50 protein-coding genes, 4 tRNA genes and 1 pseudogene (1 of these 55 only partly in view) are annotated in these 56,565 nt (G+C 74.1%); 22 read left to right on the top strand and 33 right to left on the bottom strand.

The features are described from left to right. The 9 genes from rpsJ to rplJ all read right to left on the bottom strand — a co-directional run. On the bottom strand, positions 1–276 hold the 5' portion of the coding sequence (gene rpsJ, locus JIG38_RS05050; RefSeq protein ID WP_012867945.1) for a 30S ribosomal protein S10. The gene continues 33 nt to the left of window position 1, outside the view; the window shows 276 of its 309 coding nt (coding positions 1–276); the start codon lies at positions 274–276; its stop codon lies beyond the left edge, outside the window. 389 nt (positions 277–665) lie between these two features. Then, complete coding sequence (tuf, locus tag JIG38_RS05045; RefSeq protein WP_199422681.1) at positions 666–1,856, bottom strand: elongation factor Tu; 1,191 nt, start codon at positions 1,854–1,856, stop codon at positions 666–668. Between the two features lie 119 nt (positions 1,857–1,975). Continuing rightward, positions 1,976–4,078 carry an elongation factor G gene (gene fusA, locus JIG38_RS05040; RefSeq protein WP_199422680.1) on the bottom strand — a complete coding sequence of 701 codons (2,103 nt, stop codon included), beginning with the start codon at positions 4,076–4,078 and terminating at the stop codon, positions 1,976–1,978. 99 nt (positions 4,079–4,177) lie between these two features. Then, positions 4,178–4,648 (bottom strand): 30S ribosomal protein S7, encoded by a 471-nt coding sequence (rpsG, locus tag JIG38_RS05035; protein ID WP_199422679.1) that lies wholly within the window; start codon positions 4,646–4,648, stop codon positions 4,178–4,180. Position 4,649: 1 nt separating this feature from the next. Continuing rightward, the gene (gene rpsL, locus JIG38_RS05030) at positions 4,650–5,021 is read right to left on the bottom strand and encodes a 30S ribosomal protein S12 (RefSeq protein WP_199422678.1); all 372 of its coding nucleotides are present in this window, start codon (positions 5,019–5,021) and stop codon (positions 4,650–4,652) included. A 446-nt stretch (positions 5,022–5,467) separates the two neighbouring features. Continuing rightward, on the bottom strand, positions 5,468–9,352 hold the full coding sequence (locus JIG38_RS05025; RefSeq protein WP_199422677.1) for a DNA-directed RNA polymerase subunit beta': 3,885 nt from the start codon (positions 9,350–9,352) through the stop codon (positions 5,468–5,470). Between the two features lie 102 nt (positions 9,353–9,454). Then, positions 9,455–12,961: a DNA-directed RNA polymerase subunit beta gene (gene rpoB, locus JIG38_RS05020; protein WP_199422676.1), complete on the bottom strand. Its 3,507-nt coding sequence runs from the start codon at positions 12,959–12,961 to the stop codon at positions 9,455–9,457. Between the two features lie 564 nt (positions 12,962–13,525). Further along, on the bottom strand, positions 13,526–13,918 hold the full coding sequence (gene rplL / locus JIG38_RS05015; protein WP_199422675.1) for a 50S ribosomal protein L7/L12: 393 nt from the start codon (positions 13,916–13,918) through the stop codon (positions 13,526–13,528). A gap of 99 nt (positions 13,919–14,017) precedes the next feature. Next, the gene (gene rplJ / locus JIG38_RS05010; RefSeq protein ID WP_199422674.1) at positions 14,018–14,548 is read right to left on the bottom strand and encodes a 50S ribosomal protein L10; all 531 of its coding nucleotides are present in this window, start codon (positions 14,546–14,548) and stop codon (positions 14,018–14,020) included. Between the two features lie 357 nt (positions 14,549–14,905). Between rplJ and JIG38_RS05005 the strand changes: the two genes are divergently transcribed. After that, positions 14,906–15,745, top strand: coding sequence for a S8 family serine peptidase (locus tag JIG38_RS05005; RefSeq protein ID WP_199422673.1), 840 nt, complete (start codon positions 14,906–14,908; stop codon positions 15,743–15,745). Here the strand turns inward: JIG38_RS05005 and JIG38_RS05000 are convergent. The 4 genes from JIG38_RS05000 to JIG38_RS04985 all read right to left on the bottom strand — a co-directional run bounded on the left by JIG38_RS05000 (position 15,641) and on the right by JIG38_RS04985 (position 21,280). Then, on the bottom strand, positions 15,641–18,397 hold the full coding sequence (locus JIG38_RS05000) for a CHAT domain-containing protein (protein ID WP_199422672.1): 2,757 nt from the start codon (positions 18,395–18,397) through the stop codon (positions 15,641–15,643). The genes JIG38_RS05005 and JIG38_RS05000 overlap by 105 nt on opposite strands. Before the next feature lie 36 nt (positions 18,398–18,433). Next, positions 18,434–20,101, bottom strand: a complete 1,668-nt coding sequence (locus JIG38_RS04995) for a S8 family peptidase (protein WP_199422671.1) — start codon at positions 20,099–20,101, stop codon at positions 18,434–18,436. A gap of 64 nt (positions 20,102–20,165) precedes the next feature. Then, a complete protein-coding gene (locus JIG38_RS04990) occupies positions 20,166–20,657 on the bottom strand; it encodes a hypothetical protein (RefSeq protein WP_199422670.1) in 492 nt (163 codons plus the stop codon). After that, positions 20,654–21,280, bottom strand: coding sequence for an RNA polymerase sigma factor (locus JIG38_RS04985; RefSeq protein WP_199422669.1), 627 nt, complete (start codon positions 21,278–21,280; stop codon positions 20,654–20,656). The genes JIG38_RS04990 and JIG38_RS04985 overlap by 4 nt, the downstream gene beginning before the upstream one ends. Positions 21,281–21,546: 266 nt before the next feature. Here JIG38_RS04985 and JIG38_RS04980 point away from each other — a divergent pair, with 266 nt between their 5' ends. Both JIG38_RS04980 and JIG38_RS04975 read left to right on the top strand, forming a co-directional pair. After that, the gene (locus JIG38_RS04980) at positions 21,547–21,972 is read left to right on the top strand and encodes a DUF4383 domain-containing protein (RefSeq protein ID WP_199422668.1); all 426 of its coding nucleotides are present in this window, start codon (positions 21,547–21,549) and stop codon (positions 21,970–21,972) included. Further along, on the top strand, positions 21,972–22,631 hold the full coding sequence (locus JIG38_RS04975) for a hypothetical protein (RefSeq protein ID WP_199422667.1): 660 nt from the start codon (positions 21,972–21,974) through the stop codon (positions 22,629–22,631). Before JIG38_RS04980 ends, JIG38_RS04975 begins: the two co-directional genes overlap by 1 nt. A gap of 71 nt (positions 22,632–22,702) precedes the next feature. On the opposite strand, the gene rplA is transcribed toward JIG38_RS04975, so the two are convergent. The 5 genes from rplA to JIG38_RS04950 all read right to left on the bottom strand — a co-directional run bounded on the left by rplA (position 22,703) and on the right by JIG38_RS04950 (position 25,454). Then, the gene (rplA, locus tag JIG38_RS04970) at positions 22,703–23,425 is read right to left on the bottom strand and encodes a 50S ribosomal protein L1 (protein WP_199422666.1); all 723 of its coding nucleotides are present in this window, start codon (positions 23,423–23,425) and stop codon (positions 22,703–22,705) included. A gap of 109 nt (positions 23,426–23,534) precedes the next feature. Continuing rightward, positions 23,535–23,966, bottom strand: a complete 432-nt coding sequence (rplK, locus tag JIG38_RS04965) for a 50S ribosomal protein L11 (protein WP_199422665.1) — start codon at positions 23,964–23,966, stop codon at positions 23,535–23,537. Positions 23,967–24,036: 70 nt separating this feature from the next. Beyond that, complete coding sequence (nusG, locus tag JIG38_RS04960; protein ID WP_199422664.1) at positions 24,037–24,852, bottom strand: transcription termination/antitermination protein NusG; 816 nt, start codon at positions 24,850–24,852, stop codon at positions 24,037–24,039. 154 nt (positions 24,853–25,006) lie between these two features. After that, the gene (gene secE / locus JIG38_RS04955) at positions 25,007–25,294 is read right to left on the bottom strand and encodes a preprotein translocase subunit SecE (RefSeq protein ID WP_199422663.1); all 288 of its coding nucleotides are present in this window, start codon (positions 25,292–25,294) and stop codon (positions 25,007–25,009) included. An 87-nt stretch (positions 25,295–25,381) separates the two neighbouring features. Beyond that, positions 25,382–25,454 (bottom strand) — tRNA-Trp (locus JIG38_RS04950). Between the two features lie 240 nt (positions 25,455–25,694). Between JIG38_RS04950 and JIG38_RS04945 the strand changes: the two genes are divergently transcribed. The 8 genes from JIG38_RS04945 to JIG38_RS04910 all read left to right on the top strand — a co-directional run bounded on the left by JIG38_RS04945 (position 25,695) and on the right by JIG38_RS04910 (position 33,360). After that, positions 25,695–26,963, top strand: a complete 1,269-nt coding sequence (locus JIG38_RS04945; protein WP_372419818.1) for a pyridoxal phosphate-dependent aminotransferase — start codon at positions 25,695–25,697, stop codon at positions 26,961–26,963. Between the two features lie 128 nt (positions 26,964–27,091). After that, positions 27,092–28,012, top strand: a complete 921-nt coding sequence (locus tag JIG38_RS04940; protein ID WP_199422661.1) for an ABC transporter ATP-binding protein — start codon at positions 27,092–27,094, stop codon at positions 28,010–28,012. Continuing rightward, positions 28,009–28,878 (top strand): ABC transporter permease, encoded by an 870-nt coding sequence (locus JIG38_RS04935; protein WP_199422660.1) that lies wholly within the window; start codon positions 28,009–28,011, stop codon positions 28,876–28,878. Before JIG38_RS04940 ends, JIG38_RS04935 begins: the two co-directional genes overlap by 4 nt. Then, the gene (locus JIG38_RS20915; protein ID WP_199422659.1) at positions 28,865–30,106 is read left to right on the top strand and encodes a sensor histidine kinase; all 1,242 of its coding nucleotides are present in this window, start codon (positions 28,865–28,867) and stop codon (positions 30,104–30,106) included. Before JIG38_RS04935 ends, JIG38_RS20915 begins: the two co-directional genes overlap by 14 nt. Beyond that, complete coding sequence (locus JIG38_RS04925) at positions 30,103–30,747, top strand: response regulator (RefSeq protein WP_199422658.1); 645 nt, start codon at positions 30,103–30,105, stop codon at positions 30,745–30,747. Before JIG38_RS20915 ends, JIG38_RS04925 begins: the two co-directional genes overlap by 4 nt. Before the next feature lie 57 nt (positions 30,748–30,804). Then, entirely contained in the window at positions 30,805–31,854 is a 1,050-nt protein-coding gene (locus JIG38_RS04920) for an adenosine deaminase (protein WP_199422657.1), read from the top strand. A gap of 61 nt (positions 31,855–31,915) precedes the next feature. Next, complete coding sequence (locus tag JIG38_RS04915; RefSeq protein WP_199422656.1) at positions 31,916–32,932, top strand: hypothetical protein; 1,017 nt, start codon at positions 31,916–31,918, stop codon at positions 32,930–32,932. Next, the gene (locus tag JIG38_RS04910; protein ID WP_199422655.1) at positions 32,929–33,360 is read left to right on the top strand and encodes a GntR family transcriptional regulator; all 432 of its coding nucleotides are present in this window, start codon (positions 32,929–32,931) and stop codon (positions 33,358–33,360) included. The genes JIG38_RS04915 and JIG38_RS04910 overlap by 4 nt, the downstream gene beginning before the upstream one ends. Before the next feature lie 22 nt (positions 33,361–33,382). Here the strand turns inward: JIG38_RS04910 and JIG38_RS04905 are convergent, their stop codons facing one another. From JIG38_RS04905 to JIG38_RS04895, 3 genes are read right to left on the bottom strand one after another with little or no spacing between them, the layout of a single operon-like run. Further along, the gene (locus tag JIG38_RS04905; protein WP_199422654.1) at positions 33,383–34,516 is read right to left on the bottom strand and encodes a UDP-N-acetylmuramate dehydrogenase; all 1,134 of its coding nucleotides are present in this window, start codon (positions 34,514–34,516) and stop codon (positions 33,383–33,385) included. After that, a complete protein-coding gene (locus tag JIG38_RS04900) occupies positions 34,513–35,862 on the bottom strand; it encodes an MFS transporter (protein ID WP_199422653.1) in 1,350 nt (449 codons plus the stop codon). The genes JIG38_RS04905 and JIG38_RS04900 overlap by 4 nt, the downstream gene beginning before the upstream one ends. Next, a complete protein-coding gene (locus tag JIG38_RS04895; RefSeq protein ID WP_199422652.1) occupies positions 35,859–37,226 on the bottom strand; it encodes an MFS transporter in 1,368 nt (455 codons plus the stop codon). The genes JIG38_RS04900 and JIG38_RS04895 overlap by 4 nt, the downstream gene beginning before the upstream one ends. Positions 37,227–37,407: 181 nt before the next feature. Between JIG38_RS04895 and JIG38_RS04890 the strand changes: the two genes are divergently transcribed. After that, positions 37,408–38,481, top strand: a complete 1,074-nt coding sequence (locus JIG38_RS04890; RefSeq protein WP_199422651.1) for a LacI family DNA-binding transcriptional regulator — start codon at positions 37,408–37,410, stop codon at positions 38,479–38,481. 50 nt (positions 38,482–38,531) lie between these two features. Here JIG38_RS04890 and JIG38_RS04885 read toward each other — a convergent pair whose 3' ends face one another. The 6 genes from JIG38_RS04885 to JIG38_RS04860 all read right to left on the bottom strand — a co-directional run bounded on the left by JIG38_RS04885 (position 38,532) and on the right by JIG38_RS04860 (position 40,477). Beyond that, on the bottom strand, positions 38,532–38,954 hold the full coding sequence (locus JIG38_RS04885) for a MaoC family dehydratase (protein ID WP_199422650.1): 423 nt from the start codon (positions 38,952–38,954) through the stop codon (positions 38,532–38,534). After that, positions 38,951–39,406: an FAS1-like dehydratase domain-containing protein gene (locus tag JIG38_RS04880; protein ID WP_199422649.1), complete on the bottom strand. Its 456-nt coding sequence runs from the start codon at positions 39,404–39,406 to the stop codon at positions 38,951–38,953. Before JIG38_RS04880 ends, JIG38_RS04885 begins: the two co-directional genes overlap by 4 nt. A 33-nt stretch (positions 39,407–39,439) precedes the next feature. Next, positions 39,440–39,610 (bottom strand): 50S ribosomal protein L33, encoded by a 171-nt coding sequence (gene rpmG / locus JIG38_RS04875; protein ID WP_199422648.1) that lies wholly within the window; start codon positions 39,608–39,610, stop codon positions 39,440–39,442. Between the two features lie 79 nt (positions 39,611–39,689). Continuing rightward, positions 39,690–39,766: transfer RNA gene (locus JIG38_RS04870), tRNA-Met, on the bottom strand. A 65-nt stretch (positions 39,767–39,831) separates the two neighbouring features. Further along, a tRNA-Thr gene (locus tag JIG38_RS04865) sits at positions 39,832–39,904 on the bottom strand. Positions 39,905–39,985: 81 nt separating this feature from the next. After that, on the bottom strand, positions 39,986–40,477 hold the full coding sequence (locus JIG38_RS04860) for a YajQ family cyclic di-GMP-binding protein (RefSeq protein WP_199422647.1): 492 nt from the start codon (positions 40,475–40,477) through the stop codon (positions 39,986–39,988). Between the two features lie 120 nt (positions 40,478–40,597). Here JIG38_RS04860 and JIG38_RS04855 point away from each other — a divergent pair. Then, a tRNA-Tyr gene (locus JIG38_RS04855) sits at positions 40,598–40,679 on the top strand. A gap of 92 nt (positions 40,680–40,771) precedes the next feature. Here JIG38_RS04855 and htpX read toward each other — a convergent pair. Beyond that, positions 40,772–41,644 carry a zinc metalloprotease HtpX gene (gene htpX / locus JIG38_RS04850; RefSeq protein ID WP_199422646.1) on the bottom strand — a complete coding sequence of 291 codons (873 nt, stop codon included), beginning with the start codon at positions 41,642–41,644 and terminating at the stop codon, positions 40,772–40,774. Between the two features lie 155 nt (positions 41,645–41,799). Here htpX and JIG38_RS04845 point away from each other — a divergent pair, with 155 nt between their 5' ends. The 3 genes from JIG38_RS04845 to JIG38_RS04835 are packed head-to-tail and all read left to right on the top strand — an operon-like array spanning position 41,800 to position 44,327. After that, entirely contained in the window at positions 41,800–42,654 is an 855-nt protein-coding gene (locus tag JIG38_RS04845; protein WP_199422645.1) for an ABC transporter substrate-binding protein, read from the top strand. A gap of 57 nt (positions 42,655–42,711) precedes the next feature. Next, entirely contained in the window at positions 42,712–43,581 is an 870-nt protein-coding gene (locus tag JIG38_RS04840; RefSeq protein ID WP_199422644.1) for an amino acid ABC transporter permease, read from the top strand. Next, positions 43,578–44,327, top strand: a complete 750-nt coding sequence (locus tag JIG38_RS04835) for an amino acid ABC transporter ATP-binding protein (protein ID WP_199422643.1) — start codon at positions 43,578–43,580, stop codon at positions 44,325–44,327. Before JIG38_RS04840 ends, JIG38_RS04835 begins: the two co-directional genes overlap by 4 nt. Positions 44,328–44,370: 43 nt before the next feature. Here the strand turns inward: JIG38_RS04835 and JIG38_RS04830 are convergent, their stop codons facing one another. Beyond that, positions 44,371–45,732 (bottom strand): FAD-dependent oxidoreductase, encoded by a 1,362-nt coding sequence (locus JIG38_RS04830; protein WP_199422642.1) that lies wholly within the window; start codon positions 45,730–45,732, stop codon positions 44,371–44,373. A gap of 106 nt (positions 45,733–45,838) precedes the next feature. Between JIG38_RS04830 and rarD the strand changes: the two genes are divergently transcribed. Continuing rightward, a complete protein-coding gene (gene rarD / locus JIG38_RS04825) occupies positions 45,839–46,762 on the top strand; it encodes an EamA family transporter RarD (RefSeq protein ID WP_199422641.1) in 924 nt (307 codons plus the stop codon). Here the strand turns inward: rarD and JIG38_RS04820 are convergent. The 4 genes from JIG38_RS04820 to eccD all read right to left on the bottom strand — a co-directional run bounded on the left by JIG38_RS04820 (position 46,746) and on the right by eccD (position 52,384). Then, a complete protein-coding gene (locus tag JIG38_RS04820) occupies positions 46,746–48,206 on the bottom strand; it encodes an RDD family protein (protein WP_199422640.1) in 1,461 nt (486 codons plus the stop codon). The genes rarD and JIG38_RS04820 overlap by 17 nt on opposite strands. Before the next feature lie 150 nt (positions 48,207–48,356). After that, positions 48,357–49,649: a S8 family serine peptidase gene (locus tag JIG38_RS04815; protein ID WP_199422639.1), complete on the bottom strand. Its 1,293-nt coding sequence runs from the start codon at positions 49,647–49,649 to the stop codon at positions 48,357–48,359. Further along, on the bottom strand, positions 49,646–51,031 hold the full coding sequence (gene eccB / locus JIG38_RS04810) for a type VII secretion protein EccB (RefSeq protein WP_199422638.1): 1,386 nt from the start codon (positions 51,029–51,031) through the stop codon (positions 49,646–49,648). Before eccB ends, JIG38_RS04815 begins: the two co-directional genes overlap by 4 nt. Positions 51,032–51,034: 3 nt before the next feature. Continuing rightward, the gene (gene eccD, locus JIG38_RS04805) at positions 51,035–52,384 is read right to left on the bottom strand and encodes a type VII secretion integral membrane protein EccD (protein ID WP_199422637.1); all 1,350 of its coding nucleotides are present in this window, start codon (positions 52,382–52,384) and stop codon (positions 51,035–51,037) included. Between the two features lie 301 nt (positions 52,385–52,685). On the opposite strand from eccD, the gene JIG38_RS04800 reads away from it, so the two are divergent. The 5 genes and pseudogenes from JIG38_RS04800 to JIG38_RS04780 all read left to right on the top strand — a co-directional run. After that, entirely contained in the window at positions 52,686–52,997 is a 312-nt protein-coding gene (locus JIG38_RS04800; RefSeq protein ID WP_199422636.1) for a WXG100 family type VII secretion target, read from the top strand. Positions 52,998–53,023: 26 nt separating this feature from the next. After that, entirely contained in the window at positions 53,024–53,308 is a 285-nt protein-coding gene (locus JIG38_RS04795; RefSeq protein WP_199422635.1) for a WXG100 family type VII secretion target, read from the top strand. A 166-nt stretch (positions 53,309–53,474) separates the two neighbouring features. Then, positions 53,475–54,002, top strand: a complete 528-nt coding sequence (locus JIG38_RS20910; protein ID WP_199422634.1) for a hypothetical protein — start codon at positions 53,475–53,477, stop codon at positions 54,000–54,002. Positions 54,003–54,004: 2 nt separating this feature from the next. Next, on the top strand, positions 54,005–55,333 hold the full coding sequence (locus JIG38_RS04785; protein WP_199422633.1) for a S8 family peptidase: 1,329 nt from the start codon (positions 54,005–54,007) through the stop codon (positions 55,331–55,333). Next, positions 55,333–56,565 (top strand): annotated as a pseudogene (locus JIG38_RS04780) (hypothetical protein); the annotation flags it as partial. The gene JIG38_RS04785 and the pseudogene JIG38_RS04780, both read left to right, overlap by 1 nt.

Below are 56,565 nucleotides of genomic sequence, written 5' to 3'. Positions count from 1 at the left end.
CAGGTCGAGTCGCATGAGCGAGTCCACCGCCTTCGGCGTGGGATCGATGATGTCGATGAGGCGCTTGTGCGTGCGCATCTCGAAGTGCTCGCGGCTGTCCTTGTACTTGTGAGGCGACCGGATGACGCAGAAGACGTTCTTCTCCGTCGGCAGCGGCACCGGACCCACGACCGTCGCACCAGCGCGCGTCACCGTGTCGACGATCTTGCGCGCCGAGCTGTCGATGACCTCGTGGTCGTAGGACTTGAGCCGGATGCGGATCTTCTGTCCCGCCATGGCGTCGTCTGACTCTCTCTCTCGAACCGCTGGCTGTCCGACCCCCGCACTCGGGCGTGTCGCGATTCGCGACACACCTTCGCGCTGCGCACCGTGAGGAGCGAGGTCGTTGGATGCTGTGTGGAGCCAGTCCCCGTCGCCCGGATGTGGGCGAGGCACCTGCTCCTCAACGTCTGTCGTGCTTGGCTGCCGGTCTCACACCTGACGACCGCGCTGCGGGGCTCGTGGAACGCTCCCCTGCCTGCGCGGCGCACGGCGGCGCCGGGCAACCTGAACAGTGTGCCAGACGCCCCAGCCGATTACCAATCGGCCGGACGTCGCCCCGGTCACACCGGGGGCACACCGGACATGGCGAGGGCCCGGGCACCAGGCCCGGGCCCTCGCTCACGTCACTTGAGGATCTTCGTCACCTTGCCGGAGCCGACGGTCCGACCACCCTCACGGATGGCGAAGCCGAGGCCCTCCTCCATGGCGATCGGCTGGATCAGCTCGACCGTCATCTCGGTGTTGTCGCCGGGCATGACCATCTCGGTGCCCTCGGGCAGCGTGATGACGCCGGTGACGTCGGTGGTGCGGAAGTAGAACTGCGGACGGTAGTTCGAGTAGAACGGGTTGTGACGGCCGCCCTCGTCCTTGGCCAGGATGTAGACCTGGGCCTCGAAGTCGGTGTGCGGCGTGATCGAACCCGGCTTCACGACGACCTGTCCGCGCTCGACGTCCTCACGCTTGATGCCACGGAGCAGGAGGCCGCAGTTCTCGCCGGCCCACGCCTCGTCCATCTGCTTGTGGAACATCTCGATACCGGTGACCGTGGTCTTCTGCGCCGGGCGGATGCCGACGATCTCGACCTCGGAGTTGATCGCGAGCTTGCCGCGGTCGACCTTGCCGGTGACGACGGTGCCACGGCCCGTGATGGTGAAGACGTCCTCGATGGGCATGAGGAACGGCTTGTCCATGTCGCGGACCGGCTCCGGGACCGACTCGTCCACGGCGTCCAGGAGCGCCTCGACGGCCTTGACCCACTCCGGGTCGCCCTCGAGCGCCTTGAGGCCGGAGACCCGGACCACGGGCGCGTCGTCGCCGTCGAAGCCCTGGGCCGACAGCAGCTCGCGGACCTCCATCTCGACGAGCTCGAGGATCTCCTCGTCGTCGACCATGTCGGACTTGTTGAGCGCGACGAGCAGGTAGGGCACGCCGACCTGACGGGCGAGCAGGACGTGCTCACGCGTCTGGGCCATCGGGCCGTCCGTCGCGGCGACCACGAGGATGGCGCCGTCCATCTGCGCCGCACCGGTGATCATGTTCTTGATGTAGTCGGCGTGACCGGGCGCGTCGACGTGCGCGTAGTGGCGCTTCTCCGTCTGGTACTCGACGTGCGCGATGTTGATCGTGATACCGCGCTGCTTCTCCTCCGGCGCCTTGTCGATCTCGTCGAACGGCGTGAAGGGGTTCAGGGTGGGGTACTTGTCGTGCAGCACCTTCGAGATGGCAGCGGTCAGCGTCGTCTTGCCGTGGTCGACGTGACCGATGGTCCCGATGTTGACGTGCGGCTTGGTCCGCTCGAACTTGGCCTTCGCCACTGGGGTCCTCCTCGGACTGGGTAGTTGTGCCGAACGATGCAGGTGCCGGCTGACTCCTGCGGGGCGTGCGGGTCGCTACAGGTTGTGTGTGGAACTGGACTTGCTGACGACCTGTGGGACTACTCGCCCCGGGTCTTCTTGATGATCTCCTCGGCAACGTTACGAGGAACCTCGGCGTAGCTGTCGAACTGCATCGAGTACACCGCGCGGCCCTGCGTCTTGGAACGCAGGTCGCCGACGTAGCCGAACATCTCCGACAGCGGCACGAGCGCGCGGATGACCTTCACGCCCGTGGCGTCCTCCATGGACTGGATCATGCCGCGGCGCGAGTTGATGTCGCCGATGACGTCGCCCATGTAGTCCTCAGGGGTGCGCACCTCGACGGCCATGACCGGCTCGAGGAGCACCGGGTCCGCCTTGCGGACCGCCTCCTTGAGGATCATCGAGCCGGCGATCTTGAACGCCATCTCCGAGGAGTCGACGTCGTGCGCCGCACCGTCGAGCAGCGTCGCCTTGATCCCGACGAGCGGGTAGCCGGCGAGCACGCCGAGCTCCATCGCGCTCTGGATGCCGGCGTCGACGCTCGGGATGTACTCGCGCGGGACGCGGCCACCCGTGACGGCGTTGACGAACTGGTAGAGCTCGCCGTCCTCCGACTCGAGCGGCTCGAAGGTCATCTGGACCTTCGCGTACTGGCCCGAGCCACCGGTCTGCTTCTTGTGCGTGTAGTCGATCTTCTCGACCGCACGGCGGATCGTCTCGCGGTACGCGACCTGCGGCTTGCCGACGTTCGCCTCGACCTTGAACTCGCGCCGCATGCGGTCGACGAGGATGTCGAGGTGGAGCTCGCCCATGCCGCCGATGACGGTCTGGCCGGTCTCCTCGTCGAGCTTGACGCGGAAGGTCGGGTCCTCCTCGGCGAGCTTCTGGATGGCGACCGACAGCTTCTCCTGGTCGCCCTTCGTCTTCGGCTCGATCGCCACGTCGATGACGGGCTCCGGGAAGGTCATCGACTCGAGCACGACCTGGTGGGCCGGGTCGCAGAGCGTGTCGCCCGTGGTGACGTCCTTGAGGCCGATGAACGCGTAGATGTGGCCGGCCGTGGCCTCCTCGACCGGGTTCTCCTTGTTGGAGTGCATCTGGAAGAGCTTCCCGATGCGCTCCTTCTTGCCCTTGGTGGAGTTGACCACCTGGGCGCCGGAGGGGACCTTGCCGGAGTACACGCGGACGTACGTCAGCTTGCCGAAGAACGGGTGCGACGCGACCTTGAACGCGAGGGCCGAGAACGGCTCCGTGGCGTCCGGGTGGCGCTCGACGACGAGCTCGGGGTCCTTGGCGTCGTGGCCCTCGATGGCCGGCACGTCCAGCGGGGACGGCAGGTAGTCGATGACCGCGTCGAGCATGGGCTGCACGCCCTTGTTCTTGAACGCCGAGCCGCACAGGACCGGGTACGCCTGCGACGTGATCGTGAGCGTCCGGATGCCGGCCTTGAGCTCGGCGACCGAGATCTCCTCGCCGCCCAGGTACTTCTCGAGGAGCTCCTCGCTGGCCTCCGCGACCGCCTCGACGAGGTCGGCGCGGTACTGCTCGGCCTTCTCGACCATGTCGGCCGGGATCTCCTCGACGGAGTACTCCTCGCCGAGCTTCGTCTCGCCGCGCCACACGAGCGCCTTCTGCTCGATGAGGTCGACGACGCCGACGAAGTCGTTCTCCGAGCCGATCGGCAGCTGGATGACCAGCGGCTTGGCCTTGAGGCGGTTCACGATCGTGTCGACCGTGAAGTAGAAGTCCGCGCCGAGCTTGTCCATCTTGTTGACGAAGCAGATGCGGGGGACGTTGTACTTGTCCGCCTGCCGCCACACCGTCTCGGACTGGGGCTCGACACCCTCCTTGCCGTCGAACACGGCGACCGCACCGTCGAGCACGCGCAGCGAGCGCTCCACCTCGACGGTGAAGTCGACGTGGCCGGGCGTGTCGATGATGTTGATCTGGTTGTTCTTCCAGTAGCAGGTCGTCGCGGCCGACGTGATCGTGATGCCGCGCTCCTGCTCCTGCTCCATCCAGTCCATCGTCGAGGCGCCGTCGTGCGTCTCACCGATCTTGTAGTTGACCCCGGTGTAGAACAGGATCCGCTCGGTGGTCGTCGTCTTGCCGGCGTCGATGTGCGCCATGATGCCGATGTTGCGGACCTTGTTGAGGTCGGTCAGCACGTCAAGTGCCACGGTGTGAAGCCCTTCTTGGAGCAGTCGGTGGTGGCCGGGTGGGCCTGGTGGAGCTGTGGCCGTCCCCGGCCGAGCGGCGGTCGCCCGCCGTGGCGGCGACTACCAGCGGTAGTGCGCGAACGCCTTGTTCGACTCGGCCATCTTGTGCATGTCCTCGCGGCGCTTGACCGCGGCACCCAGGCCGTTGGAGGCGTCGAGGATCTCGTTCATCAGACGCTCGGTCATGGTCTTCTCGCGACGGGCGCGGGAGTAGTCCACGAGCCAGCGCAGCGCGAGCGTCGTCGCGCGGACCGGGCGGACCTCGACGGGCACCTGGTACGTGGCGCCACCGACGCGGCGGGACTTGACCTCGAGCGACGGGCGCACGTTGTCGAGCGCGCGCTTGAGGACGACGACGGGGTCGCCGCCCGTCTTCTCGCGAGCACCCTCGAGCGCGCCGTAGACGATGGCCTCGGCGACGGACTTCTTGCCGTCGAGGAGGACCTTGTTCACGAGCTGCGTGACGACAGGAGACCCGTAGACCGGGTCGACGATGAGCGGCCGCTTCGGGGCCGGACCCTTACGAGGCATCTCAGTTCCCCTTCTTCGCGCCGTAACGGCTGCGCGCCTGCTTGCGGTTCTTGACACCCTGGGTGTCGAGCGCACCGCGCACGATCTTGTAGCGGACACCCGGCAGGTCCTTCACACGACCGCCGCGCACGAGCACGATGGAGTGCTCCTGGAGGTTGTGGCCGACGCCGGGGATGTAGGCGGTGACCTCGATCTGGCTCGAGAGCTTCACGCGTGCGACCTTGCGCAGCGCGGAGTTCGGCTTCTTCGGGGTCGTGGTGTAGACGCGGGTGCACACACCGCGCCGCTGCGGGCTGCCCTTGAGGGCCGGCGTCTTGGACGACGTCGTCTTGGACGTCCGTCCCTTGCGCACGAGCTGCTGGATCGTGGGCACTACGTCTCCGTCTTCTCGGTCTGGCTCTGGTCGACCGGCGACCGCCGGTCACGAGGTCCGGCTGGTGCCGAACCTGGGATCTTTCGTCCTGCGCCGCCGACTGCCGACCCCCGCATCCGGGCGTGTCGGCCGGTCGTGGACACGGACCGACCGCCAGGATTCATCTGGACGGTGGACCGCGCGACCCCGGTCGACGACCCGGCATCCCGACGACGTCCGTCCCGGTCTCCCGGGCGGGTCGCACGCGATGCACGCGCGAGGGCCCGACGGCGCGGGCACAGGGACTTACGTTACCTGCTGGTCCGCGAGAGCGTCAAAGTGACCTCGGTCGCTCCGGGGCGGGTGCAGCGGGCGCCCCGGCCCCGCCGCGCGGCGGTCCCGGGAGCGCCCGGAGGCGACGGAGGGGGCCCACCGCGTGGTGGACCCCCTCCGTCAGCGAGGTGACGTCAGCGCAGGTCGCCGAAGTCGATGTCCTCGAGCGGGATCGCCTCGCCGGAGCCCATGCCGAGCGGCGGGAAGTCGATCTCGTCGTAGCCGAAGCTCGGGTACAGCTCGGCCTTGGCCTCCTCGGTCGGCTCGACCGCGACGTTCCGGTACCGGGGAAGACCGGTGCCCGCCGGGATGAGCTTGCCGATGATGACGTTCTCCTTGAGGCCGAGCAGCGGGTCGGACCGACCGCTCATCGACGCCTCGGTGAGGACGCGCGTCGTCTCCTGGAACGAGGCCGCGGACAGCCACGAGTCCGTCGCGAGCGACGCCTTCGTGATGCCCATGAGCTCGGGACGGCCCGACGCCGGCTGGCGGCCCTCGGCCACCGCCCGACGGTTGGCGTCCTCGAACCGGCCGCGCTCGGCCAGCTCGCCCGGGAGCAGGTCCGTGTCGCCCGAGTCCAGCACGGTCACGCGCCGCAGCATCTGCCGGACGATGACCTCGATGTGCTTGTCGTGGATGTCCACGCCCTGCGAGCGGTAGACCTCCTGGACCTCGTCCACCAGGTGCTTCTGCGTCGCGCGCGGGCCGAGGATGCGCAGGACCTTCTTCGGGTCCACGGCACCGACGGCCAGCTGGGCGCCGACCTCGACGTGGTCGCCGTCGGCGACCAGCAGGCGCGAGCGCTTGGTGATCGGGTAGGCGATCTCCTCGGAGCCGTCGTCGGGCGTGAGGACGATGCGCCGGACGCGGTCCGACTCGTCGATCGCGACCCGGCCGGAGAACTCCGCGATCTGCGCCTCACCCTTGGGGGTGCGGGCCTCGAAGAGCTCCTGGACACGCGGCAGACCCTGCGTGATGTCCTCGGCCGACGCCACGCCACCGGTGTGGAAGGTACGCATGGTGAGCTGCGTGCCCGGCTCGCCGATGGACTGCGCGGCGATGATGCCGACGGCCTCGCCGATGTCCACGAGCTTGCCCGTGGCGAGCGACCGGCCGTAGCACTTCGCGCACGTGCCGACGCGCGACTCGCAGGTGAGGACGGAGCGGACCTTGACCTCGGTCACACCGGCCGCGAGGGCGGCGTCGATGACCAGGTCGCCCGCGTCGTCGCCCGCGCGGGCCACGACCGTGCCGTCGGGAGCGACGACGTCGGTCGCCACGGTCCGCGCGTAGATGCTCGTCTCGACCTTGTCGTGGCGACGCAGCGTGCCGTCCGCGAGGGCCTCGGCGACGGGGAGGGTGAGGCCACGCTCGGTGCCGCAGTCCTCCTCGCGCACGATGACGTCCTGCGAGACGTCGACGAGACGACGCGTGAGGTAGCCCGAGTCGGCGGTCCGCAGAGCGGTGTCCGCCAGACCCTTGCGGGCGCCGTGCGTCGCGATGAAGTACTCCAGGACCGAGAGGCCCTCGCGGTAGTTGGACTTGATCGGGCGGGGGATGATCTCGCCCTTCGGGTTCGCCACGAGGCCGCGCATGCCGGCGATCTGACGGACCTGCATCCAGTTGCCTCGCGCGCCCGAGCCGACCATGCGGTTGACCGTGTTCCGGGCGGGGAAGTTCTTCTGCATCGCCTTGGCGACCTCGTCGGTCGCCTGCGTCCAGATCTCGATGAGCTCCTGACGGCGCTCGTCGTCCGTGATCAGGCCCTTCTCGTACTGGCCCTGGATCTTGGCCGCACGGCCCTCGTGCTCCTCGAGGATGGCGGCCTTCTCGTCCGGCGTCGCGACGTCGGAGATGGCGATCGTGACGCCCGAGCGGGTGGCCCAGTGGAAGCCGGCCTCCTTGAGCGCGTCCAGGCTCGCCGCGACCTCGACCTTGGGGTACCGCTCGGCCAGGTCGTTGACGATCGCGGACAGCCGCTTCTTGTCGACGACGCCGTTGACGTACGGGTAGTCGACCGGGAGGAGCTCGTTGAAGAGCGCGCGACCCAGCGTGGTCCGCACCAGCGCCACGTCGCCCGGCGTCCAGTCCTCGGCCAGGCCGAAGTCGCCGTCACCGGGGACCAGGTCGGACATCCGGATGGTGACGACGGCGTTGATGTCCAGCGAGTGCTGGTCGAACGCCATGATCGCCTCGGAGACCGAGCTGAACAGACGGCCGGCGCCGACCGCGTCCTCGTCGTCCTTGTGGGCCGTGAGGTGGAACAGGCCGATGATCATGTCCTGCGAGGGCATGGTCACCGGACGGCCGTCCGACGGCTTGAGGATGTTGTTGCTCGAGAGCATGAGGATGCGGGCCTCGGCCTGCGCCTCCGTGCTCAGGGGCAGGTGCACGGCCATCTGGTCGCCGTCGAAGTCGGCGTTGAACGCGCCGCAGACGAGCGGGTGCAGGTGGATCGCCTTGCCCTCGACGAGCTGGGGCTCGAACGCCTGGATGCCCAGTCGGTGCAGCGTGGGCGCACGGTTGAGCAGCACGGGGTGCTCGGTGATGACCTCCTCGAGCACGTCCCACACCTGGGGGCGGGCGCGCTCGACCATGCGCTTGGCCGACTTGATGTTCTGCGCGTGGTTGAGGTCCACGAGCCGCTTCATGACGAAGGGCTTGAAGAGCTCGAGCGCCATCTGCTTGGGCAGGCCGCACTGGTGCAGCTTGAGCTGCGGGCCGACGACGATGACCGAGCGGCCCGAGTAGTCGACGCGCTTGCCGAGCAGGTTCTGGCGGAACCGGCCCTGCTTGCCCTTGAGCATGTCCGAGATGGACTTGAGCGGGCGGTTGCCCGGGCCCGTGACCGGACGGCCGCGGCGGCCGTTGTCGAACAGCGCGTCGACGGCCTCCTGGAGCATCCGCTTCTCGTTGTTGACGATGATCTCGGGCGCGCCGAGGTCGAGCAGGCGCTTGAGCCGGTTGTTCCGGTTGATCACGCGGCGGTACAGGTCGTTGAGGTCCGACGTCGCGAAGCGGCCACCGTCGAGCTGCACCATGGGGCGCAGGTCCGGCGGGATGACCGGGACGGCGTCGAGCACCATGCCCTGGGGCGTGTTGCTCGTCGTGAGGAACGCGTTGACGACCTTGAGCCGCTTGAGCGCGCGCGTCTTGCGCTGACCCTTGCCGTTCTTGATCGTGTCGCGCAGCGACTCGGCCTCGGCCTCGAGGTCGAAGTCCTGCAGGCGCTTCTGGATCGCCGCAGCGCCCATCGCACCCTTGAAGTAGTTGCCGTACCGGTCCGTGAGCTGGCGGTACAGCATCTCGTCGCCCTCGAGGTCGGCGACCTTGAGGTTCTTGAAGCGGTCCCACACGGCGTCGAGACGCTCGAGCTCGGCGTCGGCGCGCTTGCGGATCTGCGCCATCTCGCGCTCGGCGGAGTCGCGCACCTTGCGGCGCGCGTCGGCCTTGGCACCCTCGGCCTCGAGCTCGGCCAGGTCGGCCTCGAGCCGGCTCGCGCGCTTGTCGACGTCGACGTCGCGGCGGTTGGTGATCTCCTTCTTCTCCAGGTCGATCTCGTTCTGGAGGTTGGGGAGGTCCTCCTGCCGGCCCTCGTCGTCGACCTCGGTGATCATGTACGCGGCGAAGTAGATGACCTTCTCGAGGTCCTTCGGCGCGAGGTCGAGCAGGTAGCCGAGGCGCGACGGCACACCCTTGAAGAACCAGATGTGCGTGACGGGCGCGGCGAGCTCGATGTGGCCCATGCGCTCACGACGGACCTTCGAGCGCGTGACCTCGACGCCGCAGCGCTCGCAGATGATGCCCTTGAAGCGCACGCGCTTGTACTTGCCGCAGTAGCACTCCCAGTCCCGGGTGGGACCGAAGATCTTCTCGCAGAAGAGGCCGTCCTTCTCAGGCTTGAGAGTCCGGTAGTTGATGGTCTCGGGCTTCTTGACCTCGCCGTGGGACCAGGTGCGGATGTCCTCCGCGGTCGCCAGGCCGATGCGCAGCTCGTCGAAGACGTTGACGTCGAGCAAGGTGTCCTACTTCCTTCGTCTGTCTGTGTTCCCCGGTATACGGCCGGAGGGAGCCGGTGGCGAGGTCCGCCGGGACAGGGGTGTCCCGGCGGACCCGCGAGGTCAGATCTCTTCGATGCTCGAGGCGTTGGGGCGGCGGGACAGGTCGATGCCCAGCTCCTCCGCGGCCCGGTAGACCTCGTCGTCGTTCTCCTTCATGTCGATGGAGACGCCGTCCGAGGACAGCACCTCCACGTTGAGGCAGAGCGACTGCATCTCCTTGAGGAGGACCTTGAACGACTCCGGGATGCCCGAGTCGGGGATGTTCTCGCCCTTGACGATGGCCTCGTAGACCTTGACGCGGCCGGGGACGTCGTCGGACTTGATGGTGAGGAGCTCCTGGAGCGTGTAGGCCGCGCCGTACGCCTCGAGGGCCCACACCTCCATCTCGCCGAACCGCTGACCGCCGAACTGCGCCTTACCACCGAGCGGCTGCTGGGTGATCATCGAGTACGGGCCGGTCGACCGGGCGTGGATCTTGTCGTCGACCAGGTGGTGCAGCTTGAGGATGTACATGTAGCCGACCGAGACGGGCTCGGGGAACGGCTCGCCGGAGCGGCCGTCGAAGAGCCGGGCCTTGCCGTCGGAGCCGACCATGCGCTCGCCGTCGCGGTTCGGCGTCGTGACGTCGAGGAGGCCCGTGAGGACCTTCTCGGGCACGCCGTCGAACACGGGCGTCGCGACCGGGTTGCCCGGCACGTTGCGCTCCGCGGCCGGCGGGACGTGGGCGACCCACTCGGGCGACCCCTCGGCCGCGGCGATGTCCCAGCCCTGCTTGGCGACCCACCCGAGGTGGGTCTCGAGCACCTGGCCGACGTTCATGCGGCCGGGCACGCCGAGCGGGTTGAGCACGACGTCGACGGGCGTGCCGTCGGCCAGGAACGGCATGTCCTCGACCGGGAGGATCTTGGAGATGACGCCCTTGTTGCCGTGGCGGCCGGCGAGCTTGTCGCCGTCCGTGATCTTGCGGCGCGCGGCGATGTAGACGCGGACCAGCTCGTTCACGCCGGCGGGCAGCTCGTCGCCGTCCTCACGGTTGAACGTGCGGACCTCGATGACCGTGCCGGACTCGCCGTGGGGCACCTTGAGGGACGTGTCGCGCACCTCGCGGGCCTTCTCGCCGAAGATCGCGCGGAGCAGGCGCTCCTCGGGGGTCAGCTCGGTCTCGCCCTTGGGCGTGACCTTGCCGACGAGGATGTCGCCCGCCGCGACCTCGGCGCCGATGCGGATGATGCCGCGCTCGTCGAGGTCCGCGAGGACCTCCTCGGAGACGTTCGGGATGTCCCGCGTGATCTCCTCGGGCCCGAGCTTGGTGTCGCGCGCGTCGACCTCGTGCTCCTCGATGTGGATCGAGGACAGGACGTCGTCCTGCACGAGGCGCTGCGACAGGATGATCGCGTCCTCGTAGTTGTGGCCCTCCCACGACATGAACGCGACGAGGAGGTTGCGGCCGAGCGCGAGCTCGCCCTCGTCCGTCGCCGGGCCGTCGGCCAGCACGGAGCCGACCTCGACGCGGTCGCCCTCGTCGGCCAGCACGCGCTGGTTGTAGGACGTGCCCTGGTTCGAGCGACGGAACTTCGCGACCCGGTAGGTCGACGTCGTCGCGTCGTCGTTGGCGACGGTGATGAGGTCCGCGGAGACCTCCGTGACCACGCCCGGCTTGGTCGCGACGATGACGTCGCCGGCGTCGACGGCCGCACGCCGCTCCATGCCGGTGCCGACGAGCGGCGCCTCGGAGCGGACCAGCGGGACCGCCTGGCGCTGCATGTTGGCGCCCATGAGCGCGCGGTTGGCGTCGTCGTGCTCGAGGAACGGGATCATCGCGGTCGCGACCGACACCATCTGGCGCGGCGAGACGTCCATGTAGTCCACGGCCTCGCCGGGCACGAGCTCGACCTCGCCGCCCTTGGTCCGGACGAGCACGCGGTCGTCCGCGAACTGCCCGTTCTCCTTGAGCGCGGCGTTGGCCTGGGCGATGACGTGACGGTCCTCGTCGTCGGCCGTGAGGTAGTGGACCTCGTCCGTGACGCGACCCTTGGTGACCTTGCGGTACGGGGTCTCGACGAAGCCGAACGGGTTGATCCGCCCGTACGTCGCGAGCGAGCCGATGAGGCCGATGTTCGGGCCCTCAGGGGTCTCGATCGGGCACATGCGGCCGTAGTGGGACGGGTGGACGTCACGGACCTCCATGCCGGCGCGGTCGCGGGACAGACCGCCCGGGCCGAGCGCGGACAGACGACGCTTGTGCGTCAGGCCGGCCAGCGGGTTGTTCTGGTCCATGAACTGCGACAGCTGCGACGTGCCGAAGAACTCCTTGATCGACGCCACCACGGGGCGGATGTTGATCAGGGTCTGCGGCGTGATCGCCTCGACGTCCTGCGTCGTCATGCGCTCGCGCACGACGCGCTCCATCCGCGACAGGCCCGTGCGGACCTGGTTCTGGATGAGCTCGCCCACCGCGCGGATGCGGCGGTTGCCGAAGTGGTCGATGTCGTCCGTCTCGACGCGCACGTCGATCGCCTCGCCGGCGCGCGCGCCGGGGATCGTGGCGACCTCGGCGTGCAGCGCGGCCATGTACTTGACGGTCGCGACGACGTCCGACACCGACAGCACCGAGTCGGTGAGCGGGGCGTCGATGCCGAGCTTCTTGTTCACCTTGTAGCGGCCGACCTTGGCGAGGTCGTAGCGCTTGGGGTTGAAGTAGAAGTTCTCGAGCAGCGCGCGACCGGCCTCGACCGTCGGCGGCTCGCCCGGGCGGATCTTGCGGTAGATGTCGAGGAGGGCCTCCTCCTCGGTGTTCACGTGGTCCTTCTCGAGCGTCTCGAGGACGGCCGGGAACTGCGCGAACTCCTCGCGGATCTGCGACTCGGTGAGGCCGAGCGCCTTGAGCAGCACCGTGACGGACTGCTTGCGCTTGCGGTCGACGCGCACGCCGACGGCGTCGCGCTTGTCGATCTCGAACTCGAGCCACGCGCCGCGCGACGGGATGATCTTCGCGGTGAAGATGTCCTTGTCGGACGTCTTGTCCGCGGTGCGCTCGAAGTACACGCCCGGGGAGCGGACGAGCTGCGAGACGACGACGCGCTCGGTGCCGTTGATGATGAAGGTGCCGCGCTCGGTCATGAGCGGGAACTCGCCCATGAAGACCGTCTGGCTCTTGATCTCGCCCGTCGTGTAGTTGACGAACTCGGCCGTCACGAAGAGGGGCGCGGCGAAGGTGAAGTCCTTCTCCTTGCACTCCTCCGCCGTGTACTTGGGCGGCTCGAAGCGGTGGTCGCGGAACGAGAGCGACATGCTGCCGCCGAAGTCCTCGATCGGAGAGATCTCCTCGAAGATCTCCTCGAGGCCCGACGTCTCCGGGACGTCCTGCCGTCCGGCCTCGACGGCGGCGGCGACGCGCTCCTGCCACGCGGCGTTGCCGAGCAGCCAGTCGAAGTTCTCGGTCTGCAGGCCGAGGAGGTCGGGGACCTCGAGCGGCTCGTGGATCTTGGCGAAGGAGATGCGGCGAGATGCAGTGCGGTTCGCGATAGCGTCGGCGAGAGGTGCAGAAGGGGTGCGCGAGGCAGCCAAGAGGGGTCCTTCCCTGCGGATCGAGTGCACGCGCGCCGGGTCATGGCCTACCCTGCCGTCACCAGACCGCGGCGGACGTCCGGGCACCGGGCAGAGCTCGGGCAGGACGGCGGGACCGGGGCGGGTTGAGGGGTGCAGGCACAAGCCAGCGCAAAGCGCTAGCGTACCCGAGCTGTCTCCGCCTGTCCACTGAGGTCATCCGACGACTTGACCCGGCCCTCGCGCCGTGGTCCCATCCCCGGTTCTCCACCCTGCGGACGCGGCGTCGCGGCCGGCTCCCCCACCTGCGCCCGCGCCCGCCGCAGCGCCCCCTCCCGTCCGGATGCTCGGATCCGAGCGTCCGTGCGTCCGGAGGTGTCGTCGACGCCTCCACCTGCACGGACGCTCGCACGCGAGCGTCCGGCCGGGCGTGGGACGGGCCGCGTGGGCGCGGGGTCGGGGACGCAGCGGGTGGGGACGCAGCGGGTGGGGACGCGGCGAGGCCCGCACCCCCGGAGGGGTGCGGGCCTCGCTGTCGTGCGTCGGCGCCGTGAGGCGCCGGGTCCAGCAGAGGTCAGAACGACGTCACTTGACGGTGACCGTCGCGCCGGCGCCCTCGAGGGCCGCCTTCGCCTTGTCGGCCGCCTCCTTGTTGACGCCCTCCAGGACGGGCTTGGGCGCCTCGTCGACGAGGTCCTTGGCCTCCTTGAGGCCCAGGCTCGTGAGCGCGCGCACCTCCTTGATGACCTGGATCTTCTTGTCGCCGGCGGCCTCGAGGACGACGTCGAACTCCGTCTTCTCCTCGACCTCCTCGGCGGCAGCGGCGCCGGCGCCACCGGCGGCCGGGCCGGCCACGGCGACGGGAGCGGCAGCGGTGACCTCGAAGGTCTCCTCGAAGGCCTTCACGAACTCGGAGAGCTCGATGAGCGTGAGCTCCTTGAACGCGTCGAGGAGCTCGGTGGTGGTGAGCTTCGCCATGGTGGCGTGTCCTTCCTGATTGCCCTGCGCCGTCCGGCCGGTGGGGCCGGGGGGCAGGTGGGGTGGTGTGTCGAGGGGCGAGGCGTCAGGACCCGGAGGTCAGGCCGCCTGCTCCTCGGTCGCCCGCTTCTCGCGCAGGGCATCGATGGTGCGCACGGCCTGGGCCGTGGGCGCCGTGAACATGTAAGCCGCCTGGTACAGCTTGGCCTTGAAGGCGCCGGCTGCCTTGGCGAGCAGGACCTCGCGGGACTCGAGGTCCGCGAGCTTGGTGATGTCCGCGGCCGTCATGGCGCGTCCGTCGAGGACACCGCCCTTGATGACGAGCTGCGGGTTGGCCTTGGCGAAGTCACGCAGGCCCTTGGCCGCCTCGACCGGGTCACCGGTCACGAAGGCGACGGCCGAGGGGCCGGCGAGCTGGTCGTCGGCGATGTCGACGCCAGCCTGCTTGGCCGCGATGGCGGACAGCGTGTTCTTCACCACGGCGTAGGTTGCGTTGCCGCTGAGCGCGCGACGCAGCTGCTTGAGCTGCGCGACGGTGAGCCCGCGGTACTCGGTCAGCACGACGGCGTTCGAGTCACGGAACTGGTCCGAGAGCTCGGCTACCGCGGCTGCCTTGTCCGGCCTCGCCATGGCAATCCTTCCGGTGGTCGTACCGCCGGCGTCGGACGGACGTCACCCCGGACATGAGAAGAGCCCCGCGCAGGCGCGGGGCTCGAAGGGGACGAGCGCCACGCACGTCCTGCGTGCGCACGGCGCTGCCGTCCGGTCCTGAGTCTCTCACCTGCGCCGGCCTCCGCTGATGAGCGGGACTTCGGTCCACCACCCACGCGCTCTGCGAGCAGAGGAGCACGGGCAGCCGACGACCTGCGGTCTTGGGCCTGGCCAGCGTACGCGACGGTCGCGGGGGGACCAAATCGCGCCGTGGTGTCACACGGCGCCGGCCGCGCGCTCCTGGAGGACGTGGGCCGCGACGAGGAGGGACCGGCGATGACCGCGCTGCTGAGCACCCCGACGGTACGCGACGTCGACGGCGGGGAGCCCGTCGACGTCGGGCTCTGGCTGGCCGGTCGGTGGCTCGGCGACCGACGGCGGGCGCCGCTCGGCGTCCCGCGCGTGGCCTACCCGCCCACGCACCTCCCCCGCACCGGTGCCGGCGTGCGCGTCGCGCTGCTCGACGGCGTCGTCGACGCCGCGCACCCCGACCTCCGGGGGGCGCGCGTCTGGGACCGCGGCCGGACGCGGGTCCCCGCGGTGGCGGCCACGGCGGAGGGGTCGGCGCGTGCGACGGCCCACGCGTCGCTGCTCGTCGGCCAGGGCGAGCGCGACGTGCTCGGCCTCGTGCCCGACGCGGACCTGCTCGTGGTCCCGGTGCTCACCGTCGGCGGGTTCACCAGCGACGAGCTGCTCGTGCGCGCGGTCCGGCGCGTGGTGGCCGACGGCGCTCAGGTCCTCGTGCTGCCGTTCGGCCGACGCCGCCTCGGCCGCCGGGTGGCGATGGTCCTGCGCACGGTCGCCGAGAGCGGCGTGCGCGTCGTCGTCGCCGCGGGCGACCTCGGGCCCGACGTCCTCGCGTTCCCCGCGTCCGTCTCCGGGGTCACCGCCGTCACCGCGCACGACGACGCCGGCCTGCTGCCGGGCTGCAGCGCGCGGGGCGACCTCAGCGCACCCGGGTCGGACGTGCCCGCGGCGGGGCGGGACGGCGTCGTGCGCCTGCGCGGGTCGTCACCCGCCGCGGTGCTGGCCGCCGGCGTCGTCGCGGCGGTGCTCGGGGAGGTCCACCGCGAGCGGCGCGAAGCAGGTGAGCGCGACCGGCTCGTCGACGCCTGAGCACGCGGCGGCGAGCCCCTCGGCCGGGCTCGCGCCGCCCCGCACGAGGACGTGCAGCGTGGGCATGACCCGCGCCGCGACGGCGTCGCGCAGGGGCGCGAGGCACGCGACGACGGCGCCCGCGCCCAGGCGCAGCAGGACGTTCGCGAGGCCGAGCACCTCGCCCCCCGGACGCACCGACGCGCGCCCGACCTCGCACGCCGACAGCACCACGAGCGAGCCCGGCAGCACGGCGCCCTCGAGCTCGTGCGCGAAGAGCGGGCCGTCCGCGAGCCGGACCCACGAGAAGAGCGGGTTGTCGGCCTCGTGCCGTCCGTGCGCGGCGAGGTGGACGACGCCCGCGGTGCGCAGGGCGTCGGTGGCGGCGGACGCGGTGGCGGCCTCGCCGACCAGGAGCCGAGCGCGCGGCCACGTCGCGGCGACGACCTCGGCCTCCGCCCGCGCGTGCCCCAGCCCGGGGCCTGCGAGCGCGACGGCGTCGGTGGCGCGCTCGCCCACCGGCGCGAGCTGCAGGCGCGGGCTCACGCTCGTCGCCCGGCCGACCCGCGACGGCACGAGCCCCCACGGCAGGGTGACGAGCGCGCCGCCGGCGACGACGTGCAGCGGGCCGTCCGCGCCCAGCGGGCGGACGAGGTGGGCGTCCAGCTGCTCGAGGCCGCGCGCCAGGGACCGCCGGACGCCGTCGCGGAGCGCCGCCGGCAGCAGCGGGTTGGCCAGGACCTGGAGGTCGGCGCCCAGCCGGCGTGCCACCTCGTCGACCGCCGCGAGCGGCGCCAGGTCGAGCAGCCGCAGCCCCGCTGGGTCCGCGACGACCGCGTGGACGCGCCCGTCGTGGGCGACGAGGTCCGCGACCGTCGTGCCGGGCGCCGCCGTCGGGACGGCGCTCCGCGGGCCGACGGGCCGCAGCGCCCGCAGCAGCTGTCGCGCGGTCACCGCCCTGGGGGCGCGCGTGCCCTCCCCCAGGCGCCACGTGCGCTCGCGCGCGTGCGACCGCAGGCGGGCCAGCTCCCGCTCGACCGACGGCGGCACCTCGCCCGGCGGCCGGGCGCGCGCCCGCTCCATGCCCTGGCGCAGCTCGGCGAGCACCTCGGCCAGGACGGGGTCGTCCGGCGGGCGGACGCGCGCCGGACCGGCCGTCGTCGCCCGCCCGCGCTCGACCGCCGCCAGCACCGCGGCGGGGTCCCGCGACGCGAGCGCGGCGCCGACGTCGAGGAGCGCGAGGCGCTCCCCGTGGACCGCGGCGGCGGTCACCGCCTCGACGGAGCCGAGCCGCCGCCGCTGGTCGGCGAGCAGCGCCTGGCCGGCGCGCGTCTCGCGCCGGGCCACGTCCGGCCGGCCCTCGGCGAGCGCGATCTGGACGCGGACCGCGCGGACCTGGAGCGTCAGGGCGAGGTCGCGCGTGCTCAGCCGCCCCACCGCGTCCACGAGCACGCGGGCGCGGTCGGTCGCACCGGCGGCCACGAGCGCCTGGGCCGCGGTGGCGCGGGCGGCCCGGGCGACCCCGGCCGACGCGACCGCGGCGAGCGCCTCGCACCGCCGCGCCAGCCGCACGCGCGCGGCCCGGTCGCGCGCCTCGGCTCCCGCCCCGGCGCCCGCAGCTCCCGTCCCGGCGTCCGCGCCGTCGGGGGCGGTGCCCGCGGGCCGGGCACCGCCGCCGTCCTCGAGCACCGCGAGCGACGCCCGGAGCACCGCCAGCTCCGCGCGCTCGGACCACTGCGCGTTGTGCCGACGCGCGAACCGCCGACGTGCGGAGCGCGCCCACCGCAGGGCGTCGTGCGGTCGCCCGGTGACCAGGGCGACGTGCGCGCGCGCCAGCTCGGTCTGGGCCAGGTCGTGCACGAGGCGCTGCTCCGCGAGGGTCCGGGCCGCGCGCGCGAGCATCCGGTCGGCGTCGCTCGTGAGCCCCGCCTCGAGCAGCACCTGGGCGCGGTCGAGGAGGGCCGCGGCGAGCGAGTCCGGTGGCCCGAGCTCCTCGGCGTCGGCCATCGCTCCCAGCGCGGCGGGCAGGTCCCCCGCGAGGAACTCGACGTAGCCGAGGTTGTGCCGGGCCTTGAACTCGAGCAGGGCGTGCCCGATCGCGTGCGCGCGCTCGGCGCTGCGCTCGAGGTCGGCCCGCGCCCGCGCCCGCTGGCCCAGCTCGAGGGCGAGGGAGCCCCGGTTGAGCAGCACGCGGCACGCGTCGACGGGCTCGGCGGCGTCGAGCATCGCGACGGCCCGGTCGAGGTCGCGCAGCGCCTGCCGCGGGTCCCCGGCCCGCATGCGCAGGAGCCCGCGCTGGCCGAGCACCGCGACCTCGACCCCGGTCGCGCCGCCGCTGCGCGCCCACGTCTCGGCCTCGTCGAGCACGGCCAGGCTCGCGGCGACATCGGCGCGCAGCTCGAAGTCGCTCATGACGAGGCCCAGCAGCGCGCGCGCCCGCAGGTACGCCACGTCGGCGGCGTGGTCCCCCGGGTCCGGCGCCGGTCGGCTGCCCGCGCGCTGCCCCCGGGGCGCGGCTCCCGGCGGGTCGGCGGGCGACGTCGGCAGGCGGCGCAGGACCTCGCGGAACGCGCTCGACGCGCGGGCGGGCCGACCCGCGGAGTTGTGCTCGAAGCCCTCCTCGAGCGCGCGGAGCGCGTCGAGCACGACGTCGGTCCCCGCCCCCGGGGTCATCCGCCCGCCCATCGGCTCACCCGTGCGCCGCGGCGCTCACGCGGGGCGCAGCCCCGTGGCCGCCGTGATGGCCGCCCACGCCGCCGCGCGACGCCCGGCGGGGTCGGTGACGGACGACGCGGTCACGCCGCCCTGCTCGCGCGCCTCGAGGAGCGCGGCGGCGACGTCGCCCGCCAGGACGGGTGCGGCGAACGACGTCCCGCTCCAGACGCCGAAGCCGCCCGAGAACCCGTCGGGGTCCAGCGTCGAGCGCTCCTCCCCCGCGCGCCGGCCGGGCAGCGAGCGCGAGGACGCCCGCGACCCGTCCGTCGGCGTCGGCAGCGTGCTGACGACCGCGGCTCCGGGCCGCAGGCACGTGATCCAGGGCCCGTCGTTGCTGAACAGTGCGGTCGTGCCGTCGGGGTTGAGCGCCCCCACCGAGACGACGGGCGGGACGTCGTCGAGCACGGCGGGCGGCACGGGCACCGGCGGGCTGCCGGCGACCGGGGGCGCGAACGCCGCCGGGAACAGCGGACGCGGGTCACCGTGGTTGCCCGCGGACACGACGACCGCGACCCCCTGGGTCCGGAGCGCCGCGAGCACGGACCCGAACGGGCTGTCGAAGAGCGCGTCCTCCGGCCGCTCGTGGTAGTAGCCGAGCGACAGGTTGAGCACGTCGACCGGCACGTAGCCCTCACGCCCCGCGAGCCCGAGCAGGTGGAACAGGAGCAGCCGGCGCAGGCCGCGCAGCAGGTCCGACTCGGCGATCACGCCGACCCCGCCGTACAGCCGGCACGAGAGGACGACCGCGTCCGGGCACCGCTGGTGCACGATGCCCGCGATGAAGGTCCCGTGGCCCGCGGCGGGGTCGAGCCCGCCGGTCAAGGGGGAGCCCGCCATGCCGCCGTCCTCCGGGTCCTCGGCCGGGGGCAGCACCGGGAACGGGCCGACGGGCACGCCGAGCACGCTCGGGTCCCGGACGACGACGTCCGGTCCGAGCCAGGGGTGGGTGCCGGCACCCGTGTCGAGCACGGCGACCACCGGTCGGGGCAGGCCGCCCTTCGTCGTCACGACCGACTCGCCGTCGCCGTGACGACGCACGGGCCGCGGACCGACCCACGCCACCGCGCTGCGCCCGCCCCAGCCGGGCACGGCGTACTCGGGGATCCCGGAGACCGGGTGCGGGTCGGTCAGCGGGTGGGGGTCCGTCAGGGGGTGCGGGTCCGTCAGCGGGTGCGGGTCGGTGAGCGGCGCCCCGCCGATGCCCGGCGTCGCGACCACGAGGTGGTCGAGCGACACGCGGAGGGCACCCGAGTCCAGCGCACGGAAGGACTCGACGAGCTCCCAGGCGTCCGGCGCGGGCGCCACGGAGCCCTTCCCGGGGCGCACGCGGACCGCGAACGAGGCGCCCGACTGCATCGCCTCGCGCGCGAGCCCGGAGAGGTCCGCCTGCTCGAGCAGACGTGCGTCGCGGAGGTCCGCGGGGTCGACGTCGAGCGTCCAGCCGCGCCGCTCGGCGACCTCGAGGAGCGGGGAGAGGTCGGCGGCGTCGGCCTGGCTCCCGAAGACGATCAGCTGGTCCGTGAGGTACGACGTCGGCGCGGGGTCCGCCGCGCCGCCGCGCCGCGCGGCGCTGCGGGGGTCGAGCGTCCGCACGCGCCAGGCGAGGCTCTCGGGCCGCTCCGAGCGTGCGCGGGCGCGGCGGTCACTGCTCTCCTGCGTCATGCGTCCCCCTCGGTGGTGGTGCTGGTCGTGGTGCGGGTCGGTCGGTCGTCGCGCGGGACGCGCGTCACAGCTCGATCACCGGCGTGCTCACGGCCGGTCCGGAGTCGTGCCGCAGCACGAGGCCGGCCGGGCCGGGGGGCACGTCCGGCAGCACGAAGCCGCCGTCGTCGTCGGTCTGCGTGCGCACGCTGCCGCCCGGACGCAGGAGCTCGACGTCGTAGCGGCGCGCCGGTGCGGCCCAGCCGTCGATCCGCACGCCGCCCGACGGCGACACGGACAGGGTGATCATGACCGTGACGGGCTCCGCCGTGAAGGTGATGGTCCGCGCCTCGACCGTCGTGTCGCCGCCGCGCACGGCCATCTCGGGCACCTCGAGCAGCTGGAGCTCCATGACCTGCGTGTGCAGCGCCTCGAGCGAGAGCGCGAAGAGCGACCGCTCGACCAGGTCGGCGGGCACGGGGTCGACAGCGTCGAGCGTGCGCCGCAGGCCCGCGAGGACGCGCAGGTCCCCCGCGTCGAGCGGCGCGTCGGCCGGGAACGTCTCGTCGGTGCTCATGCGCCCCACACCTCCTCGGTCGCGAGCAGCGCCCGCAGCTTGGCCAGGCAGCGGCCGCGCGTCACGCCGACGGCGGTCACTTGCATCCCCGTGACCTCGGCGATCGCGCGGTAGTCGGGCCGGTCGGCCATGGCGACGAAGCGCAGCACCTGCTGGCACCGCTCGGGCAGCAGGACGAACCGGCGCCACAGGGCGCGGTCGCGCTCGTCGGTCACCACCGACTCGTCGGGCGCCGGGTCCGGGGAGCGGAGCTCGGGGTGCGCGACGCCGTCGTCGTCGAGCGCGGTGGTGCGGCGGGCGTCGCCGCGCCGGTGAGCGACCACCTGCCACGCCGCCCGGCGGGCGCTGACGAGCAGCCACTTGAGCGCCGCGTCGGGCTCGCGGATGGTCGCGGCGCTGCGCACGAAGGCGAGCCAGACGCCCTGGACGACGTCCTGCGCCTCGTCGCGCTCGACCCCCTGCGACCGCACGACGTGCCAGAGCAGCGGCGTCGCCTCGCGGACCAGGTCCTCGAGCGGGGCGGTGCGCCCCGCGCGGTAGGCCTCGAGCGCGGCGGCGGCGAGCGCGGCGAGGCCGGTGCGTTCTCCGACGTCGTCGGCTGCGGGTCCCGCTGTGGGGTTCATCGACCTGAGCCCTTCCGGGTCCGGCGGAGACGTCGAGCGTATCGACGCCGACCGTGGGCCCACAACGACCTGCGACACCGGGCTCCTCCCGTCCTGGCACGCGCGTGCCTCATCGGGGAGGAGCGCGCGACGGCGCGTCTGTGACACCCGACGGGGGACGGATCTCGCGCGCACCCGAGGACCGACCCATCCGGGGCGACCGGCGCTCCGAACCACCACCGACCGACGACGGCGCCCGCCGTCCGCTGGAACGAGAGGCACGCACCATGAACAGCTCACCGAACCGACTGCTCGGCACCGTCTTCGGGGTCGTGTACCTCCTGGTCGGCGCGGCCGGCTTCGCCGTCACGGGCGGCGTCGGGTTCGCCGCGACCGAGGGCAACCCGCTCGTCGTGTTCGACGTCAACCCCCTGCACAACATCGTCCACCTGGGCATCGGCGCGGCGCTCCTCGTGGCGGCGCGCACCTCCGTGCGGGCGGCTCGCGGCGTCAACGCCACCGTGGGCGCGGTCTACCTGCTCGTCGGCGTGGTCGGCCTGTTCCTCGTCGGCTCGGCCGCGAACATCCTGGCCCTCAACGGCGCCGACAACGTGCTGCACCTCGCGAGCGCCCTGCTGCTGCTCGGCGTCGGCCTGGCGGCCGACCGCGACGCCACCGGCACCACGCGCGCGACCACGGCCCGGACCGCCTGATGGCCGCGCCGGCCCTCGCCCTGGCCCCCGCCCCGGCGGTCCCCGCGGTCCGCGCGGTCCCCGCGGTCCGCGTCGGGCCCGTCGCGCCGGCCGGGCCGGGCAGCACCCGCCTCGCCTTCGCGGCGTTCGGGGCGCTCGGGGCCGGCGTCGTCCACCTCGGACTGGCGAGCGCCCACGCGACGAGTCCCGCGTGGGCGCTCGCCCTGGCCGCCGTCGGGCTCGCCGAGACGGGGTGGTCGCTGCTCGCGCTGCGCGCGGGCCGACCGGTCTCGGCGCGCCCGGCGGCGGTGTCCCTCCTCGTGGTCGCGGGCGCGTGGCCCGCGCTCGTGGCGCAGCGCGTCGTCCCGCACGACGGCGGGCTGTCGGCCGCCGACGTCGCGGTCGTGGCCCTGGGCGTCCTCGCGGCGGGAGCGTCCGCGCTCGCGTCGCGCACCGACGGCGGCCGCGGTGCGCCCGCAGCCGGGGCCCCGGGCCGCGCGACCGCCCCGGGCGCCTGGCGCACGCTCCTCGGATGGGGGGCGGCCGCCGTCGTCGTGGCCGCGCTCACCACCCCGGGACTGGCCGCCACGCCCGCGGGCGCCGCCGCCGTCCCGCACGGCACCCACGGCACGCCCGAACCGTCCGGGGACGTCGCGACGCCCTCGGGGCACGGCCACTGACCGGTCGGGCACCGGACGCACGAAGGGCCCGGCAGCTGCTGCTGCCGGGCCCTTCGGACGTGCTCAGGACGTCACGCCTCGTCGGTCTCCTCGACCGTGAGGTTGCGCGTCTTGTTCTGGTCGAGCGGGATGCTCGGGCCCATCGTCGTGGTGACGAAGGCCTTGGTGATGTACCGGCCCTTCGACGCGGCCGGCTTGAGGCGGAGGACCTCGTCGAGCGCGGCGGCGTAGTTCTCCACCAGCGCGACGTCGGCGAACGACGCCTTGCCGATGATGAAGTGCAGGTTGGAGTGCTTGTCGACGCGGAACTCGATCTTGCCGCCCTTGATGTCGGACACGGCCTTCGCCACGTCCATCGTCACGGTGCCCGTCTTGGGGTTCGGCATGAGACCGCGGGGGCCCAGCACCTTGCCCAGGCGGCCGACCTTGCCCATGAGGTCGGGCGTCGCGACGGCCGAGTCGAAGTCGGTGTAGCCGGCGGCCACCTTCTCGATGAGCTCGTCGCCACCGACCTCGTCGGCGCCCGCGGCCCGGGCCTGCTCGGCACGCTCACCCGTCGCGAAGACGAGGACGCGCGCCGTCTTGCCCGTGCCGTGCGGGAGGTTGACGGTGCCACGGACCATCTGGTCCGCCTTGCGGGGGTCGACCCCGAGGCGGAAGGCCACCTCGACGGTCGCGTCGTACTTCGTGGTCGACGTCTTCTGCGCGAGACGGATCGCCTCGAGCGGCGCGTAGAGACGCTCGCGGTCGATCGTGTCCGCGGCGGCGCGGTACGCCTTGCTGTGCTTGGCCATGCTCTGCTCCTTCAGCAGTCGTGGTCGACGGGCCGCCAAGGGCCCTGCCACTGGGTGTCCCGGTGACCGTGCGGTCACCGGGCCGTGCGGGTCGTGCTGGTGGTGCGGGTCAGCCCTCGACCTTGATGCCCATCGAGCGCGCGGTGCCGGCGACGATCTTGGCCGCGGCCTCGACGTCGTTCGCGTTGAGGTCGACGAGCTTGGTCTCGGCGATCTCACGGACCTGGGCCTGCGTGAGCGTGGCGACCTTGACCGTGTGCGGCGTGGGCGAGCCCTTCGCGACGCCCGCGGCCTTCTTGATCAGCTCGGCGGCCGGCGGCGTCTTGGTGATGAAGGTGAAGCTGCGGTCCTCGTAGACGGTGATCTCCACGGGGATGACGTCGCCGCGCTGTGCCTCGGTGGCCGCGTTGTACGCCTTGCAGAACTCCATGATGTTGACGCCGTGCTGACCCAGGGCCGGGCCGATCGGCGGCGCCGGCGTCGCGGCACCGGCCTTGATCTGCAGCTTGATGAGGCCGGAGACCTTCTTCTTGGGGGGCATGATGCCTTCCGTTCCTTCTCGTGGGCCGACGCCGTGGGCGATGACCCGGTTGCAGTGCTGCCCGGCTCGGTCAGATCTTGGCGACCTGGTTGAACGACAGCTCGACCGGGGTCTCCCGGCCGAAGATGGAGACGAGGACCTTGAGCTTCTGCGCCTCCGCGTTGATCTCGGAGATCGTCGCGGGGAGCGTGTCGAAGGGCCCGTCGGTGACGGTGACCGACTCGCCGACCGTGAAGTCGACGGCGATCGTGGGGGCGGCCGCGGCGGTGCGCGCCGGGGCGGCCGCGGGGGCGAGCGACGGCGCGAGCATCGAGAAGACCTCGTCGAGCGTCAGCGGGACCGGCTGGTGGGTGTGGCCCACGAAGCCCGTGACGCCGGGCGTGTGGCGCACGGCGCCCCACGACTCGTCGGTGAGGTCCATGCGGACGAGGACGTAGCCGGGGATCCGGACGCGGCGCACGGTCTTGCGCTGCGCGTTCTTGATCTCGACGACCTCCTCCATGGGGACCTCCACCTGGTGGATGTAGTCCTCCATGTTGAGGCTCTGGATGCGGTTCTCCAGGTTCGCCTTCACGCGGTTCTCGTACCCCGCGTAGGAGTGGATGACGTACCAGTCGCCCGGCTCGCGCCGGAGCTGGGCCTTGAACGCCTCGACCGGGTCGGCGTCCTCGTCGTCCTCGTCGGCGGCGGGCTGCTCGTCGACGGGCGCCACGGCGGGCGACTCGTCGGCGTCGTCGGGCTCGTCGGACTCCTCGGTCGAGGTGCCCTCGTCGGTCTCGTCGGTCTCGACGACGGCCTCGTCCGCGGTCAGGGCGAGCTCGTCACCGTCGGCGTCGACCACGGGGGTCTCGTCCTGCTCGGTCGGCTCCAGCGACTCCTGCGACACGGGGTGAACCTGCTTTCTGCTGCCTGTCTGGGGATCGTGCGTGGGTTCCTGCGAGGTGCTGCTGTGCGTCGTCCTGCTGCTCGGGCGGTCCGGAGGACCCTGGGACCGGCTGTCGCCCGGTCCGCGGCGCGGTCCGGGCGCGGCCCGGCCGGCGTCAGCCGCCGAAGACCCACCCGACGAGCGTGCCCACCCCGAGGTCGACCAGCGTCACGAACGCCATGACCACCGCGACGAAGACCAGGACGACCGCGGTGTACCGCAGCAGCTCCGCGCGCGTGGGCCGGACGACCTTCTTGAGCTCGGCGACCACCTGGCGGACGAAGAGCGCGATGCGCGCGAACAGACCACGACGCTCCTGCTCCCGGCCCCGCGAGGGGCGCGGGTCGCTGCCACGCCCGGTGCCCTCGGCACCCGACGCCGCAGCGCGTGCGGATTCGCTCACAGTCAGTTCCCTACGTCTCGTCCCGCGGCGGCACCGCCGGACCCTGGTGTCGCTCGGGGGTGCGGCCGGTGCGGCCGCCGTTCAACGCAGGGCAGGCGGGACTCGAACCCACAACCGCCGGTTTTGGAGACCGGTGCGCTACCAATTGCGCCACTGCCCTTCACCTGGTGCGTCGCCGTCCGCCGCGTCCCGTGCACCCTGCGGTCCGCGAGGACCGCGCGACGGGCGCACGACATCATGGCGGGCGTCAACCACCAGCGGTCGAGTGTACGTGGTCCCGGGGCATGGGTCGAACGGCCGCCCGGGCGACCCCTCCCCGGACCCCGGGTGGCGGCCCGGGGCCCTGCCCGGAGCGCGGACGCCCGCCCCAGCGACTGACCCCTCTGCCACTATGGGCCGCGTGAGCCAGACGCCCGCCGCCGCACCGTCCAGCCCCTCGAACGAGCCGGGCCACGCCGCCCGCGCGACCGCGCGCCGCGTGTCCACGCGCATCGCCGCGATCGCCGAGTCGGCGACGCTCGCGGTCGACGCCAAGGCCAAGGCGCTCAAGGCCGCGGGCCGGCCGGTCATCGGCTTCGGGGCGGGTGAGCCGGACTTCCCGACGCCCGACTACATCGTCGAGGCCGCGGTCGCCGCCTGCCGGGTGCCCGCGAACCACCGCTACACGCCGGCCGCGGGTCTGCCCGACCTCCGCGAGGCGATCGCCGCGAAGACCCTGCGCGACTCCGGCTACGAGGTCTCGCCGAGCCAGGTGCTCGTGACCAACGGCGGCAAGCAGGCGGTCTACCAGGCGTTCGCCACGGTCGTCGACGAGGGCGACGAGGTGCTGCTGCCCGCGCCGTACTGGACCACCTACCCCGAGGCCGTCCGGCTCGCGGGCGGCGTGCCCGTCGAGGTGTTCGCGGGCGAGGAGCAGGACTACCTCGTCACCGTCGACCAGCTCGAGGCCGCGCGCACCGAGCGGACGAAGGCACTGCTCTTCTGCTCGCCGTCCAACCCGACGGGCGCCGTCTACTCGCCCGAGCAGACCGCCGAGATCGGGCGCTGGGCGCTCGAGCACGGCATCTGGGTCATCACCGACGAGATCTACGAGCACCTCGTCTACGACGACGCGGTGTTCACCCCGGTCGTGCGCGCGGTGCCCGAGCTCGCGGACACGACGATCGTCCTCAACGGCGTCGCCAAGACGTACGCGATGACCGGCTGGCGCGTGGGCTGGATGATCTCGCCGCCCGACGTCACCAAGGCCGCGACCAACCTCCAGTCGCACCTCTCGTCCAACGTCGCCAACGTCTCGCAGCGCGCGGCCATCGCGGCGCTCACCGGGGACCTGTCCGCCGTCGAGGAGATGCGCACGGCGTTCGACCGGCGCCGGCGCACGATGGTCGAGATGCTCTCGGCGATCGACGGGGTGGTCTGCCCCACCCCGAAGGGCGCGTTCTACGCGTACCCGAGCGTCCGCGGCGTCCTGGGCCGCACGATCCGCGGGGTCACGCCCACGACGTCGGCCGAGCTCGCCACGCTGATCCTCGAGCAGGCCGAGGTCGCCGTCGTGCCGGGCGAGGCGTTCGGGCCGAGCGGGTACCTGCGCCTGTCCTACGCGCTGGGCGACGCCGACCTCGCCGAGGGCGTCGGTCGCATCCAGACGCTGCTCGCCGAGGCGGAGTGACCGCCCGCGCGCGAGGCTGACGCGCCGGGCTGACTCGCGGGCTGTCGCGGGGGTCCACCGGTCGGTGGACCCCAGGTCCCACCGGGCGGGGCTGACGCCGGGCACCCGGCGCACGGGACGCTCGTGGCATGAACACGACACCCGCGGTCCAGGTCCGGGACCTGCACAAGCACTACGGCGCCAAGCGCGCCGTCGACGGGCTCGACCTCACCGTCGAGGCCGGCGAGGTCTTCGCCGTGCTCGGACCCAACGGCGCCGGCAAGACGACCACCATCGAGATCCTCGAGGGCTACCGCGACCGCGACAGCGGCGACGTCACCGTGCTCGGCGTCGACCCGCGGAAGGCCGACCGCGCGTGGCGCAGCCGCGTCGGGATCGTCCTGCAGAGCGCCGACGACCAGGCCGAGCTCACCGTGCGCGAGCTCGTGCGGCACGTCGCGCGGTTCTACCCCTCCCCGCGCGACCCCGACGAGCTCGTCGAGGCGGTCGGCCTCACCGCCAAGGCCGGCACGCGCGTGCGCCAGCTCTCGGGCGGGCAGCGGCGGCGGCTCGACGTCGCGCTCGGCATCGTGGGCCGGCCCGAGCTGCTCTTCCTCGACGAGCCGACGACGGGCTTCGACCCCGAGGCGCGCCGCTCGTTCTGGGACCTCCTGCGCGGCCTGCGCGACGACGGCACGACGATCCTGCTCACCACGCACTACCTCGACGAGGCCGAGCAGCTGGCCGACCGCGTCGCCGTCGTGCGCGACGGCCGCGTGGTCGCGCTGGACGCGCCGCGCGCGCTCGGCGGCCGCGCGACGCACGAGGCGCTCGTCCGCTGGCACGAGGCGGGCGAGGTCCGCGAGGTGCGCACCCCGACGCCCACCGCGCTCGTCGCCGACCTCGTGCGCCGCTTCGCCCCCGGCGAGGTCACCGCGCTCGAGGTCCTGCGCCCGACCCTCGAGGACGTCTACCTCGAGATGGTCGGCGAGCGCACATCCCGCGCGTCCACCGCGCAGGCCACGACCGACACCCCCGCCCCCGCCGATCTCGAGGAGTCCGTGCGATGAGCACCGCGACGTCGACCCCCACCCCGGCCGCCCCGGCGGCCCGCGCCCGCGCGGCCGCACCCCTGCCGTCCACGCTCACGCTCGCCCTGGCGCGCACGCGCATCGAGCTCGTCGAGTTCTTCCGCGAGCGCGACGCCGTGATCTTCATCTTCGCCTACCCGATCATCATGATGGCGATCTTCGCGACGGTCTTCGACGACCAGGTCCAGTCCGACGGGTCCGTCGAGGTGGCGTTCGCCCAGTACTTCCTCCCGGGCATCCTCGCGACGGGCATCATGCTGACGAGCTTCCAGACGATGGCGATCGACCTCGCCGTGCAGCGCGACACGGGCGCCCTCAAGCGCCTGCGCGGCACGCCGCTGCCGGTCACCGCCTTCTTCCTCGGCAAGGTGGGCCAGGTGCTCGTCAACACGGGCGTCCAGGTCGCACTGCTGCTCGCGCTCGCGTTCGTCGTCTACGACGTGCCCGTGCCCGACGCCGAGCACTGGGCGACCTTCGCGTGGGTCCTCGTGCTGGGTACCGCCACGGGCACGGTCTGCGGGGTCGCCTTCTCCTCGGTCCCCCGCACGGGCAAGTCCGCGAGCGCCGTGGTGACGCCCGTCGTCCTCGTGCTCCAGTTCGTCTCGGGCGTGTTCTTCGCCTTCTACGCGCTCCCGGGCTGGATGCAGGACCTCGCGTCGGTCTTCCCGCTCAAGTGGATGGCCCAGGGCATGCGCTCGGTGTTCCTGCCGGACGGCGCGAAGGCGCTCGAGCCCTCCGGGTCCTGGGAGCTGGGCACCACGGCTGCCATCCTGGGCGCATGGCTGATCGTCGGGCTCGTCCTCGGCACCCGCACGTTCCGGTGGCGCCGGCGTGACGACGGCTGACCGCGCGGGGGACCCGACCGCGGAGCGCTCGGCCTTCTGGGCCCGGACGCTCCGCGGCTGGGACGTCGCCTTCTACCTCATGATGGCGATCAGCGCGCTCGCCGTCGTGGTCGACGACGGCTGGGGCGCCGACCGGACGCGCGTCGCCGCCCTCGCCGTCATGGGCGCGCTGGTGGTCGCGTACACGGTCGTGGCGCGCCGTGCCGCCCGGACGGGGAACCGGAGGCTCGCGCTCGTCTACCTCGGGCTGCTCATCGTCCTCGTGTCGGCGACGGTGCTGCTCGACACGATGGCGACGATCCTGCTCTTCGTCGCGTACTCGCAGATCTGGTTCTTCGCGGACTCGCGCCGGCTGGGCACCCTCCTCTCGTTCGTCCTCACGGTCGGCGTGTTCGGCGCGCTCGTGGTCGCCCTCGGGCCCGACCGTGCCGACCTGCCCAGCGCGCTGACGCAGGGCACCATCGCCCTCGCGTTCGCGGTGCTGCTGGGGCTGTGGACGACGAACGTCGCGGAGCGGGGCGAGGAGCGCGCGTACCTGCTCGAGCAGCTCGAGGCGGCGCAGGCCGAGCTCGGGCGCTCGCACCACGCCGAGGGCGTCGCCGCCGAGCGCGAGCGCATGGCGCGCGAGATCCACGACACGCTCGCCCAGGGCTTCACGAGCATCGTCATGCTCAGCCAGACGGCGGCCTCGGACCTGCGGCGCGGGCGGCCGGAGCAGGCCGCCCAGCGGATCGACCTCGTCGAGCGGACCGCGCGCGACAACCTCGCCGAGGCGCGCGCGCTGGTCGCGGCCTTCGCGCCCGTCGGCCTCGAGGGCTCGACGCTCGCCGAGGCGCTCGAGCGGCTCGCGGCGCGGTTCGGGCAGGAGACGGGCGTGCAGGTCGAGGTCGTCCTGCCCAGGACGGCGGCCGACCTGGGCCGGGACCGCGAGGTGATCCTGCTGCGCGCGGCGCAGGAGGCGCTCGCCAACGTCCGGCGGCACGCGGGCGCGGCGCACGTGCAGCTCGTCCTCGCGGCCGAGCCCGGCGAGGGCGGCACGACGGCCCACCTCGAGGTGCTCGACGACGGTCGCGGCATCGACCCCGGCGTCGCCGAGGGCTTCGGGCTGCGCGGCATGCGCGAGCGGGTCACCTCGGGCGGGGGCGAGGTCGCCGTGAGCCGGCGCACCGAGGGCGGCACGCGCGTGCGGGTCACGCTCCCGGCCGACGTCGCGGAGGCCGCCTCGTGAGCGCGGGCCCCGCCGGCACGGTCCGGCTGCTGGTGGCCGACGACCACCCCGTCGTCCGCGCCGGGATCGTCGGCCTGCTCGCGGGCGAGGACGACCTCGAGGTCGTCGGCGAGGCGAGCGACGGCGCGCAGGCGGTCGAGCTCGCGGACGCGCTCCGGCCCGACGTCGTGCTCATGGACCTGCGCATGCCCGTCCTCGACGGCGCGGGCGCGACGCAGCAGGTGGTCAGCCGCTTCCCGGGCGTCCGCGTGGTGGTGCTCACCACCTACGAGACGGACGCGGACATCCTGCGCGCGGTCGAGGCGGGGGCGACCGGCTACCTGCTCAAGGACACCCCGCGCGACGACCTCGTCGAGGCGGTCCGGGCGGCCGCACGGGGCGAGACGGTGCTCGCGCCGTCGGTCGCGCGACGCCTCGTCCAGCAGGTGCGCCGGGCCGACGAGCGGCTCACGCCGCGCGAGCTCGAGGTGCTCGCGGGCGTCGCGCGCGGGGGCAGCAACGCGCAGATCGGCGCCGAGCTGTTCATCGCCGAGGCGACCGTCAAGACGCACCTGCTGCGCGTCTTCGCCAAGCTCGGCGTCGACGACCGGACCCGCGCCGTGACCGTCGCCCTCGAGCGCGGCATCCTGCGCCAGCCCTGACGCCCGCCCGCACGGCCCCGACGCGAGCCGGACGCGCTCGGCTGGCACACTGACGCGGTGCGTGACCTGGCGAGCCTCCCCAAGGCCCACCTCCACCTGCACTTCACCGGCTCGATGCGGCCGCAGACCCTCGCCGACATGGCGCAGGCCCGCGGCGTCCGCCTCCCGGGCGCGCTGCTCGACCCCGACGGCCAGGTGACGCGCCCGCCCGTCGACGAGCGCGGCTGGTTCCGCTTCCAGCGGCTCTACGACGCGGCGCGCGCGTGCGTGCGCTCGGAGGCGGACATGCGCCGGATCGTCGCCGAGGCCGCCGCGGACGACGCCGCCGAGGGCTCGGGGCGGCTCGAGATCCAGGTCGACCCGACGTCGTACGCGCCGTTCGTGGGCGGGATCACGCCCGCGCTCGAGATCGTGCTCGACGAGGCGCGCGCCGCGAGCGCGCTCACCGGGGTCGAGGTCGGCGTCGTCGTCGCCTCGTCACGCGTGCGGCACCCGCTCGAGGCGCGCACGCTCGCGCGGCTCGCGGTGCGCTACGCCGGCGACGGCCCGGGCGAGGTCGTCGGCTTCGGGCTGAGCAACGACGAACGCCGCGGCACGACGGCGGACTGGGCGCCCGCCTTCGCGATCGCGCGGCGCGCGGGCCTCGCGTCCGTCCCGCACGGCGGCGAGCTGCTCGGCGCGGAGCACGTGACGGAGGTCCTCGACCACCTCGCGCCCGACCGCCTCGGCCACGGCGTGCGCTCGGCGGAGGACCGCCACGTGCTCGACGACGTCGTGCGGCGCGGCGTCGCCCTCGAGGTGTGCCCCGCGTCGAACGTGTCGCTCGGGGTGTACGCGGAGGACCACCACGTGCCCCTGCGCACCCTCACCGACGCCGGCGCGACGCTCGCGCTGGGCGCCGACGACCCGCTGCTCTTCGGCTCCCGGCTCGTGGAGCAGTACGAGGTCGCCCGGCGTGTGCACGGGTTCTCCGACGCCGAGCTCGCCGAGCTCGCGCGGGGGTCGGTGCGGGCCTCGCGGGCCGGCGAGGCGACGCGACGGCGGCTGCTCGCGGGCGTCGACGCGTGGCTCGCCCGTCCGGAGCAGCCGGCGCGGCCCGCCCCTTGACCGCGGTGCCGCGCGATGTCAATGTATCAATGTCTTGATTCATTGATGGAACGAGGTCGACGTGCACGCGCAGCCCGACGGTCAGGCCGACGTCCTCGTGCCCCCCGTCTACGACATCCTCTGGACGGTCGTGGGCCTCGGCGTCCCCGCCCTGCTGCTCGCCGTGCTGGTCCTGCTCGCGGTCCGGGCGACCCGCCGTCCGCCCGCACCGAGCCGTGCCGCCGCCGCGGCCCGTCGGCACGCCGCCGTCGTGCACGTCGCCGCGTGGACGGTCGCGGTCGTCGCGCTGCCCCTGCTCGGGTACGGCGCCCTGCCCGGCCTGCACGCGGTCCTGCGCGCATACGCGCGGAGCGTGGGCGGCTCCGGCTTCCTCGGGGGCGGCGTGCTCGTGGGGCTCACGCCCGCCGGGGTCGGCCTGGCCTTCCTCCTCGTGCACGCCGTCGGCGAGCTCACGTGGCCGCGGCCGAGCGGCACGCTGCGGCGCGCGAGCCTGCGGCCGCGTGCCGTGCGCGACGTCGCGCCTCCGCGCGTGCGCCGCCTCACCTGGACCTGGGCCGCCCTGCTGGCCGTGACGCTCGCCGGGTGCGCGCTGGTCGCGGAGCCGGACGGGCGCTCCGTGGCCCGGACGTTCCTCGGCGGCGCCGCGACGCACAGCCCCTTCCCGGGCTGGTTCTACGGGCTGCCGCTCCTCGTCGCGGCCGGCCTCGTCCTGGCCGGCCAGGAGGTCGTCCTGCGCCTCGTGACCCGCCGCGCCGCGGTCGCCGACGCGGCCGACGCCTGGGACCTCGGCCTGCGCCGCCTCAGCGCGCACCGGGTGCTGCGCGGCACGCAGCTCGTGCTCGGCGCGACGGCGGGCGCGGTGCTCGTGGTCGCCGGCGTCGCGGTCCGCGGCCTCGGGGACGTCACCGTGGACGGCGCGACCCCTTCCGGCAGCACGGCCTACCTGCTGGGCGGCACCGCCCTGGCCGTCGTCGGGCTCGCCGTGCTGGTCGTCGCGGTGGCACTCACCCTGCAGCAGGGCGACGCCGCCGTCGCGCCGGCGCCCGCCGACGACGCCGCGGCCGCGGTGGCCCGATGAGCCTGCACATCGAGGTCGATCTCGCCTCGGGCGTGCCGCCGTACGAGCAGATCCGGCTCCAGGTGCTCGCCCACGTCTCGGCCCGGCGCCTGCGGGCGGGCGACCGGCTGCCCACGATCCGCGCGCTCGCCTCGGACCTCGGGGTCGCGTCGGGGACCGTCGCGCGCGCCTACCGCGAGCTCGAGGCCGCCGGGGTCGTCGCGACCCGGCGCCGTACGGGCACCGTGGTGGCCGACGCCGTCCTGCCCGCGGACGGCTCGCTGCGGAACGCCGCGGACCGCCTGGTCGCGAGCGCACGCGCGTCCGGGCTCGACGACGACGCCGTGCTCGGCCTCGTCCGCGGCGCCCTGCTCGCCGCTCCCCCGCCCGGTGCGGCCCGCGGGCACGGCCCGGGACGCGAGGCGGCCACGGTGGCGCGCGACCGCTGAGGCCGCGCGGGCGGCGACGCGCTCAGAGCGAGCAGCCGACGAGCACCGGCTCGGGCTCGAGCTCGATCCCGAACCGGTCCCGCACGCCGTCGCGCACCTCTCGGGCGAGGGCGAGCAGCTGCGCCGTGGTGCCGTCCCCGCGGTGGGTCAGCGCGAGCGGGTGCTTCGTCGAGAGGCCGACCGGGCCGGGCAGGCCGTAGCCCTTGCCGAAGCCCGCGTGCTCGATGAGCCACGCCGCGCTCGTCTTGACCAGCGAGGCGTCGACCGCGCCGAGGCTCGGGCCCGTGGTCGACTCGGGCCGCGCGGACCGCACCGCGAACCGAGGCGCACCCTCGGGCAGGGTGTCGGCGACCTCGGCGGGCAGCACGGGGTTGGTGAAGAACGAGCCGGCGCTCCACGTGTCGGGGTCCGCGGCGTCGAGGACCATGCCCTTGCCGGCGCGCAGCTCGAGGACCGCGGCCCGCACGTCGGCGAGCGGCGCGCGCGCCCCCACCTCGACGCCGAGCCGGCGTGCCAGCTCGGGGTAGGCGACCGGCGCCGAGAGCGTGCCGAGGCGCAGCTGGAAGCCGACGTCGAGCACGACGTAGCGGGGCGTCGGCGCGAAGGACGACGGCGCCCCCTCGGACGTGCGGAGTGAGCGCTTGAGCACCGACGTGCGGTAGCCGAAGGCGAGGTCCGGCAGGGCCAGGGTGCGGACGCGCCCCTGCTCGCGGTCCCACGTGCGGACGGTCGAGATCGCGCCCGACACCTCCTGCCCGTACGCGCCGACGTTCTGCACGGGCGTCGCACCGGTCGAGCCCGGGATGCCCGCGAGCGCCTCGACGCCGACCCAGCCGGACGCGACCGCGCGGTCGACGACGTCGACCCACGGCGTGCCCGCGGGCACGCGGATGCTCGCGCCGCCGCAGCTGTCGGCGTCCTCGACCTCGACCCCCCGGCGCGCGTCGCGCACGACGACGCCGCCGAAGCCCTCGTCGGCGACGACCAGGTTCGAGCCGCCGCCCAGGACCAGGAGGGGCTCGCCCGCGGCGTCGGCGTCACGCACGGCCGCGACCAGCTCGGCCTCGCTGGCGGCGTCGACGAGCCGGGCGGCCGGACCGCCCAGGCGCAGCGTGGTGAGGGCGGAGAGCACAGGGGTCTCGACGGCGGTGGTCACGGCTCCAGGCTAGGCCCGCCGCGCCCGGGGACGCTCGTGGCCGGGTCGGCAGTCGTGCCGTCGCGCGGGTCCCGCGGGACGTCCTGCGGCCCCGCGTCGCCCGCGGGGGCCGCGCCGTCGCGGGGTGCGAGGCCGGCCGCGGTCGGCAGCGGCCGCGCCGCGGGCAGGACCAGCAGGCCGACGACCACGGGGACCGCGATCGCGAGCAGCGCCTGCCGGTAGCCGACGTGCTGGGCGAGCATGCCGAGCAGCGGCGGGCCGACGAAGAACGCCGAGTACCCGATGGTCGCCACGACGGCGACGCGCGGCGCCGCCCGGCGCGGGTCGTCCGAGGCGGCGCTCATGCCGACGGGGAAGCCGAGAGCGGCGCCCATGCCCCAGAGCACGACGCCGACGAGCGCGACGACGAGGCTCGGGACGAGACCGAACACGAGCAGCCCCACGATGGACAGCCCGGCCGACAGGCGGAGCACGGCGATGCGGCCCCAGCGGTCGAGCAGCCCCGTGCCGAGCAGGCGCATCGCGGTCATCGCGGTGACGAAGATGCCGAACCCGATCGCGCCGGTCGCGTGGTCGGTCCCGAAGCCGTCCACCACCGCGAGGCTGACCCAGTCGTTGGCGGCACCCTCGGTGAGGGCCGCGGCGAGCACGACCAGGCCGATGAGGAGCGTGCGCGGCTCGCCCCACGCGCCCAGCCGGCTGCGCCGGGGCGCATGGGGTGAGCTGGCGGCGTCAGTGTCGTCGCTGTGCGCGTCGTGCGTGCCCTCGGGCAGGAACCAGCGCGCCGAGACGACGACGCCCACGAGCGAGAGGACGAGGCCGATCGACAGGTGCGCGAGGACCGACGCGTGCAGCGCGGCGGCGATCGCGCCGACGCCGGCCCCGGCCATGGTGCCGAACGAGAACCCGGCGTGGAACCGCGGCATGATCGCGCGGCCGAGCGCCTGCTCGACGGCGGCCCCCTCGAGGTTCATCGCCGAGTCCCACACGCCGGTGCCGACGCCGAAGAGCACGAGCGCAGGCACCACGAGCCACAGCGACGTCAGGGCGACGCCGAGCGCGGCGAACAGGAGACCCGCGACGTTGACGGTCGCGAACGTGATGATCGCCCGGCGCGCGCCGAGCCGCTGCACCACGAGCCCCGAGAGCGGCAGGGCGCAGATCGACCCGATGGACGCCACGAGCAGGAGGAGGCCGAGCTGCTCGGGCTCCATGCCGAGCTCGTCGCGCACCGCGGGCAGGCGCGACGCCCAGCTCGCGAAGTTGAACCCGTTGAGCAGGAAGGACACGAAGACCGCGGTCGACGCGGCGCGGACGGCGGTGCTGGGCACGCGGGCGGTCGTCACGGGAGGGCCTCGCTGAGCTCGGGCGTCGCGGACAGGGCGGGTGCGGGGGCGACGGCGTCGCGGCCCACCGTGCCCCGGCGCGGGGCGCGCGCGCCACCCGGCTCGCGCACCGAGCCCGAGAGCAGCGTGCCCGCGAGCATGACGCCCGTGATGAGCAGCAGCGCGTGGCGCGCGCCCATGGCCTCGGCCGCGAGGCCGATGAGGGGCGGTGCGGTGATCGAGGCGACCGACGCGAAGGCCGAGACGACGGCGACGCGGCCGGCGGCCCGCAGCGGGTCGCCCGAGACCGCGGCCATGCCGATCGGGACCACGAGACCGGCGCCCAGGCCCCACGCGACGACGCCGACGACCGACGTCGGGAGCGAGGGGGCGAGGCCGAAGAGGACGAGTCCGGCGAGGCTCGTGACGCCCGACGCCGTGAGCACCGCGACCCGGCCGAAGCGGTCGATGAGGTAGGTGCCCGCGAGGCGGGCCGCGGTCATGGACGCGACGAACGTGCCGAAGACGAGCGCGGCGACCGCCTCCGGCTGGCCGAACCCGTCGACGACCGAGATCGCGAGCCAGTTGTTCGCGGTGCCCTCGGACAGCGCGGCCGCCATGACGACGACGCCGATGAGCAGCGTGCGGCGCTCGCGCCACGCCGACAGCGCGGCCCGCAGACCGGCACCGCGGCGGGCCGGCGGCGCGTCGTGCAGGTCGGCCGCGGCGACCGGCGAGGGCTCGGCCGGGAGCACCGCGCCCGGCACGGCGGCGAAGCGCCACACGAGCGTGCCCACGCTCACCAGGCCGAACTGCACGAGCAGGGGGACGTCGGCCCACGACGCGAGCGCGCCCAGCGCGGACCCGGTGACGCTGCCCAGGGAGAACGCGGCGTGGAACTGCGGCACGACGGTGCGGCCCATGCGCCGCTCGATGACGACCGTCTCGACGTTCATCGGGACGTTGCCGAGCGCGAACGATGAGCTCAGGAGGAGCACGCCGACGACGAGCACGCCGACCTCGCCCACCGTGGGCGCGAGGCCCAGCAGCAGGTTCGCGACCGAGAACATCACCGCGGCCGTGAGCAGCGTCCGCCGGCTCCCCCACCGCGCGACGACGCCGCCCGCCACGAGCACCGTGGCGAGCGAGCCGACCGCGCCCACGAGCAGGATCGTGCCGAGCTCGGCCGTGCCGAGGTCGAGCGCGCTGCGGACGGTGGGCAGCCGCGCGAGCCAGCTCGAGACGGTCAGGCCGAGGAGCGCGTAGAGCCCGATGAGCAGCGTCCGCGCGCGCAGGACCTCGGGGGCGAGGTGCGCGTCGCGCGCGGGGGGCCTGCGGGCGGGTGCGGTGCGGGGCGGGCGGGGGGCGCGGGGGAGCGCGGGCATGGGCTCGTTCCAGGGGGTGACCGGGCGGGGAGGAGGCACGACGCCGGGCCGGGTGGTTCGGGTGGTGTGCGAGCGATGCCCGATTTTCGAAACGATTCGAGCCCGCCTCGTAGATCTTCGCCGATAGGCTGGCGCACCGTCAACACCAGGACGGCCAGGCAGCACGACGAGGGCGGGTGAGATGGGGCACAGCCGACCGACGCTGGCCGACGTCGCGAGCGCGGCGGGGGTCTCGGTGTCGACGGCCTCGCTCGCGTTCTCGGGCGCCGGCCCCATCGCCGCCGAGACCCGCGCCCGCGTGCTCGCCGCGGCCACCTCGCTCGGCTACGCGGGCCCCAACCCGCTGGGCCGCTCGCTGCGCAGCGGACGGTCGGGCATCGTCGCCGTCGTCATCGGAGACCAGCTCCGGCGCAGCTTCCGCGACCCGGTCTCGATCCAGGTGCTCGACGGGCTCGTGGGCACCCTGGGGACGATGGGCCTGGGCGTCCTGCTCGTGCCCGCGACGCCCGGCGACGTCGCGACCGGGGACGCACCCGTGCTCGACCCCCTGCTCGCGAGTGCGCCCATGGACGTCGCCGTGCTCATCTGGGGTGCGCACTCCGACTCCCCCGTGCTCGCCGCACTCCAGCAGCGCGGCGTCCCGATGGTCATCGGCGAGGGGCCCGAGCTCGAGGGCGTGCCCCTCGTGGGGATCGAGGACCGCAGCGGCACCGCCGAGCTCGTCCGGCACCTCACGGGCCTGGGTCACGAGCGCATCGCCGCGGTGACCCTCCCGTTCGGTCGCGAGCGGCGCTGCGGCGTCGTCGGGCCGGAGCGGATGGAGCAGCTCGACTGGACGCCCACGCGCCACCGGCTCGAGGGCTTCGCCGACGCCGGCGTCGTCCCGGCCGTCGTGGTCGAGTCGGCGGCCTCGCTGGTCGAGGAGGGGCAGGCGGCGGCGCGCGTCGCCCTCGCAGGCCCGGACCGCCCGACGGCGGTGGTCGCGCAGTCCGACCTGCTGGCTGCGGGCGTCATGCTCGCGGCGCGCGATCTGGGCCTGCGCGTCCCCGAGGACGTGTCGGTCGCCGGGTTCGACGGCATCGACCTGCCGTGGCTCGGCCCGGACGTCCTCACGACCGTCGTGCAGCCGCTCGCCGCGAAGGGCGAGGCCCTGGGCCACGCGGTCGCGGCCCTGCTCGCGGGCGACTCCCCCGGGCCCGTCCAGCTCGCGGTCGAGCTGCGGATCGGCACCACGACGGGCCCGCCGCCCGCCTGAGGACCCGTGCCGCGGGACGTGGCGCCGCCGGGGCCGTGCGGGCCGGGCCGTCAGAGGCGGACGGTGACCTGCGCCTTGCCGAGCACGCGCTCGCCCGCCGCCGTCACCGTGAGGTCCACGCGGACGGTGCGCGCCTCGGCGTCGACCGCGCCGACCGCGCCCGAGACCTCGAGGACGGCCTCGCCCGGGTCCGGGACGGGGACGGGCCGGGTGAAGCGCACGCCGTAGTCGGCGATCGCGCCCGGGTCCCCCGCCCAGTCGGTCACGAGGTTCACCGCGGCGCCCATGGTGAGCATGCCGTGGGCGATGACGCCCGGGAGGCCGACGTCGCCCGCGAAGCGCTCGTTCCAGTGGATCGGGTTGAGGTCGCCGCTGGCCCCGGCGTAGCGCACGAGGTCCTGGCGCGTGAACGTCACCGTCCGCGTCCCGACGACGTCGCCCACGGCGAGCTGCTCGAGCACGGGGCGGCTCACGCGCCAGACTCCGCGAGCCGGACCGCGAGGCGCGAGACCACGGTCGAGACGGGGTGCCCGGCCGCGTCGGCGATCTCGCACCGCGTCGTCACGGTGGCGAGGCCGGAGCGCTCGACGACGGAGTCGATGTGCAGGACGGTCACCAGCTCGTCGCCCGCGTGGATCGGGCGGTGGTGGGTGAAGCGCTCGTCGGCGTGGACGACGCGACTGAAGTCGATCGCCGCCTCGGGGTCCTCGATGAGCTGGGCCTCGGCGCGCTGCGCCACGACGACCGCGAAGGTCGGCGTCGCGACGACGTCGGGGTGGCCGAGCGCGCGGGCGGCGTCCACGTCGCGATGCGCGGGGTGCGTCGCGCCGACGGCGCGCGCGAACTCGCGCAGGTGCTCGCGGCCCACGACGTAGGGCGCCGTGGGCGCGTACTCGCGGCCGGCGTAGGCGGGGTTGATCCCCATCGACCGGGTGGACCGACGCCCGGGGGCGTCAGGTCAGCGGGTCTCGCGGTGGACGGTGTGCTTGCCGTCGCGCGGGCAGAACTTCTTCATCTCCAGGCGGTCCGGGTCGTTGCGCCGGTTCTTCTTGGTGATGTAGTTCCGCTCCTTGCACTCCACGCACGCGAGCGTGATCTTCGGGCGGACGTCCTGGGACTTGCTGGCCACGGTCTTGCCACCTCTCGCGCCGGTCGAACGGCGCCTACGTCTGATGCGTCCGGCCGTCCGCCGGAACGCCTGTCCACTGTGGTAGCGAGGGCGGGACTCGAACCCGCGACACCACGATTATGAGTCGTGTGCTCTAACCACCTGAGCTACCCCGCCACTATCGGTGCCCTGGCACGCCGGTGCACGCTGTACGTGCGGTGACGGTGTCCAGGCACCAACAGAGCCCCGAAAGGGAATCGAACCCTTGACCTTCTCCTTACCATGGAGACGCTCTGCCGACTGAGCTATCGGGGCAGCGCGTGCCAGGGTACACGGGCCTCGCGGTGCCCGTGAAATCGGGCCTCCCCCGCGCCGCTCTCCCGCGGGCCGGGCCCGTCAGCGGTAGTTGACGAACTGGAGCGCGACGTCGAGGTCCGAGCCCTTGAGCAGCGCGATGACGGCCTGGAGGTCGTCGCGGCTCTTGGCCGAGACGCGCAGCTCGTCGCCCGTGATCTGCGACTTGACGCCCTTGGGGCCCTCGTCGCGGATGATCTTCGAGATCTTCTTGGCGTCCTCGCTGCCGAGCCCCTCCTTGAGGGTCGCGGCGAGGCGGTACTCCTTGCCCGACGCCTTGGGCTCGCCCGTGTCGAGCGCCTTGAGCGAGATCCCGCGCTTGATGAGCTTGGTCTCGAAGACGTCGAGGACGGCCTTGACGCGCTCCTCGGAGTTCGCGGTCATGACGATCGCGTCCCCGCTCCACGCGATGGACGCCCCGACGTTCTTGAAGTCGTACCGCTGCGCGATCTCCTTCGCGGCCTGGTTGAGCGCGTTGTCGACCTCCTGGCGGTCCACCTTGCTGACGACGTCGAACGACGACTCCGATGCCATGTCTGTCCTCCTGGGTCCGGGCCGGTGCTCCGGCCGTGGTCCGGCGCGCGGGCCGTGGCGCCCCGACGGTGCCGTGTGCAGCGAGGCCGCGCGGAGTTGCTATCCTTCCATCCGCACCCTGGCAGGTTGCCCGAGCGGCCAAAGGGAGCTGACTGTAAATCAGCCGCGTCATGCTACGGGGGTTCGAATCCCTCACCTGCCACCCGCGACGAACGCCCCGCACCGGCCCCGGCCGGGACGGGGCGTTCGTGCGTCGCCGCCGCGCCCCCGGCGGCGTGCCCGGGGCGGTGCGGGTCAGTCGCGGACGACGCCGCCGTGGCCCGCCATCTCCTGCAGCCGCGCGATCCGCTGCGCCATCGGCGGGTGCGTCGCGAACAGGTTCGCCATCCCGCCGGCGCGGAACGGGTGGGCGATCATGAGGTGCGACACGTCCACGAGGTCGCGGTTCGCGGGCAGCGGGGCGCGCTGCGTGCCGCGCTCGAGCTTGGCCAGGGCGGACGCCAGCGCCAGGGGGTCCCCTGTCAGGCGCGCGCCGTCCTCGTCGGCGTCGTACTCGCGCGTGCGGCTCACGGCGAGCTGGACGAGCATCGCGGCGACAGGGGCGAGGACGACCATCGCGAGCATCGCGACCGGGTTGCCGCCGCGGTCGCGGTCCCCTCCCCCGAAGAACATGAGGAACTGCGCCAGGGCCGTGATCATGCCCGCGAACGCCGCGGCGACCGACGACGTGAGGATGTCGCGGTGGTAGACGTGCATGAGCTCGTGGCCGAGCACGCCCCGCAGCTCGCGCTCGTCCAGCAGCGCGAGGATGCCCTCGGTGCAGCACACGGCGGCGTGCCGGGGGCTGCGGCCGGTCGCGAACGCGTTGGGCGCCGCCGTGGGCGAGACGTAGAGGCGGGGCATCGGCTGGCGCGCGGCGGTCGAGAGCTCGCGCACGATGCGGTGCATCGCGGGCTGCTCGATCTCGCTCACGGGCCGGGCGTGCATCGCGCGGATCGCGATCCGGTCGGAGTTCCAGTACCCGTACGCCGTGCCGACGACGCCGAGGCCGGCGAAGAGCCAGAGGTACTGAGCGCGCCCGACGAGCGACCCCACCCCGAGCAGGAGCCCCCAGAGCGCGCCGAACAGCAGCGCCGTCTTGAGCCCGTTGACGTGCCGGCGTCCCACGTGACTCCTCCCTGCCCGACCCGCTCACCCGAGGATGCCCGACGACCGGCGCTCCTGCCTGGGAGAACGCTCGGGGCACGGGCCCGGTTCCCGGTACGCTGGCCGCCGGCCGTCCACCCGTCGGTCATCCCCGTCTCGAAACGCAGGAGTTCCCCGTGCGCACCGCCTCCCTGATCGTCCTGGCCGCCGCGAGCGCCCTGGCGCTCGGCGCGTGTGCACCCGTCGAGGAGGGCGGCGGCGCCGACCCGACCGCGGGCGCCGAGGGTGGCGACGCGTCGCTGCCGACGCTCGCCGAGGGGGTCCTGACGATCGGCACGTCCGACCCGGCCTACGAGCCGTGGGTCGTCGACAACGACCCGACCAGCGGCGAGGGCTTCGAGTCGGCGGTCGCGTACGCGGTCGCCGAGGAGCTGGGCTTCGCGGCCGACCAGGTCGAGTGGGTCACCGTGACGTTCGACCAGATCATCGCGCCGGGCGCCAAGCCGTTCGACGTCGCGATCAACCAGGTCTCGATCAGCGACGAGCGTCGCGAGAACCTCGACTTCTCCTCGAGCTACTACGACACGGCGCAGGCCGTCGTGACCGTCGAGGGCAGCGCCGCGGCCGACGCCGCCTCGCTCGCCGACCTCGCCGCGCTGCGGATCGGCGCGATGGTCGGCACGACGAGCGCGCAGGTCGCCGAGGCGTCCATCGCCCCGACCACCGCCGTGCAGCTCTTCAACGACAACGACCAGGTGAAGCAGGCGCTCACGGCCGGGCTCGTCGACGCGATCGTCGTCGACCTGCCCACGGCGCTCTACATCACGGCCGCCGAGCTCGACGGGGGCGTGCTCGTGGGCCAGCTGCCCGCCGGCGACTCGCCGGACCAGTTCGGGCTCGTGCTCGACAAGGGCAGCGCGCTCACCGCGGACGTCACGGCGGCCGTCGACGCCCTGCGCGAGGACGGCACGCTCGCCGAGCTCGAGGCGCAGTGGCTCACCGACGCCGCCGGCGCGCCGGTCCTCGAGTGACGACCCGGCCCGGCCGGTGCCGCCGCTCCCCCGCGCGCGTCGCCCCCGGGGCGTGAGGTGAGCGGCTGGTCGCCGTCGGCCCTGCAGGTCGAGCGGCTCGCGTACCGCCGCGGTCAGGCACGGCGCTCGACCCTCGTGGCGGTGCTCAGCACCGTCGCGCTCACCGGCGTCGCCGTCCTCGCGCTCGTCCGGTCGCCCGGTTGGCCGCGCGTGCGGCAGTCCTTCTTCGACCCCGAGGTCGCGCTCGCCTCGCTGCCCGCGGTGCTCGAGGGGCTGTGGCTCAACCTGCGCGTCATGGCGGTGTGCGCGGTCGTCATCGTCGTGGTGGCGCTGGCCCTCGCGGTGGCGCGCACGCTCCGCGGGCCCGTCTTCTTCCCGCTGCGCGCGGCGGCGACGGCCTACGTCGACGTCTTCCGCGGGCTGCCCCTCATCCTCGTGCTGCTGCTCGTCGGCTTCGGTCTGCCCGGGCTGCGGCTCCAGGGCATCCCCACCCAGGCCGTCGTCCTCGGCGGCCTCGCGCTCGTGCTCACCTACTCGGCCTACGTGGCCGAGGTGTTCCGCGCGGGGATCGAGTCCGTCCACCCGTCCCAGGTCGCCGCCGCGCGCTCGCTCGGCCTGAGCCGGGCGCAGACGATGCGGACCGTCGTGCTGCCGCAGGCCGTGCGGCGCGTCGTCCCGGCGCTGCTCAACGACCTCGTCGCGCTCCAGAAGGACTCGGGGCTCATCTCGATCCTCGGCGCGATCGACGCGGTCCGGGCGGCGCAGATCCAGACGTCGGTCAACGCGAACTTCACGCCCTACGTGGTGGCCGGGTTCCTCTTCGTCCTGCTCACCGTGCCGCTCACGCGCTTCACCGAGGCGCTCTCGCGCCGCAGCGGCTGGCTGGGTGCGACCGCAGGCGTCGCGGGCGCGGGGCCGCTCCGGTGACCGCGGCCGCGGCCGGCGAGCCGCTCCTGAGCATCCGCGGCGTGCGCAAGGCGTTCGGCGCGACGGTCGTGCTGGACGGCATCGACCTCGACGTCGACGCCCACCGCTGCGTCGTGCTCATCGGCGCCTCGGGCTCCGGCAAGTCGACGCTCCTGCGGACGGTCGACCTGCTCGAGGAGGTCGACGACGGCGTCGTGCTGCTCGAGGGCGAGGACATCACCGACCCACGGCGCGACGCCGACGCCGACCGCGCCCGGATGGGCATGGTCTTCCAGGCGTACAACCTCTTCCCGCACATGCGGGTGCTCGACAACGTCACGCTCGCGTCGCGCCTGGTGCACCGCGTCCCCCGCGCCGAGGCGGAGGAGCGCGCCCGCGCCATCCTCGACCGCGTGGGCCTGGGGTCACGCGCGAGCGCCTTCCCGGACGAGCTCTCGGGCGGTCAGCAGCAGCGCGTCGCGATCGCGCGCGCGCTCGTCTCGTCGCCGCGGCTCATGCTCCTCGACGAGGTGACGAGTGCGCTGGACCCGGAGCTGGTCGGCGAGGTGCTCGACCTGCTCGTCGAGCTCAAGGCCGAGGGCATGACGATGCTCGTCGCGACGCACGAGATGGGCTTCGCCCGTCACGTCGCCGACGAGGTGTGCTTCCTGCACGCCGGCCGCGTCCACGAGCGCGGCACGCCGGACCAGGTGCTGGGCGACCCCCAGCAGCAGCGCACGCGCGAGTTCCTCCGCCGCCTCGCCTGACCTCACCCCCCGCCCCCCACGAACTGGAGCGGGTGGGGGCGGGTCAGCCCTCGCCGCGGATGACTGCGAGCATGTCCTCGCGCGGGACGACCTTGATCCGCTCGCGGCCGTGTGGCTCGCCCAGCGACTGCTCGTAGGCGTCGAGCAGCATCCAGCCCGACCACTCGACGTGGCCGACGCCGCGCTCGGTGAGGAACGCCGTGACGGCGTCCGGGTCGGGCTCGACGGCGCGCGGCAGGTCCTCGACGTCGGACACGAGGTGCTTGATCGTCTCGGTGGCGTCCGACTTGGTGTGGCCGATGAGCCCCACCGGGCCGCGCTTGATCCAGCCGGTCGTGTAGACGCCGCGCAGCGGCTCGCCGTCGGCCTCGACCACGCGCCCCTCGCGGTTGGGGACGACGCCGCCGACCTCGTCGAACGGCAGTCCCGGCAGCGGGGAGCCGAAGTAGCCGACCGCGCGGTAGACGGCCTCGACCGGCCAGTCGTGCATCTGCCCCGTGCCGGCGACCGAGCCGTCGCCCGTGAGGACCGTCCGCTCGGTGCGGAGCCCGGTGACGTGGTCCTCGCCGAGCACGGCGACCGGCTTGTGCAGGAAGTGCAGGTGGATGCGCCGGCTCGCCGTGAGCTCCTCGGGCTCCTTGAGCGTCCAGTCCGTGAGGGTCTTGACGACCTGCTTGGTCTGGTTCGACGAGTGGATCGCCGCCATCGAGCCCTCGTCGAAGTCGAAGTCCTCGGGGTAGACGACGACGTCGACGTCGCGCACGTGGCCGAGCTCGCGCAGCTCGAGCGGGCTGAACTTCACCTGCGCCGGCCCGCGGCGCGCGAACACGTGGACGTCGGTCACCGGGCTCGCGAGGAGACCCTGGTGGACGTTGTCGGGGATCTCCGTCGGCAGCAGGTCCTCGGGGTGCTTGGCGAGGATGCGCGCGACGTCGAGCGCGACGTTGCCGGCCCCGATCACGGCGATGGACCTCGCCTCGAGCGGCCACGTGCGCGGCACGTCCGGGTGGCCGTCGTACCAGGAGACGAAGTCCGCCGCGCCGAAGGAGCCGGGCAGGTCGATGCCCGGGATCGGCAGCTCGGCGTCACGGATCGCACCCGTGGAGAAGATCACCGCGTCGTAGAAGCGACGCAGGTCGTCCAGGTCCAGGTCGGTGCCGTAGTCGACGTTGCTGAGGAGCCGGATGTCCCCCCGGTCGAGGATCTTGTGCAGCGCCACGATGATCTGCTTGATGCGCGGGTGGTCCGGCGCGACGCCGTAGCGCACGAGGCCGAACGGCGCGGGCAGCCGCTCGAACAGGTCGATGGAGACCTCGAGCCCGGACTTCGAGAGGATGTCGGACGCGTAGATGCCGGCCGGCCCGGCGCCGACCACGGCGACTCGCAGGGGGCGGGTGCTGCTCACGGGCAGTGGTGCCTTCCGATGGGGGACGGCGGGGCGCCGGTCGCCCTGGCGACGGCGCGCCGCACCAGGACGCTGAGGTCAGTGTAGGCGGGCGTAGGTTGGGCCGGTGCGCTCGCCCGGGGACCCGTCGACCGCCCCGCTGGACCGCACGGGCCTCGCCCTCGGGCTCGGGGCGTACCTGCTCTGGGGCTTCCTGCCCCTGTACTTCCCCCTGCTGGCGCCCGCGGGTCCGGTCGAGATCATCGCCCACCGCGTCGTGTGGTCGCTGCTCTTCTGCCTCGTCCTGCTGCCGCTCACCGGCGGGTGGTCCGCGTTCACGCGCGCGCTGCGGGACCGGCGGATGTTCGGCACCCTGGCCGGCGCCGGCGCGCTCGTGGCCGTCAACTGGCTGGTCTTCGTCCACGGCGTGCTCACCGGCCACACCGTCGACACCGCGCTCGGCTACTACATCAACCCGCTGGTCACGGTCGCGCTCGCGGTCCTCGCGCTCGGCGAGCGCCTGCGGCGTGCGCAGTGGGTCGCGCTCGGCGTCGGCGCCGCTGCGGTCGTCGTCATCACGGTCGGCGTGGGCCGCCTGCCGTGGATCGCGCTCACGCTCGCCGTGACCTTCGGGCTCTACGGCCTCATCAAGAACCGCGTCGGGCGCACCGTGCCGGCCGTCGCGAGCCTCGCGGTCGAGACCGCGGTGCTGTCGCCCGTGGCGCTCGCCTACCTCGGGTGGCTGGCGGCGACCGGCTCGGCCGCCTTCGGCGCCCACGGCGCGGGCCACGCGGCCGCGCTCGTGGCGTCCGGCGTCATCACGGCCGTGCCGCTCCTGCTGTTCGGCGGCGCCGCGCGGCGGCTGCCCCTGAGCGTCGTCGGCATGCTCCAGTACCTCGCCCCGACGCTGCAGTTCCTCGTCGGCGTGCTCTGGTTCGGCGAGGAGATGCCGCTCGCGCGGTGGGTCGGCTTCGGGCTCGTCTGGCTCGCGCTCGTCGTGCTCACCGCGGACGGCCTGCGCCAGACGCGACCGTTCAGCCGGCGACCGTGAGCCAGAAGTCCCCGAACGCGACGGACGCGCGGTCGGGCACGCGCACCTTCTGCTCGGGCGCGCAGAGGATCTGCTGACCGTCGCCGAGCGTCACCACGGTGCCGTTGGTGGAGTTGCGGTCGCGCAGCCACACGCCGTCGGTGTCGACGCCGAGCACGAGGTGCGTCTTGGAGACGGACCGGCCCGGGTCCGGCACCGCGAGCAGCTGGTCCGGCTCGGCCTCGCCGTCGCGCGGGGCGGGGTTGCGACCGACGAGGGCCGTGCCCTCGAGCGTGAGCGTCCGGCCGTCCCACAGCTGGAGCGTCGCGCGCGGCGCGCCGCGACCGGTGCGCTCCACCTCGGGCACCGACAGCCGGCTGGCGTGGCCGAGGCGCGTGCGCTCCACGTCGTCGTCGAGGGGCGGCAGGGGCTGGACGCCCTGCTGTGGCGAGGTCACCAGAGCAGCATCCGACGCCTCGGGCGCGGACGCCACCTCCGACGGCGCCGTGTCGTGCTCGGACGGCTCGCCGAGGCGGTGCTGCGGGCGCGACGTCGCGACGGGGACCGACGAGATGATCCCCGTGCCGTCCGGCACCGCAGGTGCGGGCGCCGGCGGGCCGGCCGGGCCGGGCGCCGGGGCGACGGGGACGGAGGTGACGGGGACCGACGTGACGGGGGCAGGAGCCGGCGCCGGAGCGGGTGCCGGCGGCGGGCCGGCGGGCGCAGCGCCCGCGCCCGGGGGGGTCAGCGGGAGGCGGGGCGCGAGCAGCGGGCCCGGCCGCGGCTCGTCGGGCGCCGACGACGGCGGCGGCGGGGGCGGCGGGGGCGGCGGCACCGCGCCGCGCGGGTCGGACGGCACCGGGCCGACGGGCAGCGCGGCCCCGGGGGCGCCGGACACGGGCGGACGCGGCGTCGCGGGCGCGGCCGGGGCGAGCAGGCCGTCGATCCGGCGCGCGACGTCGGGCGCCGACGCGGACGCCTCCGCGGGGTCGACGCCGACCGCCACGTCGAAGACCATCGAGCCCGCCGCCTTGTCGTGCCAGCCCTGCCGGCGGCCCGTCCCGTCGAAGAAGGGCGACGCGTAGACGAGCGCCTGGCCGACGCCGCACGCGAGCGACCCGGCGGCCGGGACGAGGAGCCGGACGAACGCCTTGCCGAGCCCGATCGGGCGACCGGTCGTCGCCGCGAGCGTGCGCAGGCCGACGAGCCGCTTGCCGATCGTGTAGCCGCGCGCGCCCTGGAACCACCACTGGAACGCCGCGAGCGCCAGGACGAGGACGTACCCGACGACCACGAGGGGCGACGTCGGCGGGACCGCGGCCGAGCCGGACCGCACGGCCTCGACGACCGGGAGCAGCCCGGTGACGACGAACGCGCCGCCGAGCAGCATCGCCGCGGCGCCGTCGATCACGGCCGCGAGCAGTCGCTTGGCCATGCTCGCGGGCACCGCGCCGGGCGTCGCCATCCGTCACCTCTTCCTGAGTCCGTCCACGGTCGTCGTCGGGCAGCACGCCGCTGCCCGGATCGCCCGTCCCTGTGGCATCGGCACGTCGACGCCGGAACCTGAGCGGCCCGCCCCGTGCGTCGCGTCACGTGCGACGTCGTCCGGGTCCCGTCAGGTGGTCGCGGCCGCGGCGCGCTCCCGGCGGCGGCGCCCCGTGAGCCGCGACACGACGAGCGCGGCGAGGCACGCACCCACGCCGCCGAGCAGCCACCACGTGGAGACCGCCTGGGCGGGCGCGAGGACATCCTCGGGCGCGCCGAGCTCGAGGTCCGCCGGGCGCGGGGGCGTCACGACGGGCGCCTCGTACGCCGGGCTCGGCGGCCCGGGGGCCGAGCCGTCGTCGACGAACGCGAGCGCGGACGACGGCCGCACGACGCCCCAGCCCACCCAGTCGTCCCGCGCGTCCGCGACGAAGCGCGCCGCGGTGACCGTGAGACGGTGGGCCCACTGCGCCGGCCGCTCGCCCGGGTAGGCCTGCGCCACGAGCGCCGCCGCCGCGCTGACGTACGCCGTCGCGTAGCTCGACGACGCCGCGCCGCCGAGCACGCAGTCGCCCGCGGCGTGGAACGTCGTGAGGACGTCGGTGCCGGGAGCGGCGATCTCCACGTGCGGGCCGTGGATCGAGTCCTCGGTGGCGCTGTCCCCGGCGTCGACCGCGGTCACGGCGAGGACCTCGTCGTACGCCGCGGGGTAGCGCGGCGAGTCCGTGGTGTCCTCCGCCGTCGTCCGGTTGCCCGCGCTGGCGACGACGAGCGCGCCGCGCTCGGTGGCCACGCGGACGGCGTCGCGCAGCACCGGGTCGTCGACGGTGCTGCTGATGGACACGTTGACGACGCGCGCGCCGTTGTCGACCGCCCAGAGGATGCCCTCGGCGATGCGACCCGTCTGCGGCTGGACGCCCGCCTCGACCGCCTGCTCGTCGTCCGCGTAGTAGACGCGCACCGGCAGGATCGTGGCGTCGGGCGCGAGCCCGACGAGCCCGGAGCCCTCCCACGGGCGCGCGGCGATGATCCCCGCGACCGCCGTGCCGTGCCCCGCCGTGTCGGTCCAGCCGCGCGGGTCACCCTCGAGCCCGACGACGTCGACGCCGGGCAGCACCGCGGGCGTGAGGTGGGTGTTCGCCGGGTCCACGCCCGAGTCGACCACCGCGACGACGATGCCGGCGCCGGTCGCGGTGCGCCACGCGTCACGCGCGCCGAGCCGGTTCAGCGCGGGGGGCTCCTGCGCGACGTACTGCACCTTCTCGGGGGTGCACTGGCCGACGGCGGTCGGCACGCGCCCCGACGGCGTCGGCGTGCCGGGAGCGCCGGCGGACCCGGGCGCGGCCGCGGCCCCGGGCAGCGCGAGCCCCGACGCCAGCGCGAGACCGGCCGCGCCGAGGACGAGGCGCCCGAGCGTCCTCACCCGGCCGCCAGCACGGCCTGCGCGGCCCCCTGCTCGGTGAGCGCGGGACCGCCCGGGAAGAGGTTCATCCACGCCTGCGGGACGTCCACGATGTCGTCGGCGGCGTAGCCGAGCCGGCCGAGGATCTCGTCGGTGGCGACCGGCACCGGGTAGGCCGTGCCCGTCTGGTCGATGAGGAGCGTCGGCCCCGTCATGCCGGGGCCCGCGGTCGCGTGCACCAGCGCGCCCGCGGCGGGCTGGACCTCGACCGACTGGCGGCCGACCTCGATGACGACGTCGGGGTGCGCGACGAGCTCGACCTGCGCGGGCTCGCCGGTCTCCGCCTGCGTCGTGAGGTAGGCGCACGCGACCTCGTCCTCGGGCAGGGCGGCCGGGAGCTCGTCGGGCCAGTCGGCGCCGCCCGCCGCACGCTCGGCCGTGTTCATCGCGCTGATCTGACCCGCGGTGACCTCGACGTCGGCGCCGGTGACGGCACCGGAGCCGATCCGGTAGAGCTCGAGCGCGAACGGGCTCAGCGGCGCGAGGTCCCCGTTCTGGTCGACGACGTACCGGGCGCCGGTGTCCGTCACCGAGACGACCGAGCCGACGACGGCACCGGGGGGCGCGGGCACGTCGTCCGGGAGCGGGTCACCCGCACCCGGGGTCGTCACGGGGGACAGGTCCTCGCCGGCCGGGAAGAGGTTGAGCCACTGCGCGCTCACCTGCCAGGGCTGGACCGTCTCCTGGCGGATCGCCCGGAGCACCGCGGGCGCCTCGGCACGCGGCACGAGGTGCCGCCGGCCCTCGACGACGAGGTAGACGTCGTCCGCGGTGCGCACGAGGAGCCCGAGCGGCGTGGCGGCGGCGGCCTCGGCGGCGGCGAGGTCCTCCTGGACCTGCGTGACGACGTCGCCCGTGCGCAGGATCGTCGCGAGGCCGCCCTCCGGCTCGGTGCACGCGAGCCAGCCCGAGCTGATCAGCGAGGACCGGGTCGGCAGGTCGTCGGGGGCACCCGGGATGCCGCGCGTCTCGCCGCGCGGGGTCGACGCGATCTTCTCGTCGTCGACCTGGATGACCCGGAACTCGCCCGCGATGAGCAGGCGCGCCGAGGCGGTGTTGAGGATCGGGTAGAGCGTGCCGTCGATCGCGACGTAGCGGGAGCCGCCGTCGCGCGTGACGATGAGCGAGTTGTCGTCCCAGCCCTGGGGGAGCCCCGGCTTGAGCAGGCCGAACACGAGGCTGCCCACGACGAGGAGGCCCGTGAGGGCGACGCCGGTGACGACGGCGCGCAGGGGCTTGGTCGGCTCGAGCTCGCGCCCGCCCGGGGCGCCGGAGACGAACGCGGTGAGCAGGCGTCGCCGGCTGAAGGTCTGGGCCTCGACGAGGTCCTTCTTGTTCGCCACGGGTCAGACCAGACCCGCCGCCGCGACACCGAGCGGGAGCAGCACCGCGAGGCACGTGAGCTCGAGGGTGTCCGCGGCCCGGCCCATCGCGACGCGCTGACGGGGCGCGACCAGGCTCAGCGCGATGACCAGGGCGGCGGCTCCGCCCGCGACCATGGCGAGGCCCGTGCGCCAGGTCGGGTGCGCCGCCGCGGCGAGCACGCCGGTGACCGTGAGCCCGAGGATGCCGGCGCCCATGACGACGAGGACGTCCTGGCGCGAGTAGGTCTGCCGGACGCTCAGGAGCATGCCGGCGAACGCTGCGGTGACCAGGAGCGTCCCCGGGACGCCCGTGGCGACGACGGCCGGCGCCGCCGCGACCGCGAGCGTCGCGACCGCGAGCCGCAGGGCGACCTGGAGCCGGTGGCCGCGGCCGTACTGCTCGCGCACCTGGGCCGGGTCGAGCGGGACGGGGTCCAGCAGGATCTCGGCGTCGCTGCGCGGCGACACCACGCGCAGCGGCGTGCTCGCGAGCGCGAGCCAGGGGATGGCGTTGCCCGCGGTGACGACGACGGCGACCACGATCGCGAGCACCGTCCCCGGCGCCGCGCCCGTCCCCGCCACCACTGCGCCGACGACGGCGACCGTCAGACCCAGCACCCCCGGGGCGACGCAGATCTCGCGGCCGGTCGTGAGCACGGGGACGCCGAGCGCCGCGACGAGCAGCATGCCGAGGCCGGCGAGCGCCGCGGGGACGCCCCACGACGGCGGCTCGGCGGTCGCGGTGAGCCCCGCCACGAGCCCGAACACCGTCGCGACGAGCACGAGCGTGCGCGCGCCCACGTCGTGCCCGCCGACGCGGCCGACGACGGCACCCGCACCGAGGACGAGGAGCGCGCCGGCGCCCGCGACGACCGGGGGCACGAGCGAGCCGACGTCGGCCCCGAGCAGGAGCGCAGCGCCGGTGAGCAGGAACGCGGCCGCGGCGACCACGGCCGTGAGGGCGGAGTCCCGCGGGGTCCAGGGCGCGTACTGGCCCTCGACCGCGTCGGCCACGGCCTCGACCACGTCGTCGTAGACGCGGACGTCGGCGACCTGGGCGCCGGACTCGAGCGTGAGGACCGACCCGTCCTCGACGCCCTGCGCCTGGAGGCTGCGGTCGGAGTCGAGCGGCCGCCCGTCGGTGCGCACCAGCCGGAAGCCGCCGTACACCGTGCTCGCGTCGAGCAGCCCGAGCGTGCGCGCCAGGCCGGGGACCAGCTCGGCCACGGGGACGTTGCCCGGCGCGCCGAGGTCGACGGCGCGGTCACCGGCGCTCACCGAGACCCGGACGAGCGTCCCCAGGACGCCGGGGGTCGAGGTGGCTGCGGACATCGGCGGCCCTTCGGTCGTGGTGGCGCGTGCGTCGGCGGTCAGCATAGTGAGGCCGGGCGGCCGGGCGACCGTGACGCCCGCGCCCTCGCGCCCCCGGACCTCGACCGTTCCTTCACGTGTCGGACGCGACGTCACTCGTTGGTGTGGCCGTTGGTGAAGAGTCCGTGCACAGGTCCGCGAGCGGTTGCCACCGGTCCGACGTGATCGTCTAGCCTCATGCCTGGCGCCGCAGGGTGCCGACCCTGGCTGTCCGGTCGGGTTCTCGAGAGGCCCCGAGGGGTCGTGGTAGGGGGAGGTGGCTATGGCTGGCGAAGTCTCCGCAGCCGATGGTGCGCTCAAGGCCGGCGCGTCCGCAGTGGCGCAGTCCCGCAGCGAGCTGCAGAACGAGCTCAGCGTGCTGCGCGGCAAGCTCGAGGGCCTGCGCGGTGCGTGGGTCGGTCAGGGCGCAGTCGCGTTCAACACGCTCATGGAGCGGTGGAACGGCGACGCGAACAAGATCATCAGCGCGCTCAACGAGTTCGAGAGCAACCTGATCTCGTCGCAGAGCACGTACACCGCGTCCGACGAGGCGCAGTCCGCCTCGATGGGCCGCCTCACCAGCCGGCTCGGCTGACCCCGACCAGGCAGAAAGGCACATCGATGAGCGACCTGAAGGTCAACTTCTCCGCCCTGTCCACCGCGGCGGCCGACATCTCGACCGGTGCGAACCAGCTCGAGGCCAAGCTCGCCGACATGGACCGCTCGCTGCAGCCGCTGCGCGCCAACTGGTCCGGTGAGGCGTCGTCGTCGTACGAGGCCGCCAAGGCCAAGTGGACGTCCGCGATCAGCGACATGAAGCTCCTCCTCGCCGACATCGGCAAGGCCGTCGACACGTCGGGCCAGGAGTACAACGCGACGGAGAAGAACAACGCCGCTCGCTGGTGAGCCGTGCCGGCCGTGAGGCCGGACGCCCAGCAGCCGTACCAGCACGGCCGCGCGCGCCCCGCGTGCGTGGTCCGGTGTTCGTGACGCTCGCCCCCAACCCCACCGCCGGGGTTGGGGGCGTGGCGCCACCGCCACCGGTTCAGGGGGAACGATGGAGGACGAGAACGTGGCAACGTCGGTCGAGATGACACCGGAGCGCGTCCAGCGCTGCGTGGACGACCTCAACGCGCTCTTCGACCAGATCGAGACCGACTTCCTGCCCCGGGTGAAGTCCGCCCAGTCGGTCCAGACCACGGCGGTCTGGTCGGCGGCGCCGCCGGCGGTCGACTTCCTTCTCGCCATGTCCACGGTGCTCGACACGGCGGAGGACCGCCTCAAGGACCTGTGGGCCGAGGTCCGGCGGCTGTGCGAGACGCTGCAGCGCAACGCCGCCGACATCGAGAACATGGACGCCGCCACGGCCGAGGCCCTCGCCCGGCTGCTGACCCGGGCGGACACGCAGCCCGAGGGGCCCGACTACATCCCCGCGCCCGTGCCCTACGCGCCGGGCTACACGGTCCCCGCGACGGCTCCGTCGCCGTTCCTGACCCCGCCGGCGATCATGGCCGCGACGACGACGACGGCGTCGACGTCGCCCTTCGCCGACCTGCTCGGCCCGACGCCCGGTGGCGGCGCCAGCTACGCGAGCCAGTGACGGTGCGGCGGACGGCCCGCCCCGCGGCGGCGCTCGCGCTGGGCGCCGCGCTGCTCGCGTCGGCCCTGCCCGCCGCGGCCTCGACCGGCGCCGGCGACGGCCTCTGGTACATCACCGAGACCGGCATCGACGAGGCGCACGCGCAGACCACGGGCGAGGGCATCACGATCGCCGTCATCGACGGCCCGGTGAACCCGGCAGCACCCGACCTCGTCGGGGCGAACGTCGTCGTCCGGCCGAGCTTCTGCGGCGCGCCCGACGGCGTGACGCCCAGCGAGACGTCGACCGGGCCGGACGCGGAGCACGCGACGGGCACGGTGGCGCTCCTCGTCGGGACGGGCGCCGGGGCTGGTGGGCAGCCGGGCATCCGCGGTGTCGCGCCCGGCGCGACGGTCCTCACGTACTCCATGCACGCGCCCGGCTGGCAGGAGGGCGACCTCGACGGCCCCGCGTGCCTCGGGTCCGCCGGGTACGTCGACGACCTCGCACCGGTCGCCGAGAGCATCGACGACGCCGTGGCCCAGGGGGCCGACATCATCAGCATGTCGAGCGGCAGCGCGTGGAACAACACCATCGGCGAGGCGGTCGCCCGGGCGTACGCCGCCGGTGTCGTCATCGTGGCCGCGCCGGGCAACGACGGCGTCATCGGCTGGCCCGGGTCGGGCAACGGCGTCGTGATGGTCGAGATGTCGGACTCGGCGCTCCAGCTCGACCCCGAGACCGACACCACCTCGAGCCCGTACCTCGCCGTCGTCGCGCCGGGCGAGGACATCCGCTGGTACGACGCGGCCGCGGGTTCGTGGGACAGCTACCGGCTCGCGAGCGGCACGAGCATGGCCGCGCCGTGGACGGCGGGGGCGATCGCGCTCGCGTGGTCGCAGCATCCGGACGCCACGGGCAACCAGATGATGCAGGCGCTCATCCGCAACACGGCGATCGAGAACCCCGACCTCGAGCACCACCCCCAGTGGGGGTACGGCCCGGTGGCGATCCTCAAGCTCCTCGAGGCCGACCCCACGCAGTACCCCGACGAGAACCCGTTCCTTCGTCCGCTGGACGACCCCGGGACTGTCGTCCCGACCACCCAGCAGGTCCTCGACGCGATCGCCGCGGCGTCGCCGCAGGCGACCGCCGAGCCGTCCGAGACGCCCACCGCTGAGGCCACCGCCGCGCCCCGCCCGGACTCCGACGCCGACGGCGTCGGGTCGGGGGCCGGTCCCGCACTCCCCATCGTCCTGGGCGGGGTCGGCGTCGTCGCCGTCGCCGCCGTCGTCCTCCTGGCCCGACGCCGGGCCGCCAGCGCCGCACCCGCGGCAGGAAGGGAGCCGTGATGGGCTCGAACGTGGAGAACCTCGCCAAGACCGAGAACGGCAACCCCGGTATCGCGGCGTCGCGCGTCGTCGAGCTGGGCGACACCGCGCCGGAGCTCCAGTTCCAGGCGCAGGTGCTCGACTCGATCGGGCGCGAGCCGGGCATGACGGGCCAGTCCGCCGACGCCGCCCTGGACGCGTTCCACGACGTCAGCGTCCAGTTCGTCACCTACTCGGAGAGCCTCACGCGGATCGTCGACGCGACGACGCGCGCGCAGGCGGCGCTCTCCACGGCCCAGACGGAGTACGAGGCGCTGCCGCCCGAGGGCCTCGAGCCGTGGCAGCAGCAGGCCGTCAGCCAGGGGTACAGCACGGGCACGCCCGTGACCGTGCCCGGCGCGGGCACGCTGCCGGCCGCGACCGCGGAGTCCTACTGGATCCAGAAGCGGCGCCAGGAGCGTGAGGCGCAGGCTGCTTCCGCGATGGCCACCCTCTCCGCCGAGATGAGCACGGCGACGCAGATCGCCACCAACGCCTTCAAGCAGTCCAACGACCGCGACGACTCACCGTCCGGGCCGTCCGGGCCGCCGCGGACGCCCTACGTCCCGACGGGCTCGGGCCCCGGCCTGCCGACCTACGGCGGCGGCCCCGGCTACCAGGGCGGGCCCACGACCGGCGGCCCGACCGGCGGCACGGGCAGCACGGGCGTCCTCGTCGGCATCGGCATCGGCGGTGGTGGCGGCGGGGGGACCGGCACCGGCATCGGCACGGGCGGCGGCGGCGGCACCGGCGGCGTGCTCGTCGGGATCGGCGGCGGCACGGGGACCGGCACCGGCACCGGCGGCGGGGTCGGCACCGGCGGCTCGGGCACGGCGGACGGCTCCGTCCTCGGCTCGGTGTCCGTCGGCGGCGCGGCGGGCGTCGGGGCCGGCATCGGCGTCGGCGGCGCGTCCGGCGGTCCCGGGCACGGCGTGGGCGGAGGCTTCGGCGGCAGCGCCGGCGGCGCGGGCGGCATGCTCGCGGGCGGCGTGGCGATCGGCGGGGCCGCGCTCGGCGCGGCCGGCCTCGGTCGCGCGGCCGCGAACCGGGGCAACGCGTCCGGCGCGGGCACCGGTGGACCCGGTGGACCCGGTGGAGCCGGAGGACCCGGCGGCGCCAACGCGACCGGCGCGCCCGCAGGGCTCATCGGCGGCGCCGCGTCCGGTACCGCGGGGGGCGGGGGGTCGGCCGGCTCCGGCGGAGGCCTGGCGGGC

Source organism: Actinotalea solisilvae, assembly GCF_016464425.1.
GTDB lineage: Bacteria > Actinomycetota > Actinomycetes > Actinomycetales > Cellulomonadaceae > Actinotalea > Actinotalea solisilvae.
Note: the sequence above shows the minus strand (reverse complement) of the source record. Positions and strands in the feature narration are given on the sequence as shown.

What these genes read in the sequence shown, in the direction of transcription:
- rpsG (WP_199422679.1), bottom strand. Translation starts at nt 4,648, where the DNA reads ATGCCTCGTAAGGGTCCGGCCCCGAAGCGGCCGCTCATCGTCGACCCG.
- rplL (WP_199422675.1), bottom strand. Translation starts at nt 13,918, where the DNA reads ATGGCGAAGCTCACCACCACCGAGCTCCTCGACGCGTTCAAGGAGCTC.
- rplJ (WP_199422674.1), bottom strand. Translation starts at nt 14,548, where the DNA reads ATGGCGAGGCCGGACAAGGCAGCCGCGGTAGCCGAGCTCTCGGACCAG.
- JIG38_RS05005 (WP_199422673.1), top strand. Translation starts at nt 14,906, where the DNA reads ATGACCGCGCTGCTGAGCACCCCGACGGTACGCGACGTCGACGGCGGG.
- JIG38_RS05000 (WP_199422672.1), bottom strand. Translation starts at nt 18,397, where the DNA reads ATGACCCCGGGGGCGGGGACCGACGTCGTGCTCGACGCGCTCCGCGCG.
- JIG38_RS04995 (WP_199422671.1), bottom strand. Translation starts at nt 20,101, where the DNA reads ATGACGCAGGAGAGCAGTGACCGCCGCGCCCGCGCACGCTCGGAGCGG.
- JIG38_RS04990 (WP_199422670.1), bottom strand. Translation starts at nt 20,657, where the DNA reads ATGAGCACCGACGAGACGTTCCCGGCCGACGCGCCGCTCGACGCGGGG.
- JIG38_RS04985 (WP_199422669.1), bottom strand. Translation starts at nt 21,280, where the DNA reads ATGAACCCCACAGCGGGACCCGCAGCCGACGACGTCGGAGAACGCACC.
- JIG38_RS04980 (WP_199422668.1), top strand. Translation starts at nt 21,547, where the DNA reads ATGAACAGCTCACCGAACCGACTGCTCGGCACCGTCTTCGGGGTCGTG.
- JIG38_RS04975 (WP_199422667.1), top strand. Translation starts at nt 21,972, where the DNA reads ATGGCCGCGCCGGCCCTCGCCCTGGCCCCCGCCCCGGCGGTCCCCGCG.
- rplA (WP_199422666.1), bottom strand. Translation starts at nt 23,425, where the DNA reads ATGGCCAAGCACAGCAAGGCGTACCGCGCCGCCGCGGACACGATCGAC.
- rplK (WP_199422665.1), bottom strand. Translation starts at nt 23,966, where the DNA reads ATGCCCCCCAAGAAGAAGGTCTCCGGCCTCATCAAGCTGCAGATCAAG.
- JIG38_RS04940 (WP_199422661.1), top strand. Translation starts at nt 27,092, where the DNA reads ATGAACACGACACCCGCGGTCCAGGTCCGGGACCTGCACAAGCACTAC.
- JIG38_RS04935 (WP_199422660.1), top strand. Translation starts at nt 28,009, where the DNA reads ATGAGCACCGCGACGTCGACCCCCACCCCGGCCGCCCCGGCGGCCCGC.
- JIG38_RS04910 (WP_199422655.1), top strand. Translation starts at nt 32,929, where the DNA reads ATGAGCCTGCACATCGAGGTCGATCTCGCCTCGGGCGTGCCGCCGTAC.
- JIG38_RS04895 (WP_199422652.1), bottom strand. Translation starts at nt 37,226, where the DNA reads ATGCCCGCGCTCCCCCGCGCCCCCCGCCCGCCCCGCACCGCACCCGCC.
- JIG38_RS04890 (WP_199422651.1), top strand. Translation starts at nt 37,408, where the DNA reads ATGGGGCACAGCCGACCGACGCTGGCCGACGTCGCGAGCGCGGCGGGG.
- JIG38_RS04880 (WP_199422649.1), bottom strand. Translation starts at nt 39,406, where the DNA reads ATGGGGATCAACCCCGCCTACGCCGGCCGCGAGTACGCGCCCACGGCG.
- JIG38_RS04860 (WP_199422647.1), bottom strand. Translation starts at nt 40,477, where the DNA reads ATGGCATCGGAGTCGTCGTTCGACGTCGTCAGCAAGGTGGACCGCCAG.
- JIG38_RS04820 (WP_199422640.1), bottom strand. Translation starts at nt 48,206, where the DNA reads ATGGCGACGCCCGGCGCGGTGCCCGCGAGCATGGCCAAGCGACTGCTC.
- eccD (WP_199422637.1), bottom strand. Translation starts at nt 52,384, where the DNA reads ATGTCCGCAGCCACCTCGACCCCCGGCGTCCTGGGGACGCTCGTCCGG.
- JIG38_RS04800 (WP_199422636.1), top strand. Translation starts at nt 52,686, where the DNA reads ATGGCTGGCGAAGTCTCCGCAGCCGATGGTGCGCTCAAGGCCGGCGCG.
- JIG38_RS04795 (WP_199422635.1), top strand. Translation starts at nt 53,024, where the DNA reads ATGAGCGACCTGAAGGTCAACTTCTCCGCCCTGTCCACCGCGGCGGCC.